Source organism: Anoxybacillus eryuanensis (genome assembly GCF_051200995.1).
Taxonomy (GTDB): domain Bacteria; phylum Bacillota; class Bacilli; order Bacillales; family Anoxybacillaceae; genus Anoxybacillus; species Anoxybacillus tengchongensis.
Window position 1 is genome coordinate 57,023 of record NZ_JBPODS010000010.1, and the last position, 41,684, is coordinate 98,706.

44 protein-coding genes, 14 tRNA genes, 1 rRNA gene and 1 pseudogene (1 of these 60 cut by a window edge) are annotated in these 41,684 nt (G+C 40.5%); 13 read left to right on the forward strand and 47 right to left on the reverse strand.

All coding sequences use genetic code 11. The features are described from left to right. Both HNQ84_RS10295 and HNQ84_RS10300 read left to right on the forward strand, forming a co-directional pair. On the forward strand, nt 1–70 hold the 3' end of the coding sequence (locus HNQ84_RS10295) for a class I SAM-dependent rRNA methyltransferase (RefSeq protein WP_435622058.1). Its footprint begins 1,115 nt before the window's first position; only the last 70 of its 1,185 coding nucleotides appear in the window; its start codon lies beyond the left edge, outside the window; its stop codon occupies nt 68–70. 112 nt (nt 71–182) lie between these two features. Beyond that, on the forward strand, nt 183–317 hold the full coding sequence (locus HNQ84_RS10300) for a hypothetical protein (RefSeq protein WP_435622059.1): 135 nt from the start codon (nt 183–185) through the stop codon (nt 315–317). A gap of 41 nt (nt 318–358) precedes the next feature. Here HNQ84_RS10300 and HNQ84_RS10305 read toward each other — a convergent pair whose 3' ends face one another. From HNQ84_RS10305 to HNQ84_RS10320, 4 genes are all read right to left on the reverse strand, one after another. After that, nucleotides 359–871: a PepSY domain-containing protein gene (locus HNQ84_RS10305; RefSeq protein WP_435622060.1), complete on the reverse strand. Its 513-nt coding sequence runs from the start codon at nt 869–871 to the stop codon at nt 359–361. Nucleotides 872–996: 125 nt separating this feature from the next. Then, entirely contained in the window at nt 997–2,661 is a 1,665-nt protein-coding gene (locus tag HNQ84_RS10310) for a glycoside hydrolase family 13 protein (RefSeq protein ID WP_435622061.1), read from the reverse strand. A 194-nt stretch (nt 2,662–2,855) separates the two neighbouring features. Next, nucleotides 2,856–4,463 (reverse strand): MDR family MFS transporter, encoded by a 1,608-nt coding sequence (locus tag HNQ84_RS10315; protein WP_435622062.1) that lies wholly within the window; start codon nt 4,461–4,463, stop codon nt 2,856–2,858. 5 nt (nt 4,464–4,468) lie between these two features. Continuing rightward, nucleotides 4,469–4,912: a MarR family winged helix-turn-helix transcriptional regulator gene (locus HNQ84_RS10320; RefSeq protein WP_183248299.1), complete on the reverse strand. Its 444-nt coding sequence runs from the start codon at nt 4,910–4,912 to the stop codon at nt 4,469–4,471. Nucleotides 4,913–5,048: 136 nt separating this feature from the next. On the opposite strand from HNQ84_RS10320, the gene HNQ84_RS10325 reads away from it, so the two are divergent. Next, on the forward strand, nt 5,049–6,467 hold the full coding sequence (locus tag HNQ84_RS10325) for a SpoVR family protein (RefSeq protein WP_183248296.1): 1,419 nt from the start codon (nt 5,049–5,051) through the stop codon (nt 6,465–6,467). Nucleotides 6,468–6,559: 92 nt separating this feature from the next. On the opposite strand, the gene HNQ84_RS10330 is transcribed toward HNQ84_RS10325, so the two are convergent. Further along, nucleotides 6,560–7,096: a hypothetical protein gene (locus HNQ84_RS10330; RefSeq protein WP_435622063.1), complete on the reverse strand. Its 537-nt coding sequence runs from the start codon at nt 7,094–7,096 to the stop codon at nt 6,560–6,562. A 296-nt stretch (nt 7,097–7,392) separates the two neighbouring features. On the opposite strand from HNQ84_RS10330, the gene HNQ84_RS10335 reads away from it, so the two are divergent. Then, nucleotides 7,393–7,941, forward strand: coding sequence for a hypothetical protein (locus HNQ84_RS10335; RefSeq protein WP_435622064.1), 549 nt, complete (start codon nt 7,393–7,395; stop codon nt 7,939–7,941). A gap of 46 nt (nt 7,942–7,987) precedes the next feature. Here the strand turns inward: HNQ84_RS10335 and HNQ84_RS10340 are convergent, their stop codons facing one another. The 3 genes and pseudogenes from HNQ84_RS10340 to tnpC form a co-directional block, all read right to left on the reverse strand. After that, nucleotides 7,988–8,503, reverse strand: a complete 516-nt coding sequence (locus tag HNQ84_RS10340; RefSeq protein ID WP_435622065.1) for an IS630 family transposase — start codon at nt 8,501–8,503, stop codon at nt 7,988–7,990. After that, the gene (locus HNQ84_RS10345) at nt 8,484–9,044 is read right to left on the reverse strand and encodes a helix-turn-helix domain-containing protein (RefSeq protein WP_435622066.1); all 561 of its coding nucleotides are present in this window, start codon (nt 9,042–9,044) and stop codon (nt 8,484–8,486) included. Before HNQ84_RS10345 ends, HNQ84_RS10340 begins: the two co-directional genes overlap by 20 nt. Nucleotides 9,045–9,317: 273 nt before the next feature. Next, a pseudogene (gene tnpC / locus HNQ84_RS10350) lies at nt 9,318–10,751 on the reverse strand (IS66 family transposase). Nucleotides 10,752–10,985: 234 nt separating this feature from the next. Here tnpC and hflK point away from each other — a divergent pair. Both hflK and hflC read left to right on the forward strand, forming a co-directional pair. After that, complete coding sequence (hflK, locus tag HNQ84_RS10355; RefSeq protein WP_435622067.1) at nt 10,986–11,951, forward strand: FtsH protease activity modulator HflK; 966 nt, start codon at nt 10,986–10,988, stop codon at nt 11,949–11,951. Further along, complete coding sequence (gene hflC, locus HNQ84_RS10360) at nt 11,948–12,880, forward strand: protease modulator HflC (RefSeq protein ID WP_435622068.1); 933 nt, start codon at nt 11,948–11,950, stop codon at nt 12,878–12,880. The genes hflK and hflC overlap by 4 nt, the downstream gene beginning before the upstream one ends. Nucleotides 12,881–12,884: 4 nt before the next feature. Here the strand turns inward: hflC and HNQ84_RS10365 are convergent, their stop codons facing one another. After that, complete coding sequence (locus HNQ84_RS10365; RefSeq protein ID WP_032100914.1) at nt 12,885–13,343, reverse strand: methylated-DNA--[protein]-cysteine S-methyltransferase; 459 nt, start codon at nt 13,341–13,343, stop codon at nt 12,885–12,887. Nucleotides 13,344–13,443: 100 nt separating this feature from the next. Between HNQ84_RS10365 and HNQ84_RS10370 the strand changes: the two genes are divergently transcribed. After that, nucleotides 13,444–13,692 (forward strand): YhdB family protein, encoded by a 249-nt coding sequence (locus HNQ84_RS10370; RefSeq protein ID WP_032100915.1) that lies wholly within the window; start codon nt 13,444–13,446, stop codon nt 13,690–13,692. 28 nt (nt 13,693–13,720) lie between these two features. Here the strand turns inward: HNQ84_RS10370 and HNQ84_RS10375 are convergent, their stop codons facing one another. The 3 genes from HNQ84_RS10375 to HNQ84_RS10385 all read right to left on the reverse strand — a co-directional run bounded on the left by HNQ84_RS10375 (nt 13,721) and on the right by HNQ84_RS10385 (nt 16,988). Beyond that, the gene (locus HNQ84_RS10375) at nt 13,721–14,428 is read right to left on the reverse strand and encodes an SDR family oxidoreductase (RefSeq protein WP_435622069.1); all 708 of its coding nucleotides are present in this window, start codon (nt 14,426–14,428) and stop codon (nt 13,721–13,723) included. A 72-nt stretch (nt 14,429–14,500) separates the two neighbouring features. Next, nucleotides 14,501–16,240: a phospho-sugar mutase gene (locus tag HNQ84_RS10380; protein WP_435622070.1), complete on the reverse strand. Its 1,740-nt coding sequence runs from the start codon at nt 16,238–16,240 to the stop codon at nt 14,501–14,503. A 319-nt stretch (nt 16,241–16,559) separates the two neighbouring features. Then, nucleotides 16,560–16,988, reverse strand: a complete 429-nt coding sequence (locus tag HNQ84_RS10385) for a CBS domain-containing protein (protein WP_435622071.1) — start codon at nt 16,986–16,988, stop codon at nt 16,560–16,562. A 130-nt stretch (nt 16,989–17,118) separates the two neighbouring features. Between HNQ84_RS10385 and HNQ84_RS10390 the strand changes: the two genes are divergently transcribed. After that, nucleotides 17,119–17,547: a disulfide oxidoreductase gene (locus tag HNQ84_RS10390; protein WP_435622072.1), complete on the forward strand. Its 429-nt coding sequence runs from the start codon at nt 17,119–17,121 to the stop codon at nt 17,545–17,547. Further along, the gene (locus tag HNQ84_RS10395; protein ID WP_435622073.1) at nt 17,544–18,008 is read left to right on the forward strand and encodes a thioredoxin family protein; all 465 of its coding nucleotides are present in this window, start codon (nt 17,544–17,546) and stop codon (nt 18,006–18,008) included. The genes HNQ84_RS10390 and HNQ84_RS10395 overlap by 4 nt, the downstream gene beginning before the upstream one ends. A 24-nt stretch (nt 18,009–18,032) precedes the next feature. On the opposite strand, the gene HNQ84_RS10400 is transcribed toward HNQ84_RS10395, so the two are convergent. Next, nucleotides 18,033–18,434: a DUF5365 family protein gene (locus HNQ84_RS10400; RefSeq protein ID WP_435622074.1), complete on the reverse strand. Its 402-nt coding sequence runs from the start codon at nt 18,432–18,434 to the stop codon at nt 18,033–18,035. Nucleotides 18,435–18,529: 95 nt separating this feature from the next. On the opposite strand from HNQ84_RS10400, the gene HNQ84_RS10405 reads away from it, so the two are divergent. Then, nucleotides 18,530–19,441, forward strand: coding sequence for an RluA family pseudouridine synthase (locus HNQ84_RS10405; RefSeq protein ID WP_435622075.1), 912 nt, complete (start codon nt 18,530–18,532; stop codon nt 19,439–19,441). On the opposite strand, the gene HNQ84_RS10410 is transcribed toward HNQ84_RS10405, so the two are convergent. The 14 genes from HNQ84_RS10410 to queG all read right to left on the reverse strand — a co-directional run bounded on the left by HNQ84_RS10410 (nt 19,436) and on the right by queG (nt 31,750). Continuing rightward, nucleotides 19,436–20,773: a hemolysin family protein gene (locus HNQ84_RS10410; RefSeq protein ID WP_435622088.1), complete on the reverse strand. Its 1,338-nt coding sequence runs from the start codon at nt 20,771–20,773 to the stop codon at nt 19,436–19,438. The two genes, HNQ84_RS10405 and HNQ84_RS10410, sit on opposite strands and share 6 nt — an antisense overlap. Before the next feature lie 46 nt (nt 20,774–20,819). Further along, on the reverse strand, nt 20,820–21,506 hold the full coding sequence (locus HNQ84_RS10415; RefSeq protein WP_435622076.1) for a zinc metallopeptidase: 687 nt from the start codon (nt 21,504–21,506) through the stop codon (nt 20,820–20,822). A gap of 153 nt (nt 21,507–21,659) precedes the next feature. After that, the gene (locus HNQ84_RS10420; RefSeq protein ID WP_055440407.1) at nt 21,660–22,793 is read right to left on the reverse strand and encodes an MBL fold metallo-hydrolase; all 1,134 of its coding nucleotides are present in this window, start codon (nt 22,791–22,793) and stop codon (nt 21,660–21,662) included. 52 nt (nt 22,794–22,845) lie between these two features. Then, nucleotides 22,846–23,079, reverse strand: coding sequence for a glutaredoxin family protein (locus HNQ84_RS10425; protein WP_183244448.1), 234 nt, complete (start codon nt 23,077–23,079; stop codon nt 22,846–22,848). Nucleotides 23,080–23,161: 82 nt separating this feature from the next. Then, nucleotides 23,162–23,938 carry a sulfite exporter TauE/SafE family protein gene (locus HNQ84_RS10430; RefSeq protein ID WP_435622077.1) on the reverse strand — a complete coding sequence of 259 codons (777 nt, stop codon included), beginning with the start codon at nt 23,936–23,938 and terminating at the stop codon, nt 23,162–23,164. A 48-nt stretch (nt 23,939–23,986) separates the two neighbouring features. Continuing rightward, nucleotides 23,987–24,214, reverse strand: a complete 228-nt coding sequence (locus HNQ84_RS10435; protein ID WP_183244452.1) for a sulfurtransferase TusA family protein — start codon at nt 24,212–24,214, stop codon at nt 23,987–23,989. Between the two features lie 11 nt (nt 24,215–24,225). After that, the gene (locus tag HNQ84_RS10440; protein WP_435622078.1) at nt 24,226–24,621 is read right to left on the reverse strand and encodes a DsrE/DsrF/DrsH-like family protein; all 396 of its coding nucleotides are present in this window, start codon (nt 24,619–24,621) and stop codon (nt 24,226–24,228) included. Further along, nucleotides 24,618–25,199: a sulfurtransferase TusA family protein gene (locus tag HNQ84_RS10445; RefSeq protein ID WP_183244457.1), complete on the reverse strand. Its 582-nt coding sequence runs from the start codon at nt 25,197–25,199 to the stop codon at nt 24,618–24,620. Before HNQ84_RS10445 ends, HNQ84_RS10440 begins: the two co-directional genes overlap by 4 nt. An 11-nt stretch (nt 25,200–25,210) precedes the next feature. Then, nucleotides 25,211–25,510, reverse strand: coding sequence for a rhodanese-like domain-containing protein (locus HNQ84_RS10450; protein WP_183244459.1), 300 nt, complete (start codon nt 25,508–25,510; stop codon nt 25,211–25,213). 144 nt (nt 25,511–25,654) lie between these two features. Next, the gene (gene yhbH, locus HNQ84_RS10455; protein ID WP_032100929.1) at nt 25,655–26,815 is read right to left on the reverse strand and encodes a sporulation protein YhbH; all 1,161 of its coding nucleotides are present in this window, start codon (nt 26,813–26,815) and stop codon (nt 25,655–25,657) included. A gap of 220 nt (nt 26,816–27,035) precedes the next feature. Then, on the reverse strand, nt 27,036–28,931 hold the full coding sequence (locus HNQ84_RS10460) for a PrkA family serine protein kinase (RefSeq protein ID WP_435622079.1): 1,896 nt from the start codon (nt 28,929–28,931) through the stop codon (nt 27,036–27,038). A gap of 281 nt (nt 28,932–29,212) precedes the next feature. Then, entirely contained in the window at nt 29,213–29,695 is a 483-nt protein-coding gene (trmL, locus tag HNQ84_RS10465) for a tRNA (uridine(34)/cytosine(34)/5-carboxymethylaminomethyluridine(34)-2'-O)-methyltransferase TrmL (RefSeq protein ID WP_435622080.1), read from the reverse strand. 2 nt (nt 29,696–29,697) lie between these two features. Continuing rightward, nucleotides 29,698–30,555, reverse strand: coding sequence for an amidase domain-containing protein (locus HNQ84_RS10470; protein ID WP_435622081.1), 858 nt, complete (start codon nt 30,553–30,555; stop codon nt 29,698–29,700). 58 nt (nt 30,556–30,613) lie between these two features. After that, nucleotides 30,614–31,750: a tRNA epoxyqueuosine(34) reductase QueG gene (gene queG / locus HNQ84_RS10475; RefSeq protein ID WP_435622082.1), complete on the reverse strand. Its 1,137-nt coding sequence runs from the start codon at nt 31,748–31,750 to the stop codon at nt 30,614–30,616. Between the two features lie 60 nt (nt 31,751–31,810). Between queG and HNQ84_RS10480 the strand changes: the two genes are divergently transcribed. After that, the gene (locus tag HNQ84_RS10480) at nt 31,811–32,473 is read left to right on the forward strand and encodes a B3/B4 domain-containing protein (RefSeq protein WP_435622083.1); all 663 of its coding nucleotides are present in this window, start codon (nt 31,811–31,813) and stop codon (nt 32,471–32,473) included. 88 nt (nt 32,474–32,561) lie between these two features. Here HNQ84_RS10480 and HNQ84_RS10485 read toward each other — a convergent pair. Continuing rightward, a tRNA-Gly gene (locus HNQ84_RS10485) sits at nt 32,562–32,635 on the reverse strand. Between the two features lie 935 nt (nt 32,636–33,570). Here HNQ84_RS10485 and HNQ84_RS10490 point away from each other — a divergent pair. Continuing rightward, nucleotides 33,571–33,987 (forward strand): SRPBCC family protein, encoded by a 417-nt coding sequence (locus HNQ84_RS10490; RefSeq protein ID WP_435622084.1) that lies wholly within the window; start codon nt 33,571–33,573, stop codon nt 33,985–33,987. A 3-nt stretch (nt 33,988–33,990) separates the two neighbouring features. After that, entirely contained in the window at nt 33,991–34,320 is a 330-nt protein-coding gene (locus HNQ84_RS10495; protein WP_435622085.1) for an ArsR/SmtB family transcription factor, read from the forward strand. Nucleotides 34,321–34,349: 29 nt separating this feature from the next. Here the strand turns inward: HNQ84_RS10495 and HNQ84_RS10500 are convergent, their stop codons facing one another. The 19 genes from HNQ84_RS10500 to rrf form a co-directional block, all read right to left on the reverse strand. Next, nucleotides 34,350–35,411: a LacI family DNA-binding transcriptional regulator gene (locus tag HNQ84_RS10500; RefSeq protein WP_343055823.1), complete on the reverse strand. Its 1,062-nt coding sequence runs from the start codon at nt 35,409–35,411 to the stop codon at nt 34,350–34,352. A gap of 50 nt (nt 35,412–35,461) precedes the next feature. After that, entirely contained in the window at nt 35,462–36,301 is an 840-nt protein-coding gene (locus tag HNQ84_RS10505) for a carbohydrate ABC transporter permease (RefSeq protein ID WP_435622086.1), read from the reverse strand. A 14-nt stretch (nt 36,302–36,315) separates the two neighbouring features. Beyond that, a complete protein-coding gene (locus HNQ84_RS10510) occupies nt 36,316–37,242 on the reverse strand; it encodes a carbohydrate ABC transporter permease (RefSeq protein ID WP_183248250.1) in 927 nt (308 codons plus the stop codon). 59 nt (nt 37,243–37,301) lie between these two features. Continuing rightward, nucleotides 37,302–38,591, reverse strand: coding sequence for an ABC transporter substrate-binding protein (locus HNQ84_RS10515; RefSeq protein ID WP_183248585.1), 1,290 nt, complete (start codon nt 38,589–38,591; stop codon nt 37,302–37,304). Between the two features lie 185 nt (nt 38,592–38,776). Continuing rightward, nucleotides 38,777–40,123, reverse strand: coding sequence for a GH1 family beta-glucosidase (locus HNQ84_RS10520; RefSeq protein ID WP_435622087.1), 1,347 nt, complete (start codon nt 40,121–40,123; stop codon nt 38,777–38,779). Nucleotides 40,124–40,400: 277 nt separating this feature from the next. Beyond that, a tRNA-Leu gene (locus HNQ84_RS10525) sits at nt 40,401–40,485 on the reverse strand. A gap of 51 nt (nt 40,486–40,536) precedes the next feature. Then, nucleotides 40,537–40,622: transfer RNA gene (locus tag HNQ84_RS10530), tRNA-Leu, on the reverse strand. A gap of 11 nt (nt 40,623–40,633) precedes the next feature. After that, a tRNA-Cys gene (locus HNQ84_RS10535) sits at nt 40,634–40,707 on the reverse strand. An 11-nt stretch (nt 40,708–40,718) separates the two neighbouring features. Further along, nucleotides 40,719–40,790: transfer RNA gene (locus HNQ84_RS10540), tRNA-Gly, on the reverse strand. A gap of 5 nt (nt 40,791–40,795) precedes the next feature. After that, nucleotides 40,796–40,870 (reverse strand) — tRNA-Gln (locus HNQ84_RS10545). 17 nt (nt 40,871–40,887) lie between these two features. Then, nucleotides 40,888–40,963: transfer RNA gene (locus HNQ84_RS10550), tRNA-His, on the reverse strand. 9 nt (nt 40,964–40,972) lie between these two features. Then, nucleotides 40,973–41,046 (reverse strand) — tRNA-Trp (locus HNQ84_RS10555). A gap of 4 nt (nt 41,047–41,050) precedes the next feature. Then, nucleotides 41,051–41,135, reverse strand: a tRNA-Tyr gene (locus HNQ84_RS10560). A gap of 5 nt (nt 41,136–41,140) precedes the next feature. After that, nucleotides 41,141–41,216: transfer RNA gene (locus HNQ84_RS10565), tRNA-Thr, on the reverse strand. Between the two features lie 10 nt (nt 41,217–41,226). Beyond that, nucleotides 41,227–41,302, reverse strand: a tRNA-Phe gene (locus HNQ84_RS10570). 5 nt (nt 41,303–41,307) lie between these two features. Next, nucleotides 41,308–41,383 (reverse strand) — tRNA-Asp (locus HNQ84_RS10575). Nucleotides 41,384–41,387: 4 nt separating this feature from the next. Beyond that, a tRNA-Met gene (locus HNQ84_RS10580) sits at nt 41,388–41,464 on the reverse strand. A gap of 33 nt (nt 41,465–41,497) precedes the next feature. Further along, nucleotides 41,498–41,573: transfer RNA gene (locus tag HNQ84_RS10585), tRNA-Val, on the reverse strand. Nucleotides 41,574–41,583: 10 nt separating this feature from the next. After that, nucleotides 41,584–41,684, reverse strand: a 5S ribosomal RNA gene (rrf, locus tag HNQ84_RS10590); the annotation flags it as partial.

Below are 41,684 nucleotides of genomic sequence, written 5' to 3' on the forward strand. Positions count from 1 at the left end.
GAAACTGCTTGCGGCTGATGAAGGAGATTATTTGAAGTTTGCCATTTATGAAGTACATTCTCGTAAGTAACAGGTTGGTGCACGCCAACCTGTTTTAAAATGGACAAAATCTCGATGCACACATCTCGTAAAAGTGAGATATACTATAATTGAAAACGCTTTCTTTTTGTGAGGTGATTACGATGGCATTGAAAACGATTTGCCCAAAATGTTTTGGGAAAAAGAAAATAAAAGTTTGTTTGTCGCTTTATAAAACATGTTCGACTTGCAACGGAACAGGAAAAATTCAACAATCGTCAACAAAACGAATTAGTTAAAAAGCACTTCGCACCAACCATTGATGCGAAGTGCTTTTTGTTTATGCCACCGATTTTCGTTGTTTCGCTTTCGCTTGTGCACGTAAAATTTTCACAGATAAATAAATACCCGTCCCTGTTAAAATGATAATGGAAATGGCAGCTGCATCGATGATGAGACGATTCCAAATCCCAAGTTTCCCAACATGAATCGCACGGACAAACGAGGCGAATTTGTTCACTTCTTTTTTCACAACTGTACCGTCTGGCGCAATCGTCACTAACGTCCCATCTTTATCGTTTAGCCGTACCATATACATCCCATGATTCATCACGACACCAACTTCATCCATTGAAAACGCACCGGATTCACTCGCTTTTTTTACCGCATCGATCATATGTAACTGTGCATGTCCATGTCCATCACCATGCGCATGCTCATGATTTCCATGCGAATGCCCGCCCATTCCCATTAACCAACGCTCTGTTAACAACAATCCTGTCACCGCTTCCAAAAGTAAAAATACAGAACAAATGAGTCCAATCCATAAGTGCAAATTGCGCGTTTTTTTCATTTGTATTCCTCCAACTTCATTCATGTTTTACAAATGTAAATGTAAAATATGAAAATGGGAGAAGTTTGAAAAGTAAGTGAAAGAAATGTGAAATCCCCTTTTCCATATCGGAAAAGGGGATTTCGTTATTTCATCAAATATACGCGCGCTTCATACGGACGCAATGTAAAGCGTGTTGCATGTTTATGCGGCTTCACATCGTAGTTTGCTAGCACCAATTGCTCGCTATTTAATTTCAACGAATCATAGCGATACATCGTTTTACGGTCTGTTAAGTTCACGATGACGATCGCTTTTTCTTCGCCGAGTGTACGCGTATATGCATAAATCGCTTTATGATTTTCTAATATTAAATCATATGTTCCGTAAACAAATACTTCATGTTGTTTTCTTAGTTGGATCATGCGCTTGTAAAAGTTTAGTACAGAGTTCGGTTCGTTTAACTGCTTTTTGACGTTAATTTGTTTATAATTTTCATTCACACCAATCCACGGTGTTCCAGTCGTAAATCCGGCATTTTCTTCATCCGACCATTGCATCGGTGTGCGTGAATTATCGCGGCCGTTTTTCCAAATCCATTGCATCACTTCTTCGTGTGAACGACCTTTAGCTCGCTCAATGCGATAATAATTTTTAATAGCGACATCGTCATATTCATCAATCGTTTCAAACCGCACATTCGTCATGCCGATTTCTTGTCCTTGGTAAATAAACGGTGTCCCTTGCATGAGAAAATATAATGCCCCTAACGCTTTGGCGCTTTCAACAAGATATTGTTCATCATTTCCCCATGTCGATACGGAACGCGGCTGGTCATGATTTTCAAGAAATAGCGCATTCCACCCAACACCTTCTAATCCCTTCTGCCATTTTGTTAATACCCGCTTTAATTTCCGAACATCAACACCGCCATCTGTTCCTTTTTGCCAAAGTCCAAGATGTTCAAACTGAAAAATCATATTAAAAATGCCATTTTCTTCACCGACCCAATCTTCTGCTTCCTCGACCGTTACTCCGTTCGCTTCGCCGACTGTCATAATGTCATAACGCGCAAACGTTTGCGCTTTGAGTTCACGAAGATAGTCCATGATCCCTTCTTGATTCATATGTCCATCAAACGAAGGGACATAGTCAAGTCCTTTTGGATTTGGTAGATCAGGGAGTCCTTCTTTTTTCTTAATATGTGAAATTGCATCAACACGGAACCCATCAATGCCTTTATCAAGCCACCAGTTAATCATATCATATAACGCGCGACGAACATCTTCATTTTCCCAATTTAAATCCGGTTGCTTCGTCGCAAACACGTGCAAATAATATTGATCGGTTTGTTCATCATACTCCCACGCTGAACCGCCAAAAATGCTTTCCCAGTTGTTTGGCTCTTTGCCGTTTTTCCCATCGCGCCAAATGTACCAATCGCGCTTTGGATTGTCGCGTGATGAGCGCGATTCAATAAACCATGGATGCTCATCGCTCGTATGGTTAATAACAAGATCTAAAATGACTTTCATGTCGCGTTTATGAATTTCTTCAAGCAACTGATCGAAATCTTCCATCGTTCCAAACTGTTCCATAATGTCTTGATAATCGCTAATGTCATAGCCATTATCTGCATTTGGCGATTTATAAATCGGACAAATCCATATGACATCGATTCCAAGGTCTTTTAAATAGTCAAGCTTTTGGATAATCCCTTGTAAATCACCAATCCCGTCTCCATTTGAATCCATAAAGCTTCTTGGATATATTTGATATGCAATCGCTTCTTTCCACCAAGCTCTTTTCACATGAAATCCTCCTCAATTGACTCAAAATAAATCGCTTTCAATGATTATTACTCTTTCATGTTAATATACAAATTGCTTTGTTTAAAGAGGAAGTTGCACTTTTTCATAAAAAATTTCGTTTTATCTGTGCAAACGTTTCACTTTTTTATATTATAAAAGTAAACGACCGCTTTGGCGATCGTTTGCTTTTATATTTATTCCATTGGAGCCGTTTTATTGTGCGTACGAGAAATTGTAATGCGGCCGATGAACATTGCAAAAACAAAACCGATGCCAACAAAAATTAACCCATATAAAAACACATCGCTTAACGCATCAACGAGCGTTTGTTTTAATACAGGTACAAACATTTGTTGCATTTGTTGTGGAATGTTTTTTAACGTATCCGGATTTAAAATGACTGAATATACACTTTGTGGATTCGATTCAACGAGTTGTTTAAATGAATCCGTCATCGCATGCGCTTGTGCTGGTAATTTCTCTAACAGCGGAAGAAACTTCGCTTCTAATAAATCTTTCGAACGATGGTTCATAATCGCTCCTAACAACGTTGCCCCAAACGTTCCACCAATTTGACGGAAAAATTGACTCGATGATGTCACAATACCGAGCTGCGATTTTGGAAATACTTCTTGTAACGCTAATGTAATGACCGGATTGACAAATCCTAGTCCAAAACCGAGCGTTGCCATAAATAACATCGCGGTCCACTTATTCGTATCGACGTTCATCGTTGACAATAAGAAAAAGCCGAGCGCCACAAGCACCATTCCGACAATGACTTGCGGACGAACGCCAATTTTTTGTACAAGTCGTCCGCCGATCATGCTTGCAATAATGAGCGCAAACATCATCGGAAACATCATCGTTCCTGATTCGGATGGGCTCATGCCGATAATGCCTTGCATAAAGAGTGGCACGAACATAATTGCTCCAAACATACCGACAGACATAAAAAAGCCGACACTATTAAGCACAACAAATGTTTTATTTTTTAATAAATGCATTGGCATAATTGGCTCTTCTGCTTTTCGTTCAACAAATACAAATAAGCTAAAAAAAACGACAGAGCTAGCTAATAAAGAAATGATTTGCCACGATATCCAATCGTATTTATCGCCACCAAACGTTAAAGCAAGCAATAACGAAACAACCGCGACAACCATTGTAAACATGCCGGCTAAATCAAGCTTTACTCGCTCAACTATACGATGATTATGCAAACCGATTGAAATGAGCACAATCGCCAACACACCAACAGGAAGGTTAATATAAAACACCCAGCGCCAATTTAACGAATCAACAATCCATCCACCGACTTGCGGACCGAGAATAGATGCCAAGCCAAATACGCCACCGAACACACCTTGCCATTTTGCGCGCTCTGCTCCTGTAAACAAATCACCGATGACAATCATCGCCATCGGCATCATAATGCCTCCCCCAATGCCTTGAATGGCGCGGAAAATAATGAGCTGAGTCATCGTATCCGCCATGCCACATAACGCTGAACCAATAATAAAAATCGCTAATCCTGAAACATAGATCGACTTTCGCCCAAATAAGTCAGCAAGTTTCCCTGCAATCGGGACAATCGTTGTTGATGTGAGCATGTATGCGGTTGTTAGCCATGCCATCATACTTAATCCACCAAGCTCGCCAACAATGCGAGGCAACGCTGTGCCAACGATCGTGCCATCGAGTGCCCCAAACAACATCGCCACAAGTAATCCGGTAATTAAAATACCTCGTTTTTGTTGTATATTTGCAATACTTGTTTGTATCGCTGCTTGTTCTTTCATATATCTCACTTCTCCTCTTTCTCATTTATCGCAGCAATTTTTTCGATAATATAGACAAACTGTTCAAGTTCATCGAATTGTAATTGGCTTAAATAACGCTCAATAATTTTTCTTCGCTCCGCCCGTGCATGTTGAAGCATTTCTTTCCCCTTTTCAGACAATTGTACATACACGACGCGACGATCTTCGTCATCTCGTTCGCGTAATACAAATCCGCTTTTATATAAGCGATCAATCATTGTCGTAATGGCGCTCGGTTTGACAAACATTTCGTCCGCCAATTCGCTCACTGTACATTTCCCACGCTTCGACAACAAGTTTAAAATAAAAAACTGCGGTTTCGTTAAGCCAATTTCCTCCTTAGCTAAGTCAGCTGCCAATTTGCGAAGGGCTAACGAAAACGCATGCTCTAATCGTTCAACAAGTGCGGTGAACGGCGTTTGCTCCATACACATCCCACCTTTTTTAACAATATAAATATTTAACATAGTTAAATATACATGAAAGAAAATATAAAGTCAATGAATCATTCTTGACGTATCAAATGATGTGCTCGCTCATACATTGTCATAAGGAGGGAGTGCGATGAAACGAGATGAACAAAAAGCATTAGAAAAAGCCATCGCGGAAATTACGGAAATTGCCGAAGGGTTTGGGCTTGACTTTTATGAAATGCGCTATGAAATTTGCCCAGCTGATATTATTTACACATTTGGAGCATACGGCATGCCGACACGTTTTTCACATTGGAGTTTTGGGAAACAATTTCATAAAATGAAACTTCACTATGATCTTGGATTAAGTAAAATTTACGAGCTTGTCATTAACTCCGATCCGTGCTACGCCTTTTTATTAAATACAAATACGCTTATTCAAAATAAATTAATTGTCGCACACGTCCTTGCTCATAGCGACTTTTTTAAAAATAACGTTCGCTTCAGCAACACAAAACGAGACATGGTCGAAAGCATGGCGGCAACAGCGGAACGAATTAAGCATTATGAGCACGAATACGGGAAACAAGAAGTCGAAAAGTTTTTAGACGCTGTATTAGCCATTCAAGAGCATATTGACCCTTCGCTTCTTCGACCAAAGCTTTCATGGACGATTGCTGATACGGAAATATACGAGGAAGATGATGAAACACCAAAACCGTCGCCATATGACGATTTATGGTCGCTTGATGAAAAGAAAAAAGCACCACAAACGCGAAAAAAACGAAGAAAATTTCCTCCGCAACCAGAAAAAGATTTACTATTGTTTATTGAAGAATATAGCCGTGAGCTTGAAGAATGGCAGCGCGACATTTTAACAATGATGCGTGAAGAAATGCTTTATTTTTGGCCGCAGCTCGAAACGAAAATTATGAACGAAGGCTGGGCAACGTACTGGCATCAACGTATTTTACGTGAAATGGATTTAACGAGCGATGAAGCGATTGAATTTGCTAAATTAAATGCTGGCGTTGTTCAACCTTCCCGAACGGGTATTAATCCGTATTACTTAGGATTGAAAATTTTTGAAGATATTGAAAAGCGTTGGGACAATCCGACAGAAGAAATGAAAAAACTTGGCGTCAAACCAGGTTCAGGACGTGCAAAAATATTTGAAGTACGCGAGCTAGAATCTGACATCTCCTTTTTGCGTAACTATTTAACAAAAGAACTCGTCATGCGAGAAGATATGTATTTGTTCCAAAAACAAGGAAAAGACTATAAAATTGTTGATAAACATTGGGAACACGTGCGCGATCAGCTCGTAAACATGCGCGTCAACGGGGGATTTCCATATATTACAGTCAATGACGGCGACTACATGCGCAACGGGGAGCTATATTTAAAACATTCGTACGAAGGCATTGAACTAGACGTCAAATATTTAGAAAAAGTGCTTCCGTACATTTATCAACTTTGGGGGCGCGCCGTTCATATGGAAACAATCATCGAAAACAAGCAAACGCTGTTCACATACGACGGACGAAACGTACAACGAAAATATATATGAGCTATTGATTAAACAATTAACAAAAAGTTTACATTTTATGTAAACTTTTTGTTCTTTCTCTGAGTAATTACATAAAGCCTGTGTCACAGCATTTATTTAATTAAAATCTTACCTGTGTTCTTAAAACGTTCTATAATGACAAATAGTCGAGAATAGCAATCTTGAATAGTTTTTTCATTCCTAATATTATTGTAAAGTCCTATACCAAAGTATGTATCTCTATAAAATCCTACCACATAGTCCCTCGATTTTATGATGTGAGCGTCTTCATAACTTAATTGGTCATCAAGAAACGCCAAATAGACCTTTTCAGAATCAATAAAAACAAATGGAATAGGGGATTCCCAATAAATTTTAGCATACTGTGGCTCAGCTGCTTCTCTTAAGTATTTTTTGGTGATAAATACACTATCCACCTTTGTAACAAATTTTTTTTGCAAAACGTCTTCCAGTGACATTTGAATGAAAGAAACATTCTTTTCCCTAATCTTAGGAATATCTCCAACAACCCCAATTTTTAGTTCTCGCCCTAAATAAACTGGCGAATGAAAATTTGCTCCCTCATTTGCTTTGTTGATCAAGTACGAAACAGAGAACATTAATATAACTATTATGAATAGTTTTCTCATAAGTCCCTCCTAAATGAATGATAATCAAAACAATTACATTATACCAATAACCATAATTATAAAAAATAGTTTTTTTTTGTATTTTATTTGTTAGTATTATATTAGTTGCTATCCAAATGATAGCTTAAAAACTTAATTTTTTATATGGAGGTAAATAATGAAAAATATCCTAGTTATCAATTTTTTTATTATTCATTTTGTCAAATTTAGCCCCAATCAACAACCAAGTTTATGCAGAAGAAAATAATGATATTAGAAAATTTGTTGAATTAAAGGAGAGCGATGTATTCACTCCTATGACTGATGAAGAATTAGATAAGATTAGGGATTCTGATGAAGACTATCATGTCGAGTTAACATATGAACAAGCTGTTGAGAGAACAGCAGAAATAACTGGAAAATCAGTTGAACAGGTTATGAAAGAAAATCCAAATGTTGAAGCCGAATTTATCGATAAACAGCATGTAATGAAAATCGCTAGTTCAACATGTACTTGGCATGAAACTTCAACTACACACAAAGTTTACAGCTATAATGCCAAATTAATTGTTATAGTAAAAGCTTGCAGGGATGGCTCTTTTGGATGGGTAGATGTTAATACTAAACCAATGTTACAGGAATTTCAAGCAGGAAGTAAGTATTTCCAAGGAACTATACAGGTCGATTTAGAGCCAACTGGTTATTATTACGTTATAAATGGAAGTTTTTACAATAACACTACCGTAACCCATACTGGAACAACAGGTGCTAATACAATTTGGACAGCTACATATACTGTAAGTACAACATCTAATTACTACGGTTCATTATATACAGGTGTTCAGTGGAAGGCTGTCATCTATTAAATACAATGTAACTATATACATCCAAATTGACATTTTAACCTCTGATTTACGCAGTACACCCGATGCGACGCAACACCTCATCCGGGTGTTGTAGAACGTACTGTTCGAAACGAGTAATGGATTGGGCAATGTCGTTTTGATCCTTGTGAAAAACGTTGGCAATCACTTCATCTTTCAACCACTTCCATAGCCGTTCAATTGGGTTCAACTGTGGAGAATACGGTGGCAAAAAGATGAAATGAAACGCATCGCCTTCCTCGCCATCAAGAAAGGCTTGCACCATCTTGGCATGATGAATGCGTGCGTTGTCCAACACAAGCACGAGGAATCGGTCCGTATATTTCTCTTTCAATCGGCGCAAAAAGTCCAGGAACGTTTCGGCATTGGCAGATGAAGCACGATGGAAAACCACATCGCCTTGTTGAACATCGACGGCGCCAAAAATGGAAACGTGGTCATGATGACCATAGCTTGGCACTTGTTTTTGATTCCCTACTTCTGCCCATGTGGTACGTAGCGCTTGATAAGCGCGAACATGTGTCTCATCCACATAAAACAGCATGGCATTCTCGGTAATTAGTTTTTTTTATAAATTCGAGTTCCTTTTGAAAAGCAGCTTGATGTTCTGGATTCGCTTTCACAAGCTTATAAGTCGGACGTGTCCATGACAAACGAAGACGATGCAATAACTTACGAATGCCTTCACGTGACATCGAAACGCCATAGGTATGGATGTAAGATTGTAAAATACGCGTGTTCCATGATGAAGCAATGCCCCAGCCAACATCTACAGGTGTGGTGGTTAACACGAGTTGTCTAATTTCTTGTTGTTGTTCTTCCGTCAGAAAGGGCACGCGACTAGGTGGCAAACGACGATCGAGTAGATGATCGAGCCCACCTTGATTAAAACGTGCAACGTAGAGGACAACGGATTGACGGCACAGATTGACCATTTTGGCCACATCTTTGCCAAGATGACCTTCCATGACAAGACGAACAGCGGTCACCCGAACGCGAAGGGAAGCATCTTTGATTTTCCGTTCTTGTTTCCGAAGGGTTCGAGGCGTCCAGCCGTGATCATTTGTGATTTTTAGACGTTTCATGTCCTTTCCGCTCCTTTTACACATGAGTATTTAGGAGCAGTATAGCCATGAAAAAAGGGGTTCATACAGAAGTCATGGTTTTAAGGTGCATGTATTCATGGTTTTAAGGTGCATGTATATATATAAGTTGTGGTTTTGTTTTAGATGGCAGTATTTGCTCTGCTTGTCATCGTGCCAGTTTGTTCGGTGATAAGAACGGAGTAACTATTCACCCCAATAGTAGTATGTAAAGAAGCGCAACACAAATAGGGCATCCCCGTGATAGAAAATGCACTAAGTGGTAGAAAGAACACGATCTATCGTTTCGCCTGTCAACAGAAGACATAACGAGTCCCACACGTTTTTTTCGTGTTTCGTCAGTGTGGAAACGATGCTTCTTGTGATGCAAAACGACTGGGCGAATGTTTCTTCGCGAAACGTACCCGAAATGTTCTCTTTGACTTTGACCATGCGAAGATCGCGTTCGGCTTGGTTGTTGTCAAAGAGAACATGCACTTCACGTAAGAAACGCAGCGCTTCTTCCTTTCGTTTCTGAAGCCGTCGAACAAAAGCGAGTGCTTTTTTCGGAAGAGGCGTCTTCGTTTCCAATCGGTGCTGTGCTCTTTCTAGCATGCGATCATACACTCGTTCCCATCGTTTCGCTTCTTTTTCGGAAAGTGCATCGTGATGGGCTTCGACGGCTTGTTTGGCGGCTAACAGAAACGTGGTCATGCGCGATGCCCATGTATGCCCTTGTTCGATGAAGCCTTTTAACTCACGCAAATGATGGGCGTGACAAAGGGCATGGGTGGCTTGCGTGTATTTTGGATACGTACCGAACCCATCGTGCATCATCGTTCCTTGATATCGGGGAAGAATCCCAATGTCATCGGTCGCTTTCTTTCCGCGAGAAACGTGAGGAGCCAAGTACGTATATTTCGATGTACACGCAACATGCACCCATGCGAGTTTCCCATCCATGCGCAAACTCGTTTCATCGACATGCAGGATGTTGGATTCAAGTAAGGCGTCTTCGATGATGTCCATATTCGATTCTAGCGCTTCGCGTCCTCGTTTCACCATATTGGCAAGGGTTCCTGTACTGATTGAGTGTTGATATCATGCTTCGATCGTATCACTCAAACGTTTGTAAGGGATCAATTGGATATGGTGCAAATATACAGCGAGCGCCGTGAGCCGTGGACCATATTGCACATGATTCGTGACATGGGATGGGAATTCGGCTTGTTGAACACATCGGCAATGTGGGCAGGATTTCACTTCACGTTCATGTTGTGTCACTTCGATCGTCACGGGAGGGAGATCAAACACTTGACGGACATCGATTTTGAACGGTTTGACCTCACGCAAAGAAGCCCCACATCCTTGACACGCGTTCACACGATGATGTGGATGTTCCACTTGATGGAGCGTCGTTCCTTGATGCCCTTCTTGTCCGCCTGGTTTGTTGCCAGATGGCTTGCGAGAAGAATGGGTGTGAAAACGGTCAGAAGATGGAGGCAAATGGCTATTGGAGCTGTTTTTTTTCGTGCGTGCTTCCAGCTCTTGAACGCGATACTTGAGTTGTTCATTTTCTTTGCGCAGCTGTTTGTTTTCGTGACGCAAATGTTCATTTTCTTGAACGAGTTGATGAATGAGCTGTTTCTGTTGTTGAACTTTGCCGATTAAGCTCTCAACTGTAAATACAGCTTGTTGTACCGTCAACATGCGATTCACCTCCTTGTCTATCAATATTCACATCATAGACAAGAAATACAAAAAATATTCAGCTCACTTTATGATGTGGCTGAATAGTTACATGGCAATGATAAATTAATGTAACTCTCTTACATATATTTTTAAAACCGTATGAATTCACTCAACCAATTAGTAGCTCTTTTATTGAAACTTTTTTCTTTTTTTTCCGTACATACATATAAATAACAAGAAAGGTGGGTTTATATGGGGAAACGTTCAGTTACAGGAATGATCATCGGGACAATGGCTGGTCTTTTTCTTCTTGTCGTTGCATTAACATCATGGTACACCGTCGATGAGTCAGAACAAGCGATTATTTTAACGTTTGGTAAAATCGATGAGGAAGTGACGACACCCGGACTACATTTTAAACTTCCTTGGCCGATTCAAACAGTAGAAACGTTATCGCGCGAAACGTTTAGTTTACAGTTTGGATACAAAGAGGAAAACGGAAAAGTCGTCGCCTCAAACAAAGGGGATACAAAAATGATCACCGGCGATGAAAATATTGTCCTCGCTGATATGGTCGTACAATGGAAAATTACTGACCCTGCGAAATTTCTCTATCGTTCATACGAACCGGAACAAATTTTATATAATGCGACATCTGCTTCTTTACGTAGCGTCATCGGTAGCTCAAAAATTGATGATGCATTAACGTCGGGCAAAGCGAAAATTGAAGCAGATGTGCGCGAGTCACTGACCGCATTAATGAAAAAGTATGATATTGGTATTTCGATTTTAGCTGTGAAGTTACAAGACGTTGACTTGCCAAATGACGAAGTGCGCAAAGCATTTACAAACGTTACTGATGCACGTGAGACGATGAATACAAAAATTAACGAAGCGAATAAATATCGCAACAAACGGACGAAAGAAGCCGAAGGGGAAAAAGACGCCCTCATTTCCCAAGCCGAAGCTGATAAAGTAGCGCGGATTGAAAAAGCACGGGGGGATGTCGCCAAATTTAACGCCTTATACGAAGAATATAAAAACGCGAAAGACATTACAAAACAGCGACTAATGATTGAAACGCTTGAACAAGTCCTACCGTACACGCGCATTTACATTATGAACGACGATGGCAATACGCTAAAATATTTACCAATTCAACCGATCGAAAAACAAACGACGGAGAAAAAGAAAGAACAAGGGAGTGGTAATGAATGACAAACTTCCAAGACGATCAAAACATCATCACCTTGAAAGATAAACTTCCGAAGAAATGGTTTCGGTTTATCATTAGTGGCGGCATTGGACTTATTTTACTTATCGTTATTTTAACAAATATATACATCGTTCATGAAAATGAATATAAAGTCGTACGTCAATTTGGCGAAATTGTTCGCATCGATCAAACGCCCGGATTACGCTTTAAAATTCCTTTTATTCAAAGCGTGACATCATTGCCGAAAGCCCAAATCTTTTATGACGTCGCGGAAGCGGAAATTAATACAAAAGATAAAAAGCGAATTCTCGTCAACCATTACGCCATTTGGGAAATTACAAATCCGAAAGAGATGATTCAAAACGCTCGGACATTGGAAAATGCAGAATCAAAAATGGATGAATTTATTTTCTCCATTGTCCGCACCGAGCTTGGACGGTTAAATTACGATGAAATTATTAATGATGAGAAGTCATCACGCGGCAGCTTAAACGATGAAGTAACTGCAAAAGTAAACGAGCTGTTACAACAAGACCGTTACGGTATTCGTGTCGTCGATGTACGCATGAAACGCATTGACTTGCCGGAGGAAAACGAACAGTCTGTTTATAAACGCATGATTTCTGAACGCGAATCAAAAGCGCAAGAATATTTATCAATGGGAGATGCTCAAAAACAGCGTATTATTGCTCAAACAGACCGCGAAGTAAAAGAAATGCTCGCCAAAGCGCAAGCGGATGCTGAACGTATTCGCGCAGCAGGCGAACAAGAAGCAGCGCGTATTTATAACGAAACATTTGCAAAGGATGCTGAATTTTATTCGTTTTACCGTACGCTCGAATCGTATAAAACGACGATCGGCGAAGATACGGTCGTCATTTTACCAGCCGATTCACCTTACGCGAAATGGCTATTGGGGCAAACGCGCTGAACTTTCAGCGCGTTTCGTGCTCAAGTAGCCATTTTTTTCGCTCTATTCCCCACGCGTATCCACCAAGTTCTCCACCCGTGCGAATGACACGGTGACAAGGAATGACGATCGTGATCGGATTGTTACCGACAGCATTGCCAACGGCTCGCACCGCTTTCGGTTGACCAATTTGTTTGGCAATATAAGCATATGAAACCGTTTGTCCATAGGGAATCGTTTGTAACGCTTCCCATACACGCATTTGAAACGGTGTGCCACTCACCCGTAACGGAATCGAAAACGACGTTCGCTTCTTTTGGAAATATTGTTCAATTTCTTCTAGCGATTGCATGAGGGGCTCCGCCACTTTTTCGTTCTGATCTCCACCTTGTTCAACGACATCAATCCGCTCAATTCCGTCATTCGTTCCAACGATTTGTAACCAACCGATCGGTGATTCATAATACACAACGTGTTTATTCATGTCCAACTCTCCTCTGCCAAATCGCACAACATTTACAGCGAGAAAAATGACCGTTTTTTCATAAACTACATATAGCTCCTCACGATAAGGAGGGTTTGCAGTGCATACAGCCGATTACGACAAGGCGCTTTATTATACGTACCGATCGGAATGGGATCATTTACTCATTCTTATGGTACGCACAAAAGACGATTTACTTTCAAAAAAAATTGAACAGTTTCTTCATGCATACAACTTCGAAAAAGATTATACTGTCGTCCAAAAGCGATTGAACGCATTGTTACGTTACATCGATCATGCGTTAGACGTATATGAACAAGAGCCGACGCTTACGATGGAATATAATTAGAGCGAAAGGGATGATCTCCTTTCGCTTTTTATATGACGGGATACGTTTGAATGAGCGGATGTAATACAATTTCATCCACTAACATATGTTTCGGGGCACTCGCCATATAAACGACCGCTTCAGCAACGTCTTCTGCCTTCAGCCATTCTGCTTTTTCAGGCAATCCTTGCGTAGAGTTGGCGAAGTATGTATCAACCATTCCAGGATTAATTGTACCAACGCGAATGCCGTATGAACGCACTTCTTGTGCTACACTTCCCGAAAATCCTTGAACGGCATATTTCGTCGCTGTATATGCGGAACCGTTCGCAATCGTATACCGACCAACGTCAGACGAAATCGTAATAATCGTTCCCGAACGTTGCTTTTTCATGTGTGGAAGGACGGCTTTTGTCCCAATAAATACCCCTTGTACATTTACTTCAAATAGTCGCTTCCATTCTTCGACTGTCGTTTCCTCTACAGGTTTAAATACACCGATACCCGCATTATTCACAAGTAAATCAATGCGGCCGAATGTAGCGATGGTCGCTTCGACCACTTCGTTCATTTGTTGCTCGTTTGATACGTCCGCTTGAAACGTTTTTACGTCTTTTAATTGCTCGTTGACGCGGTGAATATCCGGGGAGCTGCCAATTAATACGAGCTTCATTCCTTGCTCTGCCAACTTATGTGCAATCGCTAAACCAATCCCGCGCGATGCACCTGTCACAATAGCCACTTGTCCTTGTAACAAATGAAAATCACCCTTTCTACGTTGTCGATTCTATGTTACTCGTTCCTCATTTAAAAAACAACTGATAAGGCATTATACCTTATCAGCCGTTAACACATATACTCGCTCCATGACCGCTGTTTCTAATTGCTCTAACTGTTGCTTCGCTTCGGCGAGCGTTCGCCCTTTGACACCAAAATAAAATTTCATTTTTGGCTCTGTGCCAGACGGACGCGCACAAAACCATGATCCATCTTCTAGCACATATTTTAAGACGTTCGACTTGGGTAGATGGATCGTTTCTTTCTTACCCGTATCTGCATATACGCGCTCACTTACCTTATAGTCTTCACGAATCACAACGCGTTGATTAGCAACAACGGCTGGCGGTTCATTACGAAATGTCGCCAGTAGTGCGTCGATTCGCTCCGCCCCCTCTTTTCCTTTCAGTGTGAGTGAACGCAACCCTTCTTGATAATATCCGTATTGTTCAAACAATTGCATCAGCGCCTCATATAAAGATAAGCCTTGCTTTTTGTAAAACGCGCACATTTCAACAGCAAGTAATGCTGCTTGAATCGCATCTTTATCGCGAGCAAAGTCACCAATTAAATAACCGTAACTTTCTTCGTAACCAAACTGGAATATATACTCCCCTGTTTGCTCGTATTGTTTAATTTTTTCACCGATAAATTTAAACCCTGTCAATGTATCCATCGTCTCGATCCCAAATGACTTGGCAATCGCACGACCAAATTCAGATGTGACGATCGTTTTGAACACAACCCCATTTGACGGCAATATCCCTTTTTCTTTCTTTTGTGAAAGAATGTAATGAAGCAACAATCCACCTGTTTGATTGCCCGTTAAAACGACGTATTCCCCTTTGTCATTTTTTACCGCAATCCCTAAACGATCGGCATCAGGATCTGTCGCAATTAACACGTCCCCATCCACTTGTTTTCCAAGCTTAATCGCTAACTCAAACGCTGCGTGCTCTTCTGGATTTGGTGATTGTACGGTTGAAAAATTCGGATCCGGTTGTTCTTGTTCTTTCACAACAAATACGTTTTCATAGCCAAATTCTTTTAGTCCGCGTTGCACAAGCTTATTTGCTGTGCCATGAAGCGGTGTAAAGACAACTTTTACATCGACTTCATGGGAAAGTTCTGGGCGAAGGGAGATCGTTTTTAACTTTTGTATGTATGCATCATCAATCTCTGCACCAATGATTTGAATCAATCCTTTTTCTTTTAATACGTCTTCTTGTTCAACTGCAAGTTCCCATTCATTTTCAATCGCATTGACATGTTCAATGACGACATCAGCAATATGTGGCGGCAACTGTGCACCATCTTCTCCGTATACTTTATAGCCGTTATACTCTGGTGGGTTGTGGCTAGCCGTGATGACAATGCCCGAAAAAGCATGTAAATGTCTTACAGCAAACGAAAGCTCTGGCGTCGGGCGAAGCTCATCAAATACGTACGTTTGAATGCCATGGGTCGCAAGCGTTTTTGCAGCTTCCATCGCAAACTGTTGCGATTTATGGCGCGAATCATAGGCGATTACAACCCCTCGTTTCTTCGCTTCCTCGCCAAATGATTCGATGTACCTCGCTAACCCTGCCGATGCTTTTCGCACCGTATATATGTTCATACGGTTCGTTCCCGGTCCGATTTCCCCACGCATACCTCCTGTACCAAACTCTAACGTTTTATAAAAACAATCTTCTAACAATTTTTCATCTTTCTCTAGTTGTTGTAAGTTTGAACGCAATTCTTCATCTAACTGTGCCTGTTTCCAGCGTTCGTACACCATTTTCCAAGTCATATTTATCCCTCCATATCCGTTGCTCATTGTAACTTATTCTCGTCTTTTTATACAAATTCCTTTTTTAATACGAAAAGCGCAAAGCGCCCGCCTATCGGCGAAGAGCGCACAAGCCCCACCGAGGAGAGCTCAAACCAAGCGGTCGCTTGTTTCTGCGTGGGTAATATCACTGAAGTATCTCAATGTGTCGTCGCCGCAGTGTGGGGCGGAGCGACTCGAGCCGATGGCGCTTGGAGCTAGACAGCTCCCTAAATCCAAAATTTTATACTTTTAATTAATTATAAAAAGGAGCTCCTTTAAAAGAAGCCCCTTTCTCCGTTTAATGATATGAAGGTTCGGAAATCTCAGATAGCGCTTGTTCTGCTGCTTCATCGTACGCTTGGTTTGTAGCAATATCCCCAAGTGCAACAATACCACAAAGGGCATTATTTTGTACGATCGGCAAGCGACGAATTTGGTTTTTCGCCATCACTTTTGCTGCTTCATCAACGCTCATGTTCGGTGTACCTGTCACGACATTGCTTGTCATGACTTGTGAAACAGGCGTTGAGGGGGTTAACCCTTGCGCAGTCGTACGAAGAGTAATATCACGGTCAGTGATCATCCCTTTGACTTTTCCGTTTTCAACAACAGGAATCGCACCGACGTTATGTTCGTTCATCAGCTGTGCTGCCTCTTGAACAGATTGATCTGGTGTGACCGTTGCCACTTGACGCGTCATAATTGATTCAACTGTATAATTCAACATGATCCTCCCCTTTCGCTTCTTATTGTGTACGTTCAATCGTTCATTATGTAAGTAAAATGTAGTCGGAATTTACATCATTTCTTTCCATGTACTATAATGAACAAAGAGTAAAAAATAAGAAGGTGGAATCATGACGCGGAAAGAAAATCATTTATTGGCCGCTTGGATTGTTGCGCTAATTGCTACACTTGGGAGTCTTTATTTTTCTGAAGTATTGAAATTTATCCCATGTGAACTTTGTTGGTATCAGCGCATTTTTATGTATCCGCAAGTGTTTTTGCTCGGCATGGCCGTCGTGCGAAAAGAGTTTATACTCGCTCGTTATACGCTTATGTTGTCGATCATTGGTGGCATAATTTCTTCATATCATTATTTAATTCAAAAAGTACCGTTTTTTCACGACACTGCTCCGTCATGTAGCATTGTGCCATGTACGGGAGATTATTTGAACTGGCTTGGGTTTATTACCATTCCCCTTTTAGCGCTAATTGCCTTTGTTTTCATCAGCATTATTAGTTATCGCGTCATTCGAATGGAGAAAGAAGGGAAATACATATGAAAAAGTTGCTTATTTTTGGAGGTATTATCATCGCTTTATTTAGTGCGCTCGCTTGGATTACATCGTATACACAAAAACAAAAAGCTGAAGGCAATCCATTTGGAAAGGAAGAATTGCACCCAGCTACGATCGATCTTCTTGATGATCCGAACTATCAAAACATTATTTTACCAGATGAATTAAAAGAAGCATTAAACGATAAGAAGACGATCACTGTTTACTTTTATAGTTCAACATGCGAATTTTGTAAAAAGACAACGCCAATTGTCGCTCCGTTGTCAAAAGAAATGGGAATTGATTTAAAGCAATTTAACCTTTTGGAATTTGAAGAAGGCTGGGACGAGTATCATATCGAGGCAACGCCGACAATTGTTCACTTCAAAAATGGCAAAGAAGTGGCGCGCATTGAAGGATACTATGAAGAAGACGTATTCCGCAAGTGGTTTGAACAGATCAAATAAAAAGCCTTCGTTTTGAAGGCTTTTTTACATCACCCAAGTGTGAACAGGCTTCATATACATGCTTATATACTCATCTTTTTGATGCAAAAAATGTTCAAGAGTAAGTGGAAAACTAATGCCATGCTGTTCGAGCTGTTCAATATTGCGCTGAAAAAGCTGTTCATAATCAGCTGAATGACGATGGAATGAAATAAACTCAATGATGGCTTGTAACGATTGTAATGCAGAAATAATCGTAAATGCCTCTTTCAACGTTCCGTCATATGCGGAAGATTCGAATCTTAATATGCCGAGCGATTGAAATGTTTCAATTTCATCATCCGTAAAATATTTTGGAAAAATACACGTATAAAACTGTTCAATAAGCGAATGAATATATTGCTTTTGCTCTTCCGTAGCAACATAGACGGTTTTCAATTGCCTCACCTTTTTCCATTTCTTTTCCTAATCTATAACGAAATTGTAACACACCAACTCCTGTTTTAGTGTTGGTAATTTATTGTATAGAAAGAGTGAGACGAATGAATGTACAAAAAAAAGGGAATTGGCTCGTATTTGAAGCGCCATCATCATGGGAAGGCTTGTCACTAGAACAAGCATTCCAAACGAAATGGTTCGTTCCTAAAAAAATGTTACATGAATGGCGAATGACAAAAGGTGTATCAATCAATGACAACATCGTTCCTTTTCATACGATCATTTCGCCGAACGATCGCATTCGTGTTCGTATAAAAGAAGAACAAATCGAACCGGTTCCGACATACATACCGCTTCATGTTGTATTTGAAGACGATCATGTACTTGTCATTAACAAGCCTGCACATATGGATGTTCATCCAACACAACCAAATCAGACGAATACATTAGCAAACGCCGTCGCATTCCATTTTCAATGTGAAGGAATACACAGTAAAGTCCGTCATATTCATCGGCTCGATCGCGATACAAGCGGTGTCATTTTATTCGCTAAACATGCACTTGCTGGGGCTATTCTTGATAAATATTTAGCCGAACGAACCATTCGTCGCACGTATATTGCGCTTGTTCATGGATATGTAAAACAGAAAAAAGGAACGATCGAAGCACCAATCGGGCGTGATCGACACCATCCAACAAGACGACGTGTATCGAAAACAGGAGATACAGCGATTACGCACTATGAACGGCTCGAATATGACAAACAAAAACATGTGTCGCTCGTTCGCCTCACTCTCGATACAGGACGAACGCATCAAATTCGTGTGCATATGAGCCATATCGGTCATCCGTTAGTTGGCGATACATTATATGGAGGAAAACCGTGGATGAATCGGCAAGCGTTACATGCGTTCTCCTTATCGTTTCCTCATCCATTTACAAAAGAGCTCATCACATGCTCGGCATTACCTGATGAAACAATTTTCGGTCATATGAAAAGAGGCGCGTTATTATAACGCAGCCTCTTCATTCATGTTCGCCACCACATCTACTGGCGATGGACGACGTGTCACTTCAATTTTTTTCACATGGTGACCGTCCAATTGCACGACTTTAAAGACGTAATTACCAAACTCAATTTGCTCTCCAGGACGAATGTTATAACGCTCCGTTAACATCCATCCCCCAATCGTATCAACGTCTGTATCATCAATTTCTAAACCGAATAAATCGTTAATCTCACTAATGAGCACTTTTCCATCAACGATTGCACGGTTGTCATCGATCATTTGAATGAGCGGAGCTTCATCTATGTCGAATTCATCTCGAATTTCTCCAACAATTTCTTCTAAAATATCTTCGACTGTCACTAAACCAGACGTTCCGCCATATTCATCAACTAAAATGGCCATATGAATGCGTTCTTTTTGCATTTTTACAAGCAAATCTTGAATAGGGATCGTTTCAATCACTTGAATAATTGGACGAATATAGTCGCGCAACTGTTTTCGCTCTTGGCAGTTCACAACAAGATCAGTAAATAACTCTTTTACGTTCACTAATCCAAGAATGTGATCTTTATCACCATCAATGACAGGATAACGTGTATACTTTTCTTCGCGAATGGTTTGTAACACGTGGTCCATGGAATCGTTGACATCTAACGCAATAATTTCTTTGCGCGGAACCATAATTTCTTTTGCCACACGATCGTCAAAACGAAAAATGTTATTCACGTATTTATATTCTGTATGATTAATTTCTCCATTTTTATAACTCGCTGATAAAAGAAGGCGCAATTCTTCTTCAGAATGAGCCAATTCTTGCTCACTAGATAACTGGAACCCAAATAAACGAACAACTAAGCGGGCAGATCCGTTTAATAACCAAATAAATGGATACATGACTCGATAAAATAACATGAGCGGACGCGCTGTCCATAGCGTAATCGCTTCCGCTTTTTGAATCGCAATCGTCTTCGGGGCCAATTCACCAATAACAACATGAATGAACGTAATCGTTGCAAATGCCACAATAAATGAAGCCCCATGAGAAAATGATGGAGATACATGAAACTGCTCAAAAAGCGGACGAAGCGCTTGTTCCACTGTCGGTTCCCCGAGCCAACCAAGCCCGAGTGATGTCATTGTAATACCAAGCTGATTTGCAGATAAATACTCATCTAAATGAGTGATGACATGTTTTGCTGCTACTGCTTTTTTGTTCCCTTCCTCAATTAATTGATCAATGCGCGATGGACGCACTTTTACAATTGCAAACTCTGAAGCAACAAAAAAACCAGTTAACGCAATAAGAAAAACGATCATCCATAAACTAAATATGTCCAACGAACGTCCGCACGCATGAATGCGTGCGGATGCCACCTCCTATTTATTAATCTTCATTGTTTCCTTGTACGAAAATAAGCACATACTTGATTAATTCTAACACCGAAATAAGGGCTGCAGCAACATATGTTAATGCCGCGGCATTTAACACTTTATTTACCCCACGTTCTTCCTCATTGCGAATGATGCCTTCTGTGATCATAAAATCTTTGGCGCGCGAACTAGCATTAAACTCAACTGGCAATGTAATGACTTGGAATGCAACGGCAAACGAGAATAAAATAATCCCTAAACCAATTAAAGAAAATTGTTGTAGTAAAAAGCCACCAAGAAGAAGGAACGGCGCAATACCAGATGTGAAATTCACGAGCGGAAACATACGATGTCGTAAAACGAGCGCACCATACGCTTGTTGATGTTGCACCGCGTGACCAACTTCATGAGCCGCCACCGATACCGCAGCAATCGAACGACCGTAGTACACAGGCTCCGATAAACGAACCGCACGTGCAATCGGATCGTAATGATCTGTCAATGTACCCGGAACAAGCTCAACTGGCACATCGTATAGCCCGTTGCGATCTAAAATGAGACGCGCCACTTCTGCGCCCGTCAAACCAGATGAAGCGGGAACATCTGACCATTTGCTGAAGTTTCCTTTCACTTTAAATTGCGCCCAAATCGATACTCCGAAGGCGATCAAAATAAGAAAATCCATTGGATGAAAAAACATGAAACCATCCCTCCGTTACTTTATATTTTAATGGAAAATGACTGAAAATAAAAGAGAATGTCTTCACATACATTATATACGACTATTGTGTCCAAAAAGTTTCACAAAATCGAAAAAACCTCGCAAATTGCGAGGTTGAATAAAATTCCTTTTTTAGTGTGTATGGTGAACTGCACAACGGTTCGGACCGATTTCAAGTTCTTGTTGTTGTTCTGGTGTAGCATCTTTTACACCGCGGTTAATAGCGATAATGTCTTCAAAGTTTGGCGGTGTTTCAGAAGATGCAGATTGCGCCACATGTTCAACAAACTCCTCTTCTGTTTTTCCCTGCATAATTTCATTCATTTGACGAATGTTTCCTAACGTATTTCCAATATATCCTTGCTCGTTCACTTCTTGATCGAAGTTTGCATAGTGTGCAGGAAGCACGATAACATCGTCCGCAATTTGTGCAACTTTGTTATACACTGTGTCGTATAAATCTTTTGCCCATTCACGCGCTTTTCCACCAAGGTCTGGTCGACCGAGACCGCTGACAAAAATCGTATCGCCAGAGAACAACAATTTGTTGTTTACGAAAAATGATACACTACCTGGTGTATGACCTGGTGTTTTAATCGCCAATACTTCTAAACTTACTTTTTCAAACTCAATGCGATCATGGTTTTCTAGCGGTTCAAACTCAAATACGGCACCTTCACTCTTCATCAAGTAATACGTCGCACCTGTTTGTTTCGCTAATTCATATCCACCAGAAATATGGTCAGCATGCAAATGTGAATCAACGATATGTGTAATCGCTACGTTTTCTTTTTGAGCGACTTCTTTATACACATCAATAAATCGAGATGGGTCGACGATTAACGCTTCTTTTCCTGATACGACCATGTAAGAAAGACATCCTTTACCGACGCGAATAAATTGATATACTTTTATATCGTTATCTTGATATACAACAACAGGGTATAAATACTCGCTCCACGCTTTCATGCCACCTTTTAAATAAAACACTTCTAATCCTTTTTCGGCAAGCATGTCAGCAACCATCATCGAAGACCCTTCTTTTGCACAAACGACAACAATTTTCTTGTCTTTTGGCAAACGCTCTAACACGGATTCAACGCCATCAATTAATTCAAAGTAAGGAATGTTTAAATACTCAATGTGTTCTCCTTCAATTTTCCAATCTGCAAAGTCTGATTCATTGCGAACATCAAATAAGAAAAACGGCTCTTTATTTACAATCATCTCATTAATTTGTTGTGCTGTTAATGCATATACTGCCATTTATTATCCACCTCTCCTTATACCTTATAGGGTATTTTTATAGATAAAAAAATTATTGTTGTAACAATTGCATAATTCGTTGTGGATCAAATCCAATAACCCAACGTCCATTAATTTCTGTTTGCGGCACGCCCATTTGTCCTGTTGAGCGAACAACGTATTCAACAGCCTCAGGATGTTGGTGTAAATTTACTTCTTTAAATGGGATACCACGTTCAGCTAAAAAGTTTTTTAATAATGTGCAATATGGACATGTTGTCGTCGTATATACGGTTACTTGTTTCATCGGTTCATTCCTCCTTTATGTTTCGGTATTGTATATACCCCTATAAGTATTATAACATAAAGGATGAACTTTTCAACAGTTTTTACAAAATATCCAACCAAATTTTTATCGCTGTTGCGACAATCAGTGCAGCTAATATAAACTGTAATACTTTTGTATTTACCTTTTTACCAAAATTCGCTCCAATAGGAGAAGCAATTAAGCTTGCCACAACCATAATAAACGCGGTCCAAAAATCAAATTGACCTGTTGTGATTTTCCCTATAGTTGCCCCGATGGATGAAATAAACGTAATCGCTAATGATGTAGCGATCGTCATACGCGTTGGGATTTTTAATACAACAAGCATAATTGGTACAAGAATAAATGCCCCTGCGGCACCAACAATACCAGCGCTCACTCCGACAACGAATGCTAACGCTGCTGCAAGCCATTTATTGAATGTGACTTGATCAAGTGGAATGTTATCAATTCCTTTTTTAGGCACAAACATCATGATCGCAGCAATCGTCGCTAGCACCGCATAAACGATGTTAATGCCACCTTCGCTCATTAATTTTGAACCATAACCACCAATGAAACTACCGATTAAAATGCTCGTTCCCATGTAAATAATTAACGTTTTATTTAAATATCCACCTTTACGGTACGCCCAAACGCCTCCGATTGTCGCAAACAATACTTGAATAGCGCTAATCCCTGATACTTCATGAGCGCTAAATGCAGCGTAACCAAGCAATGGTGGGATATAAAGCAACATCGGATATTTAATAATCGATCCGCCAATTCCAACCATTCCTGAAATAAACGAACCGATAAATCCAATTAAAAAAATTGTAATAATAAAACCGATGGCCATGCTCATTCACTCCTTATATGAAGCATCGGGACATATGCCCGATGCTTGTTACGCTTTACGAATCCAAAATTTTAGTACGTCTCCTTCTTCGACCATATCGATCATTTCATGACCAGCTGATTTTGCCCATGCAGATAAGTCGTTTTTAGCTCCTTTATCTGTTACATGAACTTCTAAAACTTGACCAGATTGTAATGTATCCATTCCTTTTTTCGTACGAACGATTGGCAATGGACATGCAAGTCCCTTTGCATCAACAAGAAGATCTGCTTTCATGTTCTTCCTCCTTAAAATGTTAACGTGATGTCAGCATCTTTTGCGAAATCGAGGAATGTCACTGCTCCACCAACATCAATACCATCGACAAAATGGTCTTTTGTTAATCCCATAACATCCATTGTCATTTGACAAGCAATAAACTTCACACCCATTTCTTGCGCCATGCTTACAAGTTCAGGGATGGATGGGACGTTTGCTTGGGCAAACCCTTGTTGAATTTGCTCTTTTCCTTCTGGAAGTGGCAATTGTTGATATGCTTCTTTATGAATTAAATTTAATCCTTCGAATGTAAAGAAAATCGCTACCTCTGCTTCTGTTGCTGCTGCTGCTGTTGCAATGTTAAATACCTTATATGCGTCAAATAAACCACCATTTGCTGCAATAATAGCTACACGTTTTTTCATTGTTCATTTCCTCCTTTAGTAATTGTTCCTTGCCATTGTGTCATACCTGGAATGACGTTAAATACACGTGTAAATCCTTTTTCAGCGAGTTGTTGCGCAGCTAAATCGCTGCGATTACCTGTTCGGCAAATGACATAAATTGTTTCATCTTTATTTAATTCATTTAATCGCTCTTCTAATTGTCCGAGCGGGATATGATATGCTCCTGGAATATGACCAAATACATACTCGGCTTCCTCACGCACGTCTAAAATAAATACTTGTTCATTGTTTTCTACTTTCTTTTGTAACTCCTCTAAAGAAACAACGTGAGGATATTTTGTTTCTTCCTTTACTTCTGTAGGATTTGCTTTACGAAGATAATGTTTGAGTACATCACCTTCCTCAATCGTGCCGATATATTGATGCCCTGTATTTTTTGCCCAACCTTGAATATCAGCAAGTGAACCTTTATCTGTCGCTTGCACTTCAAGCACTTGGCCGGGCTGGAGTTGTTCCATCGCCTTTTTCGTGCGAACAATCGGCATCGGACACGTGAGCCCCTTTGCATCAACAACTAGATCGACGTGAATCGTCATTCCATTCCCCCCTATCGTTCAATTTCGCCTGTCCATTCAAGCATACCGCCTGTCATATTTACAACGCGGTATCCGTAACTTTCTAACAACTGACAAGCCATGCCGCTTCGATTTCCTGAACGGCAAACAAGAATATGTTCTTCGTTTTTATCAATTTCATTCATCCGCTCAAGCAGTTCGCCAAGCGGGATGTGACGAGCACCTGGAATTTTGCCTTGAGCTACTTCCTCATATTCGCGCACATCGATAATGCTTAGTGCACGACCTTCTTTTAATTGTTGCTCCACTTCTTGTGGTAATATTTGTTTCATCTTTCTCACCTCTCTATACTAGCAAGGGTATATTAAACAACAAAAAAATAATTTATTACCATTACCTCTATGAGTATATTACAAAACCCCCACCCGTTTGTCAACTGTTTTTTCACAAAAAAAAACCTTGTATGACACAAGGGATTAAACAAATGTTTTATGTTCTTCTTTTCGGAAAAAGTTTCTCATCGCCTGTAACACATCTGATTTTTGTTTTAAAATGTAATAGCGAAATTTCTCATCCTTAATATGTTTGTATGCCGACATGAGCGTCGAGTGACGATTGTACTGATTCACTTCCCCGTATCCAAACATATTCGATACTTTCATTAATTCTTGCACAAGTTTCACACACCGAGCGTTATCGGACGTTAAGTTGTCGCCATCGGAAAAATGAAACGGATAAATATTATATTTTGTCGGTGAGTATTTTGTTTCGATCACTTCCAGCGCCTTTCGATACGCAGACGAACATATCGTTCCACCGCTTTCGCCTTTTGTAAAAAATTCCTCCTCTGTTACAATTTTTGCTTCAGTATGATGCGCAATAAAAACAATATCGACCGTTTCGTATTTCGTCCGTAAAAATCGGGTCATCCAAAAGAAGAAGCTTCTAGCCATATATTTTTCCCATACGCCCATTGATCCGCTCGTATCCATCATTGCGATAACAACTGCTTTCGAATCGGGCTTAATCACTTCATTCCATGTTTTAAATTTTAAATCTTCGGGATAAATTGGATAAAAACTTGGATTACCACTTAATGCATTTCTTTTAAACGCAGCCATCATTGTTTTTTTCTTGTCGATGTTTCCCATTAATCCCGTTCGACGAATATCGTTAAATTCGATATGTTGAACAACGTGATCTGCGTGTTGCTTTTTCTTTAAATCTGGAAGCTCCAATTGACTAAAGAGAGCCTCTTCAAGCTCCATTAAAGACACTTCTGCCTCATAATAATCTTGCCCTGCAAGATCACCTGCTCCTTGCCCTTTTCCCGGTCCTTTTTGACCGTCACCAGAACCGTCGCGCGCAATGACATCACCAACTTGACTGTCCCCATCGCCTTGGCCGACATGTTTATTTTTGTCATAATTATAACGAATTTTATATTCATCTAACGAACGAATCGGTATTTTAATGACGTCACGACCGTTGGACATAATGATGCTTTCTTCTGTAATTAAATCACCGAGGTTATTTTTAATTGCTTCCTTTACCTTTTCCTCGTGCCGTTTTTGATCATCTTGGCCTTTTCGATGGAGGGACCAATCTTCCTTTGACACAATGAAGTTTCTACTCATTCTTTCCCCTCCTACAATGTAAAATAATGATGCACATTTTCCTTTTTCCTCGCATACACTATGTTGGCTTGCAAAAATAATGAATGAATGGTTGGTTACTTTATCCTATGCAACGTCCGAAAAAAATTGACAAATGATTTCGAAAATTGTTCTGACCTTTTTTGCTGGACAAGCCTGTTTTCTACGATGATAAAACAAAGCATGCCAAGTGCGGCATGCTTTATCGGTTTAACAAACTTCCGACATAACGAAGCAATTCATTTGCTGATGTAGAGTTATAACCATATTCATCAATTAATCGAGCAACCACTTCATTAATTTTCTTCAGTTGTTGTTCATCAGGGGTTTTTGTGGACGTCGTAATTTTGACAATATCTTTTAAGTCTGCAAACAATTTTTTCTGAATCGCTTCACGCAACCGTTCGTGCGAATTATAATCAAAACGTTGACCTTTACGGGCATATGCTGAAATACGAATTAAAATTTCTTCACGAAATGCTTTTTTCGCATTCTCGGAAATGCCAATTTGTTCTTCAATCGACCGCATGAGTTTTTCATCTGGATTCATTTCTTCTCCTGTTAGTGGATCGCGAATTTTCGCTTTGTTACAATATGCCTCTACGTTATCTAAATAATTGTCCATTAACGTTTTCGCTGACTCTTCGTACGAGTAAACGAACGCTTTTTGTACTTCGCGCTTTGCAATTTCATCGTATTCTTTTCGTGCAACTGAGATGAAATTTAAATAACGTTCCCGATCTTCTTTCGAAATAGATGGGTGATGCTCTAATCCTTCTTTCAACGCTCGCAATACATCTAACGCATTAATAGACGGCACTTCTTTCCGAATAATACAAGACGAAATGCGATTAATAACATAACGTGGATCAATACCGCTCATTCCTTCGTCTGGATGTTCTTTTTTCAATTCCTCTACATCAACTTCATTAAATCCTTCGACTAGCTCCCCATCATACAAGCGCATTTTTTTCACAAGGTCGATATCGCCACGTTTCGGCTCTTTCAAACGCGTTAAAATCGTAAACATCGCTGCTACCCGCAGCGTATGCGGTGCAATATGCACATCTGCTACGTCGCTTTCGCGAATCATTTTTTCATAAATACGCTCTTCTTCTGACACTTTTAAGTTATATGGAATCGGCATGACGATAATTCGCGAATGAAGCGCCTCATTCTTTTTATTAGCAATAAATGAACGATACTCTGTTTCATTCGTATGAGCAACAATTAATTCATCTGCGCTAATGAGCGCAAAACGTCCTGCCTTAAAGTTTCCTTCTTGCGTCAAAGAAAGCAAATGCCATAAAAACTTTTCATCGCATTTTAACATTTCTTGAAATTCCATAATACCGCGATTTGCTTTGTTTAACTCCCCATCAAAGCGATATGCGCGCGGATCCGATTCGGACCCATATTGAGCAATCGTAGAAAAATCAATGCTTCCTGTTAAATCAGCAATATCTTGCGACTTCGGATCGGATGGGCTGAACGTTCCGATTCCGACACGCTTATCTTCGGAGAAAAAGATGCGTTCAACCATCACATCTTCAATGCGCCCACCGTATTCTTTTTCAAGTCGCATCATGTTTAATGGAGATAAGTTTCCTTCAATACGAATGCCATACTCTTTATAAAACTCGTCGCGCAAATGGTGCGGAATTAAATGAAGCGGATCTTCATGCATCGGACATCCTTTAATTGCATATACGGCGCCACGATCGGTATATGAGTACGCTTCAAGCCCCCGCTTTAACATTGTTACAAGCGTCGATTTTCCACCGCTTACCGGTCCCATTAACAACAAAATACGCTTTCGAACATCTAATCGCTTCGCAGCTGGATGAAAATATTCTTCTACAAGACGCTCTAGCGCTTCCTCAAGTCCAAACAACTGGCCGCTAAAAAAGTTGTATTTTTTCTTTCCATCCACTTCTTCTACGCCCGCATCTTTAATCATATTGTAAACGCGAGAATGAGCGGACTGAGCCACCCATGGCTTTTCTTTTACGATTTCTAAGTACTCCGCAAATGTCCCTTCCCACTTTAGTTTTTGTTCTTCTTCTCTATATTTTTGTATTTTTTTCAAAATGTCCATACACGGACCTCCTCCACCTTTGATGTCTAGCGTCATGATTATTACCATATGTATGCAAGGATGTCCGTAATCATTCGTAAAAGTATGACTTTCATATCGCTATACAATTAGGCTATAATGAAAACGTGGTCATTTTCTTGTCACTTCATAAAGGAGGAGATTTTATATGAAAACGCTTCTCGTACTTGGTGTTATTTTCGCCTTCTTGGCTGCGATCTTTACAGCAGGATATAACGATAAGCCAGAAGTAAAAAATTAAGCGACTTTCATTCGAAAGTCGCTTAAAATACATTTGGAAAGTTTTGTTGTCTCAACGCTTCGTACACGAGAATGGCGGCTGTGTTTGATAAATTGAGCGAGCGAACGTATTCGTTCATCGGAATACGCAAACAACGTTCCATATTGTTTTCAATTAAATCTTTTGGCAATCCGCTTGTTTCACGGCCAAAAACGAAAAAATAATCTTTCGTTGGATCACTATAGTCAAACGATGTGTAATATGTTTGCCCAAACTTCGTAATAAAGAAAAATTCACCTTCTTTATATTGGTCAAAAAGCTCTTGCAATGAATCATAATAATGAACATCGACATATTCCCAATAATCTAATCCAGCACGCTTTAACATTTTATCATCGGTTGAAAATCCGAGCGGACGAATTAAATGTAACGATGTTCCTGTTGCTGCGCATGTGCGCGCAATATTTCCTGTATTCGCTGGAATTTCTGGTTGATATAAAACGACATGTAAAGCCACAATTTTCACTCCTATATACGATCAATAATATGAAAAAACTTATATTGGATATTTGGTGTATATGCCGTTGAATCTTCATATGACCAATACCGCATGCGACTATTGGACGTATGAGCATTGACAAGCGGCATCCCTTGTTTATCTTTCGCCACGACAATCGTCGTATGATCAAATCGCCCGTCCCCTTGAAAATCATAACAAATGACATCACCAAGAGACAACTGTTCCGGCGATTTTTTTTCAACGGCTTGAATGCCTGTTTTCGACCCACTTAAATACCAACGCAATGCATTTGCAACCGTCCATGTATAGCTCCAGTCGCTTTTTCTCATCCACCATCCTTTTGTTTTGTTTGGGTAGCCCATCATGGGAATTCCGCCTGCGTGTAAACATTGTGAAACGAAATTTGTACAATCGACAGGAAATTTGTGAAACGCTGGATTATAATCATTCCACCATATTTCAGCATATCGTACTGCGGCTAATCGATCATACGTATAGCGAACACGTTCACCATCATCTCGTTCTTGCTTTTTTTCAACTTGTTCCGGCTCGATGTTAGGCAAAAGCGGGCGATCGCTAACAAGTTCACGTTGCTCAAATATTGCTTCACGCATCTCTTGTTTCTCTTCAACATACATCCAGCCATGTTGCCAAATAAAAAAACGAAAATGAACGATATAGCGCACGAACGTTTTTGAAACGATATGTTTTCGTTCAATGATTGTTCCCTTTCCTTCACATTTCACAAGTTGGGCATTTCGCTTAACTAACAACTGCTTTTTTCGTTCAACTTCTTCATCCGTCACATCGTTTATAAAAAAACCCCGGATACGTTCATCGAGGAGATCGTGTAGTCGTTTTCTCATCCCGCTCACCACTTTTTTCGTTTTTTACTACGTTATGTCACAAACAGTAGAAAAACAACTACACGTTCTCAAGCATCACTAACGCTTTGTCAATTTCCTGAATGACATCTTCATCTTGTTCATTCTCTTTTGCTTGTTGTAACATCGGCATCACTTTACGATTTCCAATTTTACCGAGCGCCCACGCTGCCGTTCCGCGAATGACTGGACGTGAATCTTCTCGAAGTAACATTAATAAATCATCGATGGCACTTTCATCTTTATAATGGGCCAATGCAATAATCGCATTTCGTTGAATCGGTTTTTTCCCGCGCCATGCTCCCGATAAATGCCCAAACGTTTCTTTAAATTGACGATTCGTCATATGAAGAAGCGGTTTTAATAAAGGTTTCACCACTTCTGGATCCGGCTCCATCTCTGGATGAAAATGAAAATCTTTCCCTTTATTTTTTGGACAAACAAGTTGACACGTATCACATCCATACAATCGGTTTCCTATTTTATCGCGAAACTCATCAGGAATGAACGTTTTCGTTTGTGTTAAAAAGGCGATGCATCGCTTCGCATTCAACTGTCCTCCTTGTACGAGCGCTCCTGTCGGACAAGCATCGATACAGCGGGTGCATGTCCCACATTCGTCTTCGATTGGCGTATCAGGAGGAAATGGAATATTCGTAATCATTTCGCCTAAATAGACGTATGAACCAAATTCACGTGTAATAATGGAACAGTTTTTTCCGCTCCATCCGATGCCTGCGCGCTCTGCTACTGCACGATCAGCTAATTCCCCCGTGTCGACCATCGACTTCACACGCGCATTCGGTACGCGAGCTAAAATAAATTGTTCTAATTTTTGCAAGCGATCGCGTAAAATCACGTGATAATCTTGTCCCCAAGATGCTCGACAAAAAATGCCCCGTCGTTCTGTTTTCGTGCTCCGTGGTGCATTTTTTAGCTTCGACGGATACGCGAGGGCAATCGCAATAATGGAACGTGCTTCTGACAGCAATAAAGATGGGGTCGTTCGCTTGTCAATGTCAAGCTCTTCGAATCCGGATTGATAGCCGAGGCGTTGTTGTTCAAGCAACCGTTCTTTTAATTCAATAAACGGATCTGCACTTGCAAAACCAATTTTATCAATTCCAATTGTTCTACTATACTGAATGATTTCTTCTTTTAATGCAATAACGTCCATCTCCCCTCCCTCCTTTCCTCGCTGTTTATGTTACAATGTAAAGAAAAAGGAGTGAACGATATGTTAACCATTTGTGACACGGTAAAACAGTGCGTATCTCATTTTAAAATCGGCGTCCTTACATACGAACAAATCGTTGTCGGTCCATCCCCTAACATGTTGAAAGGGAAGCTTCACCAATTTCAAGAGCTGCTATATTTTGATATGGAACAAACTCCGCTACCTGAATGGCCAGAAGTGAAAGAATGGCGATCTGTCTTTAAACAAGTTGGTATCGACCCGAGCCGATATCGTCCTTCGTCCGAAAGTTTACTTCGCCGTGTACAAAAACAAAACTTTATTCCATCCATTCATTCAGCGGCTGATGTCAATAACTTTTTTTCCTTATATTATAAACTACCGATCGGCATTTATGATCGCGATCAGCTAACAGGAGATATCGTTGTCACGATCGGTACGCAAGCAGATGAGTATGTCGGCATCAATGATCGCACGACAAACTTTGAACGAAAACTCGTCACAAAAGACGCTCAAGGTCCGTTCGGCAGCCCAATCGTTGATTCGAAGCGAACAATGGTTACAGAGCAAACGACTCATGCCGTTCAAGTCATATACTTCTTACCTTCATTTACAGAAACACAATGTGGGCAAATGTTGCAAGCGATGAAAGAGATGTTTATCCAAATTCACGGTGGTACAGCACATACTAAACTCATCATATAACATATAAACCAATACGGGGCAAGTAAAATAAAAAAACGCAATGCCCCGTTCATCTTCGAAACGAAACACTGCGTTGTCCCCGTATGTATGGAGCGGGTGATGGGAATCGAACCCACGACATCAGCTTGGAAGGCTGAGGTTTTACCACTAAACTACACCCGCATACTTAAATTAACGATACCTGTCATCATTCGCCACGCTCGACCATGCCTCTTCCTCTGCTCGCCTATTCAATGATGACCGATGCGTCGAGGCAACTCGTCGCTTATTCGACGATGTACAGCTCGTGGCTGAGGTTTTACCACTAAACTACACCCGCATACTTAAATTGACTATGCCTATCATCATTCAGCACGCCCTACCATGCCTCTTCCTCTACTCGCCTACTCGATGATGATCGATGCGTCGAGGCAACTCGCTGCTTATTCGACGATGCGCTGCTCGTGGCTGAGGTTTTACCACTAAACTACACCCGCATACTTAAATTGACTATGCCTATCATCATTCAGCACGCCCTACCATGCCTCTTCCTCTACTCGCCTACTCGATGATGATCGATGCGTCGAGGCAACTCGCCGCTTATTCGACGATGCGCTGCTCGTGGCTGAGGTTTTACCACTAAACTACACCCGCATACTTAAATTGACTATGCCTATCATCATTCAGCACGCCCTACCATGCCTCTTCCTCTACTCGCCTACTCGATGATGATCGATGCGTCGAGGCAACTCGCCGCTTATTCGACGATGCGCTGCTCGTGGCTGAGGTTTTACCACTAAACTACACCCGCATATGCAGAAAAAGTAGAAATTTGTCGAATGAAGCGTAAAAATAAAAAACAGGAATCCCTGTTTCGTAATTACGTTTTACATTATATCGACTCCCCTCAGACAAGTCAATACCTTGTTCACAACTTTTTCAAAAATACATCACTCATCTCTTTATAACCGATTTTTCCTATAAAATCGATGAACGCATGTATGACAATGATAAACATCTTGCATGAGGAAAGTGAGGAAAAAATTTGACATAACACCTTAAGGTTTCATATAATAAAAAACGAAACTAAAAGGTTATATATTTTAGGAGGATCATTTATGAGCCAAATGGTACAAGATATTCAACAAACAATCATCATTGAAGCGCCAATTCAAAAAGTATGGAATATGGTGTCTACATCTGAAGGAATAGCTTCATGGTTTATGCCAAATGATTTTCAACCAATTGAAGGACATGAGTTTCACTTACAAACTCCTTTTGGCTCTTCAACGTGCAAAGTGTTAAAAATAGAACAACCTCATATCCTTTCATTTTCGTGGGATAAGGATGGATGGATCGTCTCTTTCATTTTAAAAGACTTAGGCGACAAAACAGAGTTTACCCTCATTCACGGGGGATGGGGCAGCGCAGATGATATTCTTCCGAAAGCAAATGAGAAACAATCTGTTGTTCGTGATCGAATGGCACAAGGTTGGACAGGAATTTTGGAAAAGCTTCGAAAGGTTGTGGCATAATACGTGGCGCCAGCAAAAAAACACGATGTTTTTCAAGCCATTGCGGACAAAACAAGAAGAGATGTATTACGTTTATTAGCTGAAAAAAAAGAACTACCCATCTCTGCTATTGCAGCCCATTTTCCAATTAGCCGAACAGCCATTACAAAACATTTAAACATTCTCGCCGAAGCAAATTTAGTCCAAAGTCGAAAATCTGGGAGAGAAAAAATTTATCATCTCCATACGGAACCGTTATTAGAGTTAAAACAATGGCTCGCATTTTATGAACGCTTCTGGGAGAATAAGTTGTCTATTTTAAAACATGTGGTTGAAAATAAGGAACATTCGTAGCCCCCTTTGTAACAATTAGGGGGCTTTCTTTACATTTTCCCAGACATCAATCCGTACAATCGATTGCTTCCACAAGACTCTCGAATAATTAATTCCGGCTCAACCATGACTGCTTTCGGCTGAAATTGACGGTGTATAATATCTTTTAACATATATGCGGCAAGCCGTCCAATTTTTTCTTTATCTTGGCGAACCGAAGTTAATGGCGGATCAGTATAATTGCATGCCTCGATGTCATCACATCCAACAATTGCAATATCCTCAGGTACTTTTAAACCTCGTTCTTTTACCGCCTTCATCGCCCCAAATGCCATTAAATCCGACGCCGCAAATATCGCTTCAGGATGATGTGACGAGCGCAATATTTTTTTCATTGCCTCATAGCCACTTTCCATAAAGAAATCCCCTTGAGCGAACCATTCATCGTGAATAGTTAACCCAAATTCTTTCATCGTATTACGAAATCCTTCTTCGCGAATTTTTGTCACTTGTGCTCCGGGCAAGCCACCAATGTAGCCGATATGGCGATAGCCACATAGATAAAAATGTTCTACGACTTTCGCGGAAATTTTATAGTTATCTGTCATAATGTATGCCGAACGGCTTCCCTCGAGCGGAATATCTACGCCGATGCACGGAATGTCACTCATGTCTAAACGATAAATGGACGGTTGCACTTTTTCACCACTAATAATGATTACCCCATCGACTTTGTAGCGCATCGCTCGCTCGTAATAATCTTCCTCTCCCTCTTCAAATCGCTCATTTGAAAAAAAGAGAAGATCATAACCGAACGCCCCCATTGTTTTTTTAAAAGAATTCATCACCTCGATAAAAAAGGGATGGTTAAAATCCGCATTAATTTCTCCCGCATAAATAACACCAACTACTCTCGACTTATGAGCAGTATCTTTTTGAATGCGAGCAGCGACATACCCAGTCTGCTCCATAATTTCTAGCACTTTTTTTTTCGTTTCCTCACCGACATCATGATAGTTATTTAACACTTTCGATACCGTACCTGGTGACACACCCGCTAATTTCGCAATTTCTTTAATAGTAATTTTCATACGATCCCTTCTTAACTTCATAATCTTATCTTCATTATAACACAGATTTTCCCTAGTTAGCGGCGATGTCACTATTGTTTGACGGATCCTTGCGTCAAGCTCGAAATGAACAACTTATTAAACATTAAAAATACAACAACTAAAGGCAATGTTGCCCAAAATGTTCCTGATAAAATCATACCATAGTCTTTCACATATGCATCTTGAAGAGCACGAATCGCAATTTGAATCGTGTAGCTTGATTCATCTCTCAATACAGTTAATGGCCATAAGAAATCGTTCCATACGAACATAAATGTTAAAATACCGAGCGTCGCAAAAGCTGGTAAAATTGAAGGAACGACGATGTTCCAATATACACGGAATATACTGCATCCATCAATTTTTGCCGCTTCAATCAATTCATCAGGGATTGCGTCTTTAATATATTGGCGCATCCAAAAAATACCGAACGCATTCATTAATCCTGGAACGATAATTGCTTTTAAGTCATTCAACCAACCTAACTTTGTAATAATAAAGTATTGTGGAATTAATCCTAATTGCGGCGGAATCATCATCGTGATTAAAATGACGGTAAATAACTTCTCCCGCCCTTTAAACTGCAACTTGGCAAATGCAAAACCTGCTAAAGAGCTGAAAAATAACACCCCAAGCGTTGTTAAGCTAGCAACAACAAACGAGTTCCACATCGCTCCGAAAAAGTCGACGTTTTCTAGTACGTTTTGAAAGTTTTCTACTAGCTTATCCCCCGGCACGACAGCTGGAGGCAATTTATTAATGACATGATTTGGTTGCGTCGCCATGACAAACATCCAGTATAACGGAAAAACCGATAACAACGCACCGATAATCAACAACACATGTATTGTTACTTTATTCACAAATCCTTTTTTACGTTGCATCTTCATTCACCTCCATGTTTTTATTTGCCTGATTTATCTAAACGATTGGACGCGAAAAAGTTAATCGTCGTGAATACAATAATGAGTAAAAAGAGTGAGACAGCCGTCGCAGAAGCTGTTCCGAACGCATTATTCGTAAAAGCTTCCCTCCATAAATACAACACGATCGTCATACTTTCTTCCCTAAAACCACTTCCAAAAATGAGTGGTTCAGCGAAAATTTGTAGCGATCCGATCGTTGCTGTGAATACAACGAAGACGATAATCGGCTTTAGCATCGGTACAGTAATGAAAAGAAACTGCTGCCATTTTTTCGCTCCGTCAATTTCAGCTGCTTCATAAAGGTCTTTCGGTATACTTTGCAATCCCGCTAAGAAAATAATCGAGTTATATCCAACCCATCGCCAAAAAATCATCGTCGCAATCGCAATTTTCGCTCCCCATTCAGATGTCTGCCAGCTTACTGGAGAAATTCCAAACAAATTAAGTGTGGCATTGACCAATCCTGCTTCTTGTTCGCTAAATAAAACGGTGAAGACAATCGCTACCGCAACAATCGATGTTACGTTTGGCACAAAATAAGCAACACGAAATACACTTTTAAATTTAACAATCGCTGAATTTAAAGCAACTGCTAAAATTAATGCTGCGATTAACTGTGGACCTGTTCCTAATAGACCGATGATAATCGTGTTATAAATTGATTTCCAAAATAGTGGATCAGTAAAAATGAGTGAAAAATTTTTAAATCCGACAAACGTCATTTCACCGAATCCGTTCCATTTTTGAAACGCTAAGTAAAAGCTAAACAGCATGGGAAAAACCCCGAAGACAGCAAATAAAAGAAAGAACGGAGATATGAATAAGTAGCCGGCTAATGCAGTTTTTTTCTTATCACTTAATCCTTTTGGACGGACAGCTGTATGCGTATGATTATGGGATACCATTGTATTTCCCTCCAAAAAATCATGATAGGGGAAGGGAATAAATCCCTTCCTCATGTATTTTATTGACGTTCAAGTTGACGTTTAATGCGTTTAATTGCTTCTTTCCATTCTTTTTCTGGATCAGCTTTTTTCTTTTGTACATTTGTCAACGCTTTCACAATTTCTGATTGAACAATTCCGTAGTTTTTACCCATGTATACCGTTTTTACTTTTTGCGCTGCTTCAGCAAATACTTGAGCTGTATTCACGCCACCAAAATACTCATCTTTGTACTCTTTAAACTCCGGTGCATCATACACAGAAGGAGTGGATGGGAATAAGCCCATATCTTTAAACGACTTTAACTGTTGTTCTGGTGCGACAAGCCATTGAATAAAGTCGTATGCTTCCTTGGCATGCTTGGACTCTTTCGGAATCGTTAAATAAGAACCACCCCAGTTTCCTGCTCCACCAGGCATGTTTGTAATAAGCCATTTACCTGCTGAATTTGGCGCATTTCCTTTAACTACCCCTTGCATCCACGCAGGTGCAAGCAGTGTGGCATAGCTTCCTTTTTCCATCGCATTGCCCCATTCAGGCGTCCACAATCCGTTGCTACCAAGGTAACCTTTTTGAATTAAATTTACAGTATAGTCGTACGCTTGTTTAATGTACGGTTCTTTTTCGATCAACAATTCTTCTTTTTCATTGAAATATTGCACAGGCGCTTGGTCACGCAATGCGTTGTACACAAGTTCAACATTGTCTGCAATTGGTTTTCCTGTTTTTTCTTTAATTGTTGCAGCGACTTCAGCATATGCATTCCAGTCCGGAATTAACTTAGCAACTTCTGCAGGATCCGTTGGTAATCCTGCTGCTTCAAACACGTCCGCGCGATAAAACATAGCTGTCGGACCAATGTCTGTCGGAAGACCGAACAAAAAGCTTCCGTCCGCGCTTTCACCGATGCGCCATTTCCAATCTAAATACTTATCCTTAATGTCTTTTGCACCAAAATCGTATAAGTTATAAAAGCGATCTTGCGCCTCACGATAACGTTCAATGTTATTTACTTCAATCATTGCGATGTCCGGCGCACCACTTCCAGCTGATAACGCTGTAAATAAAGCGTTGTGGTGATCATCAAACTGTGTAGACTGGATTTTAATTTCAACATTCGGATGATCTTTCATATATTCTTCAGCTAACTTTTCATAACCTGTGCTTCCGAATACCCACATGTCTAACTTCACTTTTTCACTTGAACCTTTATCTTTTGATTCGTTATCACTTTGGGACTGATTGCTGCACGCCGTTGCAAACATAAAGACGAATGCTAGCAACAACATAAGCGCTCGTTTCTTCATTATTCTTTCCCCCTTGTTTTTTACTTACAACACATGGCATACTGTTTACTTCATGTAATTTGTCCATTTCGTTTGCCCATTCGCTTGTTTGACGGTATAATTCTTTTAGTTTTCTTTGTAGTAGCGGCCAATCCCCAACATATCGCGCTATTACAAAGAAAACTTTTTCCCTTCCCCCATCACCTCCTTTATTTAACTCCATTATTCATGATCGTTTCCTTATACCATAATGCGCTCTTCTTCGGGATTCGTGCTAACGTTTCATAGTCTACGTATACAATCCCGAAACGCTTATCATAGCCAAATGCCCACTCGAAATTATCGAACAACGACCATACATAATATCCTTTCAAATTGACTCCTCGTTCAATCGCACGATGACAAGCAATTAAATGCTCTCGTATATAAGCGATTCGCTCATTGTCTTCTACTTCACCTTGCTCATTAACATAATCTTTGTATGCAGCACCATTTTCAGTAATGTATAACGGAATATCGCCATAATCATTTTTCAATCGTATCATTAAATCGAACAAACCATTTGGATTCACTTCCCAATTCATATCTGTCACTGGTCTTCCTGTACTTACATGCTCAAATACGATTGGTTCACGTTCACCCTTTTTCCAGTCTTTTAATGTCGCCGTTGAGTAATAATTGAATCCGAAAAAGTCGATCGGCTGCTGGATCGTTTGTAAATCTCCTTCTTGATAAATATTTGGTAAGTAATCTTTATACACTTCTAACATATCTTTTGGATATTGTCCTTTAAACACAGGGTCTAAAAACCAACGATTCATAAAACCGTCCCATTTTCTCGCTGCGTCAACTGCTTTTTCATCTTGTGGGTCAAACGCATATCCAGGAGTTAAATTCAATGTAATACCAATTTCTCCATTTTTCGGACCAATCGCTCGAAACGCCTTTACTGCTTCGCCATGAGAAAGAAGAACATGATGAGCAGCTTTTAAGAATGATGTAAAGTTTTGAATACCTGGCGCATGTTCACCATTCCCGTACCCTAAATAAGTGACAACCCATGGTTCGTTATGAGTAATCCATTTTTTCACGACATCCCCAAGATTCTCATAAAGGAAAGCAGCGTATTCTTGAAAATAATGAACAATATCACGATTTTCCCAGCCACCTTTTTCTTGAAGAGCTTGCGGCATATCCCAATGATAAATTGTCAACATTGGCTCAATATCGTTTTCTAACAATTCATGTACAAGACGTTTATAAAAATCTAAACCTTTCTCATTAAACTTACCAGGCGTTTCCGTATACAGTCTCGCCCAACTCGTCGAAAATCGATACGCCTTTAAATGAAGCGCTTTCATTAATGCGACATCATCAATATAACGATTGTAATGATCAATTGCGATATCCCCATTATCCCCATTTGCTACTTTACCAGGAATACGGGAAAAGTGATCCCAAATCGAGTAAATTTTATCTTCTCCAGTCGCCGTTCCTTCAATTTGATACGATGAAGTAGCAGCTCCCCAGATGAAATCTTTCGGAAACTGAAGCATATTTCGAACCCCTTTCGAAAATTTTCGTTAACAAATAATTAAAAAAGCGCTTTCTTTCACTTGTTTCGTAACTTAATCATAATAAAAATTAGTGGATAAAGTCAATAAAATCTTTTTATATTCACGAAAAAATCATAATTAATCGTTCGGTAAAGGTGGTTTATTTACGAAAATTTTCGTTTAATATATAAAAGGATAAGGTAAAATGATCGAGGAGAAACGGATAAGGGCAAATAAAAAAGGATTCCTGCAAACAACAGGAATCCTCAATATTCAGTGCCGATGGTGGGAGTCGAACCCACACGGGGGGCTACCCCACACGATTTTGAGTCGTGCGCGTCTGCCAGTTCCGCCACATCGGCATGAGACAATTAAATTGTATCATGCAAACTTATTTTGTCAAGCTTTTTCAGTGCCGAGGGCCGGACTCGAACCGGCACGGTAGTCACCTACCGCAGGATTTTAAGTCCTGTGCGTCTGCCAATTCCGCCACCCCGGCGCATAAAAAAATGGAGGCGGCAACCGGATTCGAACCGGTGGTAAAGGTTTTGCAGACCTCTGCCTTACCACTTGGCTATGCCGCCATAAAACGAAGAGCGGAAGACGGGACTCGAACCCGCGACCCCCACCTTGGCAAGGTGGTGTTCTACCACTGAACTACTTCCGCATATATGGCTGGGGTAGCTGGATTCGAACCAACGCATCACGGAGTCAAAGTCCGTTGCCTTACCGCTTGGCTATACCCCAACGTTTTAAAATGTATATGGGGCGACTAGTGGGAATCGAACCCACGAATGCCAGAGCCACAATCTGGTGCGTTAACCACTTCGCCATAGCCGCCATATTTTTTGGCAGGGGCAGTAGGAATCGAACCCACACCGGAGGTTTTGGAGACCTCTGTTCTACCATTAAACTATGCCCCTAAAATGGTGGAGGGGGACGGATTCGAACCGCCGAACCCAAAGGGAGCGGATTTACAGTCCGCCGCGTTTAGCCACTTCGCTACCCCTCCGCAGATGGTGCCGGCTGCAGGACTTGAACCCGCAACCTACTGATTACAAGTCAGTTGCTCTACCAATTGAGCTAAGCCGGCATCTTTAAAATGGTGGCTCGGGACGGAATCGAACCGCCGACACAAGGATTTTCAGTCCTTTGCTCTACCGACTGAGCTACCGAGCCATATATGGCGGTCCCGACGGGACTCGAACCCGCGATCTCCTGCGTGACAGGCAGGCATGTTAACCACTACACTACGGGACCACTTTGGTTGCGGGGGCAGGATTTGAACCTGCGACCTTCGGGTTATGAGCCCGACGAGCTACCTGGCTGCTCCACCCCGCGACGATGAGAAAAAACTTCTTTTTAACTTTTATATGGTGGAGGATGACGGGATCGAACCGCCGACCCCTTGCTTGTAAGGCAAGTGCTCTCCCAGCTGAGCTAATCCTCCATTTGACCTTGCCCGACAACGTCCTACTCTCGCAGGCGGTGTCCCGCCAACTACCATCGGCGCTGGAGAGCTTAACTTCCGTGTTCGGGATGGGAACGGGTGTGACCTCTC

Excerpts from the sequence above, each read along its gene's own strand:
- hflK (WP_435622067.1), top strand. The coding sequence starts at position 10,986 with ATGGGGAAACGTTCAGTTACAGGAATGATCATCGGGACAATGGCTGGT.
- HNQ84_RS10335 (WP_435622064.1), top strand. The coding sequence starts at position 7,393 with ATGACTGATGAAGAATTAGATAAGATTAGGGATTCTGATGAAGACTAT.
- HNQ84_RS10340 (WP_435622065.1), bottom strand. The coding sequence starts at position 8,503 with ATGCTGTTTTATGTGGATGAGACACATGTTCGCGCTTATCAAGCGCTA.
- HNQ84_RS10445 (WP_183244457.1), bottom strand. The coding sequence starts at position 25,199 with ATGACGATTCACGTCGATCTAGTTGTTGATGCAAAGGGGCTCACGTGT.
- HNQ84_RS10520 (WP_435622087.1), bottom strand. The coding sequence starts at position 40,123 with ATGCTTCAGTTTCCGAAAGATTTCATCTGGGGAGCTGCTACTTCATCG.
- HNQ84_RS10470 (WP_435622081.1), bottom strand. The coding sequence starts at position 30,555 with ATGAGAAAACGACTACACGATCTCCTCGATGAACGTATCCGGGGTTTT.
- HNQ84_RS10300 (WP_435622059.1), top strand. The coding sequence starts at position 183 with ATGGCATTGAAAACGATTTGCCCAAAATGTTTTGGGAAAAAGAAAATA.
- HNQ84_RS10320 (WP_183248299.1), bottom strand. The coding sequence starts at position 4,912 with ATGGAGCAAACGCCGTTCACCGCACTTGTTGAACGATTAGAGCATGCG.
- queG (WP_435622082.1), bottom strand. The coding sequence starts at position 31,750 with ATGGACGTTATTGCATTAAAAGAAGAAATCATTCAGTATAGTAGAACA.
- HNQ84_RS10395 (WP_435622073.1), top strand. The coding sequence starts at position 17,544 with ATGAAAAAGTTGCTTATTTTTGGAGGTATTATCATCGCTTTATTTAGT.
- HNQ84_RS10325 (WP_183248296.1), top strand. The coding sequence starts at position 5,049 with ATGAAACGAGATGAACAAAAAGCATTAGAAAAAGCCATCGCGGAAATT.
- HNQ84_RS10365 (WP_032100914.1), bottom strand. The coding sequence starts at position 13,343 with ATGAATAAACACGTTGTGTATTATGAATCACCGATCGGTTGGTTACAA.
- HNQ84_RS10435 (WP_183244452.1), bottom strand. The coding sequence starts at position 24,214 with ATGAAAGCAGATCTTCTTGTTGATGCAAAGGGACTTGCATGTCCATTG.
- HNQ84_RS10505 (WP_435622086.1), bottom strand. The coding sequence starts at position 36,301 with ATGAAGATGCAACGTAAAAAAGGATTTGTGAATAAAGTAACAATACAT.
- HNQ84_RS10450 (WP_183244459.1), bottom strand. The coding sequence starts at position 25,510 with ATGAAACAAATATTACCACAAGAAGTGGAGCAACAATTAAAAGAAGGT.
- HNQ84_RS10480 (WP_435622083.1), top strand. The coding sequence starts at position 31,811 with ATGTTAACCATTTGTGACACGGTAAAACAGTGCGTATCTCATTTTAAA.
- HNQ84_RS10345 (WP_435622066.1), bottom strand. The coding sequence starts at position 9,044 with ATGAAACGTCTAAAAATCACAAATGATCACGGCTGGACGCCTCGAACC.
- yhbH (WP_032100929.1), bottom strand. The coding sequence starts at position 26,815 with ATGAGTAGAAACTTCATTGTGTCAAAGGAAGATTGGTCCCTCCATCGA.
- HNQ84_RS10330 (WP_435622063.1), bottom strand. The coding sequence starts at position 7,096 with ATGAGAAAACTATTCATAATAGTTATATTAATGTTCTCTGTTTCGTAC.
- HNQ84_RS10490 (WP_435622084.1), top strand. The coding sequence starts at position 33,571 with ATGAGCCAAATGGTACAAGATATTCAACAAACAATCATCATTGAAGCG.
- HNQ84_RS10430 (WP_435622077.1), bottom strand. The coding sequence starts at position 23,938 with ATGGCCATCGGTTTTATTATTACAATTTTTTTAATTGGATTTATCGGT.
- HNQ84_RS10500 (WP_343055823.1), bottom strand. The coding sequence starts at position 35,411 with ATGAAGTTAAGAAGGGATCGTATGAAAATTACTATTAAAGAAATTGCG.
- HNQ84_RS10510 (WP_183248250.1), bottom strand. The coding sequence starts at position 37,242 with ATGGTATCCCATAATCATACGCATACAGCTGTCCGTCCAAAAGGATTA.
- HNQ84_RS10305 (WP_435622060.1), bottom strand. The coding sequence starts at position 871 with ATGAAAAAAACGCGCAATTTGCACTTATGGATTGGACTCATTTGTTCT.
- HNQ84_RS10460 (WP_435622079.1), bottom strand. The coding sequence starts at position 28,931 with ATGGACATTTTGAAAAAAATACAAAAATATAGAGAAGAAGAACAAAAA.
- HNQ84_RS10385 (WP_435622071.1), bottom strand. The coding sequence starts at position 16,988 with ATGTTGAATTATACAGTTGAATCAATTATGACGCGTCAAGTGGCAACG.
- hflC (WP_435622068.1), top strand. The coding sequence starts at position 11,948 with ATGACAAACTTCCAAGACGATCAAAACATCATCACCTTGAAAGATAAA.
- HNQ84_RS10420 (WP_055440407.1), bottom strand. The coding sequence starts at position 22,793 with ATGGCAGTATATGCATTAACAGCACAACAAATTAATGAGATGATTGTA.
- HNQ84_RS10405 (WP_435622075.1), top strand. The coding sequence starts at position 18,530 with ATGAATGTACAAAAAAAAGGGAATTGGCTCGTATTTGAAGCGCCATCA.
- HNQ84_RS10440 (WP_435622078.1), bottom strand. The coding sequence starts at position 24,621 with ATGAAAAAACGTGTAGCTATTATTGCAGCAAATGGTGGTTTATTTGAC.
- HNQ84_RS10390 (WP_435622072.1), top strand. The coding sequence starts at position 17,119 with ATGACGCGGAAAGAAAATCATTTATTGGCCGCTTGGATTGTTGCGCTA.
- HNQ84_RS10380 (WP_435622070.1), bottom strand. The coding sequence starts at position 16,240 with ATGACTTGGAAAATGGTGTACGAACGCTGGAAACAGGCACAGTTAGAT.
- HNQ84_RS10415 (WP_435622076.1), bottom strand. The coding sequence starts at position 21,506 with ATGTTTTTTCATCCAATGGATTTTCTTATTTTGATCGCCTTCGGAGTA.
- HNQ84_RS10425 (WP_183244448.1), bottom strand. The coding sequence starts at position 23,079 with ATGAAACAAGTAACCGTATATACGACGACAACATGTCCATATTGCACA.
- HNQ84_RS10315 (WP_435622062.1), bottom strand. The coding sequence starts at position 4,463 with ATGAAAGAACAAGCAGCGATACAAACAAGTATTGCAAATATACAACAA.